Below are 53,846 nucleotides of genomic sequence, written 5' to 3' on the forward strand. Positions count from 1 at the left end.
AAAGAATTATAAGGAGTGAGTACAAATGACCTATACCCATCTTACACCAACTGAACTCGTAATGATAGAAGCTTATTTCAATCAATCACACTCTGTTTCAAAAGTAGCCCATCTGGTACAACGTTCTCGACAAACCATTTATAATGTCTATCGTTTTCTTAAATCTGGTGGAAGCGCAATAAGCTACTATGAACAATATAAGAAAAACAAACGTAACTGCGGAAGACGTCCGATTGTGTTACCAGATGGGCAACAAGAATACATTCAAAAAAAGGTGGCTCAAGGGTGGACTCCAGATGTCCTTATTGGTCGAGCAGAGTTTCCTATTGCTTGTTCGGTACGTACACTATATCGGATGTTTAAAGATAAAACCTTTGACCTTCACGATTTACCAATGAAAGGGAAAAGAAAACCAAACGGACATAAAGAAAAAAGAGGAAAACAAGCTTTTCGCCGTTCGATTCAGGATAGAACAACTGATTATATACAGTTCAATCATGAGTTTGGTCACCTAGAAGGTGACACCATTGTCGGTGGAAAACATAAAAGTGCGGTGATCACGTTAGTTGAGCGATTATCTAAAGTGATCATCACCTTGAAACCCGCTGGTAGGCAAGCTATAGATATTGAGAATAGACTGAATCAATGGTTTCAATCTGTACCGAAACACTTGTTTAAATCCATCACATTTGATTGTGGAAAAGAGTTCTCGAATTGGAAAAAGATTAGTAATACCAATGATATTTCGATTTATTTCGCTGATCCAGGAACACCTTCTCAACGAGGACTAAATGAACATTCGAATGGCTTATTACGTAAAGATGGCTTATATAAAGCTATGGATTTTAATAAGGTATCCGAAACCTTTATCCAATCGGTGGCATCAAAACGAAATCATATTCCTAGAAAATCATTACACTATCGCACACCATTGGAAGTATTTTTGAGTTACGTAGGTAAAGATGATTTGTCTAGCTTAATTTGACAAACGAAAAATAATAAAAATAAACTATCGCGAACGAGATTTTTTTTCTAAATCGAGTTCATTTGCAGTGTTACTTTAAATTAATTTGTTCTAAATTAATTATCACTGATGCTTTTCATTACAACTTTTAATATATGATATACCCGTTTTGCATCTCTTAACTGAAAGCTATCGCCACCTTATCCATACATTCAAGTGGCTGCACGAGCATCAATATATCTAAAAAATGATTGCACTTACCGTATTAACGGAAAAAAACTTCAACAATGAATTGCTGAAGGAATCAAAAAATAAAATTCGTTAAAGCGATGCTAATGAGCGAAAAAATCATCTTAAAAAACCACCAAAAAGAATCTTTTGGCGGTTTTTTTACTGTGCATATTAGTCCATTTATTCTTCAGACTGGCCCAGTGCAGCTTTTAGTGCTGCAGCAAGTGGACTTTCGACTTCTTCATCGGTTTGACTATATTTTTTTACAAGCTTACGTTCTTCATGCTTGGTCATTTTTTTCTTCCGTTCTTTTGTTCCAAGCATTTTTTCTGTAGTGCCATCGTATTTACAACGGAAAAAGGCACCATTTTTCCCATCAATGATTTCCATTTTGCGATGGCATTGAGGGCAGCGATGATTAGACACTTTAGGGTCTTTGCGACGGCGATAGCTACACGAGTTGTTGGTACAGACGTAGACTTTGCCATCGCGGGTATTTTTTTCACGCAACAATTCGCCACATTCGGGACATTTTTTTTGCGTTAGCGCAAAGTCTTGGTACGTCGCTTCACTTTGCTTGATTTCTTTCACCAAGTCACGCGTATCTTGCTCGATTTGTGTCACAAACGTTTGGAACGGGTACGTCCCTGCTGCGATTGCTTCAAGCTCTTCTTCCCATTTTTGTGTCAAAATAGGTGTAACCAAATCAGGATTGACTAAGGTTAGCAATTGCTTGCCTTTAGGTGTGACGGCCAAGCTATTGCCTGAACGCTCCATTAGCTCACTCTTTATTAGTTTTTCAATAATTTCGGCCCGTGTCGCTGGTGTGCCAAGGTGGAATTTTTCCATTTTCCCTAGTAACGTTCCTTCAGTCAATGGTTTTGGCGGTGTGGTTAGACCTTTTTTTAGTTGGAAGTTTGGTGCAATGCTTTGGTTCATTGACCAATTTTCCGTAGTTGGCACTTCCGTTGTCGCTGGCTTCCAGCCACTTTGAATGACTTGCTTTTGTTGGAAAGTAAACTGAGCAGCGCCAAATGAGACCACTGTCGTTTGCTGCTTCGTGATATGCGGTTGCGCAAATAACCCTAAGAAGCGTTGCACGATTAATTGATAAATTTTTTGCTCGTCATTACTCAATTTTTCGTAGCGTGCCCGTTCCTCTGTCGGCACCAATCCATGATGATCCGTCACTTTTCCATCATTAAAGACGTTGGTCTGAATAACGTTTGCTCCGTTTTTGATATACAATTTTACTTCAGGTGAAAACGTCGCGACAGCTGCTAAGCGCTCATTCATCGTCTGTTTTAAATCGTTTGGCAAATACTTGCTATCAGTCCGTGGGTAGCTGACGATTTTGTGTATTTCATACAAGCTCTGTACCAGACTCAATGTTTTTTTTGCTGAATACCCAAAGCGTGCATTGGCTTCTTGTTGCAATTCCGTTAAGTCATAAGGCAATGGGGCAGCTTGTTTTTGTGTCTTTTCATTGATACTTGTGACTTTCCCTGGCTGGGATTGCAGCTGTTTCATCATATCTTGTGCTTGGCTAGCTTCTTGCCATTCATAAGGATTTTTTTGCGCCATTGTTGCATGTGATTTTCCTACTGCAAGTTCGATTTGATAATAGGTTTGCGCTCTGAATGTTTCAATGGACTGCTCTTGTTTTCTGACTAGTGCCAAGGTCGGGGTCTGTACTCGTCCAGCACTTAGATTATCTTTGTATTTCACGGTTAGTGCCCGCGTCACATTCAACCCAACCAACCAGTCCGCTTGTGCTCGTGCAAGGGCAGACTGATACAAATGATTGTATTCTTGAGCCGGCTTTAATTTTTGAAATCCTTCTTTGATGGCTTTGTCCGTCTGTGAAGAAATCCAAAGTCGTTTGATTGGTTTATCAAAGCGAATCCACTCAATAATCCAACGAGCGACTAATTCTCCTTCACGTCCAGCATCCGTGGCAATAATTAGTTCTTTGACATCTTTGCGTTGGGCCAGCTGTTTGATGGCTTTCAGCTGATGACCAGTCTTGGGTAGTGGTTGGATACCAATTTTTTTGGGAATCATCGGCAGTGTTTCCAATTGCCATGTCTGCCATTCCTTATTGAGGTCTTCTGGCATTTTTAAGCCTAATAAATGACCAAGGGCCCACGTCACAATGACAGTTGGGCCTTCGTAATAGTTCTTTTGTTTTTGCGTCGCGCCCAGTACTCTAGAGAGATCTTTGGCAACGCTTGGTTTTTCGGCTAGAATTAGTTGCTTCATATAGTTCCTTCCTGCTTTCTACAGTGACAGGTTGATAATCTTTTAAAAGGGCCAATCCTTTGTATTGCTGCAAATCATCATCGCATTCTTCACACCAGCGTTCTTCACCTTCATTCCAAAAAGCACTCAAATAATTAGGGCGTGCATAGATGTGTGTGTAATGTTCTGTTAATTTAGCCCATTGTTTTTGATAACAGGCTTCAGCTTCCTCTAGTGAACGAAATGCGTATTCTTCATCAATATCGTTGCGCCACTCTTCAAAAAACCACCATGGCTCATTGTCACCATACATTGTGATTACCTGATACATGTTTTTCCATCCTCGCTTATCTTTCAAGTCTTTACATTTCGTTTCTGCTATTAGTTATAGTATTGACTTTTAGTAGAACTTTCAAGAAGTTAGCTTGTGAAGGTCCATGCATTTTTTATTTTTTTCCTTTTCTACTATAGCACATCTTCCAAAATTTAAGCCTCTGATCAAAGAAAATCCGCAAAAAAAGAAGGAAAAGGGCTACTCATTTGCCCCTTTCCTGCAACTCTTTTTGTAAGTTTAGACGTACTGTAACACTTTGTTTTCTTGGAACGCCCGATCGATTAAGCCACCACCTAAGCACTCCATGCCGTCATAAAAAACGACGGCTTGGCCTGGCGTAATTGCTCGGACTGGTTCGTCAAAATAGACTTCTGCTCGATTGTCTGCTAACAGACGGACCGTGACCGGTACATCTTGTTGGCGATAACGGAACTTAGCAGTACATTTGAATTCTTCTGGTTGACCGCTTTGATTGGTGAAATGAATGTCACTGGCATCCAAATGATCCGCATATAAGGCCGGATGATGAAATCCTTGCCCTACGTATAGCGTATTCGTTGCCAAATCTTTCCCCACGACAAACCAAGGTTCTTGTGTCTTACCACCGCCACCGATACCTAATCCTTGACGTTGACCAATCGTATAATACATCAAGCCATCATGTTGCCCTTTGACCTCACCATCTAGCGTAACCATATTGCCTTTTTGCGCAGGTAAATAGTGGCTCAAAAATTGTTTAAAGTTTTTTTCGCCAATAAAGCAAACACCTGTTGAATCTTTTTTCTTCGCAGTAGCAAGATTCGCTCTTTGTGCTATGGCGCGTACTTCACTTTTTTCCATGCCACCAAGCGGAAACATTGTTTTTGCTAGTTGTTCTTGTGACAACTGACTTAAGAAATATGTTTGGTCTTTATTGTTATCAACCCCACGCAACATATGTGTCAAACCATCTTCATCGCGAACCACTTGGGCATAATGACCAGTAGCCACATAGTCTGCTCCTAAATCTAGCGCATAATCAAGAAAGGCTTTAAATTTAATTTCTTTGTTACACATGACGTCTGGATTTGGTGTGCGGCCGGCACGATATTCCGCTAAAAAATATTCAAATACTCGATCCCAATATTCTTTTTCAAAGTTTACCGAATAATAAGGTATGCCAATTTGATCAGCAACTTTGGCTACATCTTTGTAATCTTCGGTCGCTGTACAAACACCATTTTCATCCGTATCATCCCAATTTTTCATGAAGATTCCAATGACATCATATCCTTGTTCTTTTAAGAGAAGTGCTGTTACCGATGAATCGACACCGCCGCTCATCCCAACAACGACTCTTGTGTTGCTGTTGTCTTTCATTTCTATCACCATCATTTCAATTGATTCTGAAACATCTACGATTTGAAGGTCGCAACTTTTCAGTCCAAGCTATTATACTAGAGATTGCTATTTTTTTCATGTCTTTGTGTTTCATTTTTTTTGCTACAAAAAGAATCGCTGTTGTCTTACCCTGTTTGACATAGGCAAATAATATAGATTAATGCCGTTAATATACCTTCATGAGATTCGCTACTTCAATCAATTTCTTTGTCCGTAACTACTTTATTTGTCATTATCCCTTTTTTCTTCGTTCATTTTGTTGAGCCTTTTTTGCCAATGTATTCGTATCTCTGTAACGAGAACGCAACAGAAACACCAAGGGCGAGCTTGCTCGTTTATATACTCTTTTGTTTTCGAATGGATCTGTTAAGATAACAAACAGGAATTGACACGTTACAGACTAAAAAGATGAAGAAATGTTCTTATAAAAAGAGAGCCGTTACCGCTTTGGGTAACTGCTCTCTTTTGGTGGTGTTATCTTTCAGCACTCTTACTGTCAACCTCGGCATGTCCGCCAATGATAACAACAGCCGCTTTGTCTTGTTACTTTGTTACTTCTTCAAACAAGCCACGGTCGATAAATCCATCCATTAAGAATGTAAATTTCTCGCGCAACATTTCATGCTTTGGATCTTTAAATAAATTGACAGCTTTTAATCCATTGGCTGTCGTTACAGACATTTTAAACGTCTTGATGTCTTTGGCTACCGTTATTTTTAATTGGAATCCTTCTTTGCTTTGTGGTGTTGCTTGTAGCGGACGGATCAATTGGAAATTTCCACCATTGGTTTCTGTAAAGCCGTTGTCACGTAGCGTGTAACGTTTCGCCGTGCTAGCTAGCTGATAGTACTGTGGCGAGCCGAGTACCGTTGTTTTTGTTTCAAAGCCCATTGTTTCACCTCATTTTTTATTCTCTATTTATTATATAAAGAAATCAAAGCCTTGACTATCTTTATTGTTGAGAAACTATTTTTTTTGCAAGCGTTTGACTGTTGCACTTAATTTGTACGCAAATGTTTCTACTTCCTCTTGGGTGTTCCCTAGACCAAAGCTAATACGAATGGACTCACGAATATAGGGTGAATCTTCTCCATACATTGCCGTCAAGACATGCGATGGTTCGACATTTCCAGCCGTACAAGCTGAACCAGTCGAGATAGCAAAACCAGCTAAATCCATATGCATCAATATCATTTGATTGTCGATATTTGGCAAGGCAATATTTAAAATATGGGGCATCTTGGCTTGTTCATTGCCATTTAAGTGATACGCAATTTCTTGTTCCGCTAAAATGCGTGTAACAGTATCGGTAAAGCATTGATACTTTTGTGCTTGTACCGCTTGTTTTTTTTCTGAATGCAATGCTACGGCTGCTGCCATCCCGCAAATACTAATGAGGTTTTCAGTTCCTGCACGGCGCTTCTCTTCTTGTTCCCCTCCATGTAAAAATGAAGGCAGCGATAGACCATCGCGTTTGAAGAAGAAGCCCGTTCCTTTTGGTCCATTGATTTTATGTGCAGAGATGCTTAACATATCAATTCCTAATTCATGTGGACGAATCGAGACTTTGCCATAAGCTTGCACCGCATCGGTATGGAAATATGCTGGATGATCTTTCAAAATAGCGCCAATTTCTTTGATTGGCAAGAGATTTCCTGTTTCGTTATTGGCAAACATAATCGAAACCAAAATCGTGTCTTCCCGTAAGGCTACTTTGAATTCATCTAGAGAAATCATCCCTGACTCATCGACTGATAGGTAGGTAACCTCAAAGCCTTGCTGCTCTAAAAATGCCGCAGTTTGCAAAATCGCAGGGTGCTCAATTTGCGTCGTAATGATATGACGTCCTTGATTTTTTCGAGCGAAGGCGGTACTAATCAAAGCCGTATTGTCTCCTTCTGTTCCACCACCATTAAAAATAATTTCATGGGGTTTAACGGCCAAGCTTTCGGCAATGACTTGGCGAGCGGTCGTTAGTTTTTCATTGGCTGCCCGTCCGTAGCGATGGACACTCGATGGATTACCAAAAATCTCTGGCATTAACTTGGTCATTGTTTCCACAACTTGCGGATGGATGGGTGTGGTGGCCGCATGGTCAAAATAAGTCATCCTTTTCCCTCTTTTCATTCTTTTATTTACTAAGTAAAAATAGCCCCTATCATGGCAATGATAGGAGCTACCGTCTGCATACACCTTATTTTTGCAAGCGGAAGAGCGGGCTCATTGGTGTATTGTCATGAATTCTTTTCAGTGCTTCACCGATTAACTCTGAGCACGTAATATAGGTTGTTTGGCGTGGATGGAGATTGTCATCAGTCAGACAAGAATCCGTCACACAAATGTCTTCAATCGGAGCTGCTTCTAATACATCCTTTGCTTGGCTATTAAACAAAGCATGTGATGCACAGGCGTAGACAGATTTGGCACCTGCTGCTAGTAATAATTCAGCCGCCTTTGCAAACGTCTCACCCGTATTTAAAATATCATCGACCATGATACAGTTTCTCCCTTGGACATCGCCAATCACGTAGCCTTCTTCTTCAGGTGTTTCTCCTTGATCGACGATAGCTAGTGTCGTTTCTAAATATTCGGCTAAGCTTCTTGAACGTTGGATGCCGCTGTTTTTCGGTGAAACAACCACGTAATCATCGCCATTCATACCTTTATCTAAGTAATAGCGTGCAAATAATGGAATGGTAAATAAATTATCTACTGGAACATCAAAGAAACCTTGCACTTGAACGGTATGCAAATCTAGCGTTAAGACTCTTGTCACACCCGCTTCGACCAACATATTGGCAATCAATTTTGCTGTAATGGGTTCATGTGGCTTGGACGTACGGTCTTGACGTGCATAAGCATAATACGGCAACACAACATTGATTGTTTTAGCACTTGCTCGACGCATTGCATCAATCATAATCAAAAGTTCCATGTAATAATCATTGACAGGCTTGTTTGTTGACTGAATCAAGTACGTATGGACGCCGCGAACACTCTCCTCAATACTAATTGCAATCTCTCCATCACTAAATTGTTTGATGGAACATTTCCCTAGCTCACAACCAAATACGTCAGCAATTTTTTCGGCCAGTGGCACATTGCCATTCAGGCTAAAGATTTTCAAGGGTTCTTCTGAATAATTGTCGTTCATAGTTTCCTCCGATGTCGTAGTTTGCTTTATTTTAACATATTTTCATATTAATTTTCATTCGTTTGCTTTATTTCCCCAATTTCTTTAAATGAAACGGTACTCATTAACCACTTGGCAGGTACGACCGCTCGATAATTCCCCCAATTATCATGGACTTTCACCCAGCGTTTGCCGTTTTGATCTTCACCATATGCATAAGCGACGACCCAATGATTGCCATATGTGCTACCTAGTTTTTTATTTAAACCAACGATGAGTGGCAAGCCTTGATCGATGCGCTTGACTGTCCGCTCCCAACCACCGATTGGCGTGAGTCGAGCCCAGTAAGGCTGATCCATATAGCGACAAAAGCGTGAAATTCCCCAGCTGACTTGCAGTGGTATCGTAGCTAATCCTAATGGCTGAATAAATAAGCGTAAATAGTGCACCAAATTTTCACCATCTGCCGAATCCATTTGCCGGACAAATCTCGGTAAATGAAATGGTGGCTCATAGTCTTGTAGGTATGCCAAAAAAACGGCCGCCGCATAGGAACCACATAGCTGTCCATCCGTGTTGATCCATTTTTCATATCGTTTAAATCGCTCTTGCGCTATACCGTGCCAGTGTATCGTATCCATCCGCCAGTCCTCCAATCGTCCTCTACTTGTCAGAATACTATCCTTGTACGATAATAGTAGCATAAGAAAGTGAGGAATTACGTATGAACTTAAATCTAAAAGAAGATTTTTATCATTATGTCAACGGTGAATGGATTGAATCAGCCGTTATTCCAGCTGACAAACCCTCTACCGGTGGATTTCAAGATTTAGTATCAGAAATTGAAAAACTCTTAATGAAGACATTTGCTGAATGGGCAGCCAATCCTGAGACTGTTACTGATGCACATTTGCAACACGCAGTTGCATATTATCAATTGGCTACTGATTTTGCTGAGCGAGACCAACTAGCAGGGGAACCTGTCGCGCCACTCTTGGCACGAATCAAAGCAATCGATAGCTTCCAAGAGTTAAATGAGCAACTAGGAGATTGGATTCTTGATGGCTTCCCGTTACCATTTGACTTTGGTGTTATGGCAGATATGAAGCACACTACTACACATGCAGTGTATTTATCACCGACTTCGTTAATTTTGCCAGATAAAACGTACTATGCCGAAGACAATGAACAAGCTGATACGATGTTACAAAAGTTTTTTGAAACATCTAGCTTGCTTCTCCAAAAACTCGGTCACACACGCCCTGAAGCTGAAACTTTAGTCGAGCAAGCGATGGCATTTGACCGTTCTTTGGTGCCATTTGTCAAAAGTGCAGAAGAAAATGCTGATTACAGTCTAATGTACAACCCTCGTTCATATGAAGAAGTCATCACATACTCTGATACGATTGATTTTGACAAAGCATTTGCGGCAGTCTTACCAACAAAACCTGAACAAATCATTGTTTCAGAACCAACCTTTTTTGAATCCTTTAAAGAATTTGTCACCCAAGAGCAATTCCCTTTACTAAAAAGCTGGCTGTATGTGATGACAAGCTTACAATATACTGACTATCTAAGTGACGATATTCGCGTCCTTGGTGGTGAATACGGTCGCTTCTTATCTGGTATTCAAGCAGCCAAAGAGCCAGTCAAAGCAGCTTATACCCTGGCATTTAATCAATTCAGCGCGCCAATCGGTGTTTACTATGGTCAAAAATACTTTGGGCCAAAAGCCAAACAAAATGTCGAACATATGGTCCAAGCGATGGTGGATGTTTATAAAAATCGCTTAGAAACTAATACGTGGTTAAGTGAAGCTACCCGCAAACAAGCTGTAGTAAAACTAAATAAAATCGGCATTCATGTAGGCTATCCGGAAAGCATTCCAGCTGTTTACGATCACTACCAAACTGTAGCCAAAGAAGATGGTGGCTCATTCTTTAGTAATACCTTACACTTTAAACGTTTAGCCCGTGAAGACAACTTCAACAAACTAACAAAACCTGTTGACCGCAAAGAATGGGGCATGTCGGCAGCTACGGTCAATGCTTACTACAGTGGTCTAATGAATATTATCGTCTTCCCTGCTGCTATTTTACAAGCACCATTTTATAGCTTGACGCAATCAAGCAGTGCCAACTATGGCGGAATCGGTGCGGTGATTGCTCATGAAATTTCTCACGCCTTTGATAACAATGGGGCAAAATTTGATGAAAACGGCAATTTGCATAACTGGTGGACCGCAGAAGATTTGGCCCAATTCCAATTACTTGCTCAAGCCATGATTGATGAATTTGACGGCATTGAGTTTGCTGGTGCCAAAGTAAATGGCAAATTAACCGTATCTGAAAATATCGCAGATGCTGGTGGGTTGAGTTGTGCACTGGAAGCAGCCAAAACTGAGCCAGACGTACAACTTGCAGACTTCTTCACCAACTGGGCAAAAATTTGGCGCACCAAAGCGACCACGCAATACCAACAATTATTGCTAAATGTGGACGTACATGGTCCGGCCAAACTACGCGCAAACATTCAACTACAAAACTTGGATGATTTTTATACCACGTTTGATATTCAACCTGGCGATGCCATGTATCGTGAGCCTGAAAATCGCGTGCATATCTGGTAAAAGTCAAATAAACGAACACAGCTACTAAACCCAATAAGCGAATCAGAATTACTAAAAAAGCCATAAAATACCAAAATTGGATTTTATGGCTTTTTGCTTGTCTGCGTTTATTGCTCGGAGCTGAGCGCTTTTGTCACAACCTTTTTATTTAGCTTGCATTTGAATATATTGTAAGACCATTTGAGCAGATTGTTTGCCTACTTCGTCAATAAATTCGTCAAAGCTTTGGGTCGCTTGATGATCGGCTGTATCACTCATCGCACGGATAACGACAAATGGCACACCAAATTGAAAGGCGGTTTGCGCAATCGCTGCGCCTTCCATTTCACAGGCAAGAGCGTCTGGAAAATGATGCAAGATCGTTTTGATTTTTTCTTCGCTATCAATAAATGCATCGCCGGTCACGATGAGCCCTTTTTTGCTGCTTAGCTTAGTCGCTGTCGCTGCCGCTGCAAAGTCCTCTACTAACGTCGCATCTGCTTCAAAATACAATGGCATACCTGCTGGCAACTGCCCATATTCATAGCCAAATCCAGTGACATCAACATCGTGATACGCCACTTTAGTCGACAATACGATGTCGCCCACTGATAGACCAGCTCCGATGCCACCCGCTGAGCCAGTATTGATTAAAACATCCACCGCATATTTTTGAATTAATAAGCTAGCCGTAATCGATGCTGCGACTTTGCCGATACCTGATTCCACTACAATGACTTCTTGGTGATCAATTGTTCCTGCATAAAATTTTGCGTCTGCTTGTTCCCAGGCTTGCTCATTCACTAGTGCTTCACGTAGTACCTTAACTTCTTGTGCCATCGCACCAATAATTCCTATTTTCATCGTTTCCTCCAAATATCATTTACAAAAAGATAATAGCCAAATATACCAAAACAATTAAAACCACCACAACGGCAATCGCCTTCCCTAAAAAGGAATTCATGCGACGCGACTTTTGATTTTCACCTGAGCGGGTCTTTTTCATTGGTTGCTTTTTTTTGTATTCTTTCCGATAGAAGCGATCGATTTCTTTTTCTCGTCGCTGGTGTTCTTTTTCGCTTGCTTTGAGTTGCTCTTTTTGCTGCTCTTTAAGCAAGCGCTCCTCGTCTTGACGCATTTGTCGTAACTGAGATCGAGTAAGCAAAGGTTTTTGAGTCATCTACTTACCTACCTTTCAACATGCGCAGTTCCCAGTATGTTACGGCATAAATCGTCTTCGCATCGCAAATTGTTCCTTTTGCGATTTCATTTTTTGCCTCTGCTAACGTGAGTGCTACAACTGATAAAAACTCATCATCATCTGCCGCAAGAGGATGTTTTGCTTTGTGCAATTGCTCTGCCCAATAGATTGTTAAAAATTCATTGGAGAACCCAGGTGTCGAATACATGCCCACGACTTCTTCCCAGTGATCTGCTTGAAAGTCCGTCTCCTCTTCTAGCTCACGCTTAGCCGTACGTTCAGGGGTCTGCTCTTCACCAGGATCAATTTTGCCTGCTGGAATTTCTAACGTCATTTTTTCTAATGGTTTACGAAATTGCCAAACAAATACCATTCTTTCTTGGTCATCGACAGCCATGATTGCGACTGCACCATGATGAAAGACTAATTCTCTGGTGGCCATTTTGCCATTGGGTAAGCTGACGTCATCCACTACAAAATCAATAATGTTGCCGTGGAATAGTTCATTACGTTTCATTGTTTTTTCTTCAAAATTTTTGCTGTCCATTTCTTCCACCTCATTTGTAAAATAGCAAGTTCTGATTTAATTGTCTATTCTTTTCTAGTGTATCATAGAAAATTATGATTTTTGTAAATTATTCAAATCCATCTCAAGTCGGATACTCAAGTGATTCTCATCGTGTTAAAATACAAATAGAACGAACAAGTTTCCATTTTTGTTCAAACAATTCAGGAGGAACGGAAATGAAAAAGAACCTAATATTTGGTATCTTCTTATTGATTATTGGCTTCCTATGCTTGACGATGCTGGCAGAAAAAAGTTTTTGGCTGATTGCCTTGTTTTTACTTGGCATCTATCTTGTCTATCGCGGCATCGCCGGTGGCAAGAGTGTAAAACAAAAGGCTCCCGCACTGTCAAAAGATCGCGAACGTTACTATCGCGAGACTGGGATGAACGCTCGTGAAATTGAGATATTTCGCGAAACCATGAATCAAACTAAAGCTGACATCGATCAGCTACAACAAAACTTCCAAGCAAATGCCAAGTTAAAAGCGATTGATTTGCGCCACAATACCGTCAAAGCAGCCAAAGCGCTATTTAAAGAATTGGTGAAAGAACCACAAAAATTACATTACGCTAGCCACTTTCTTTACACTCATTTGCCAAACTTAGTTGATTTGACAAATAAATATATCGAAATTAGCGCTCATGAAATCAAATCAAAAGAAACCTATGATAAAATGGAAGAAAGCATTCTAGTCATTGACCAGATGGCTGCCTTGATTGCAAAAGATTACCAAAATTTCGTTTCAGACGACTTTGAAGATATCGACGTTGAGCTTTCATTAGCAAAACAAAGTATCAAAGAAGAAGCGAAATAGCAGACTTCTCTTTTATCAGTGATTTTGCAAAGAATCTAGCTGATGGCTAGATTTTTTTGCTCATATAAGACTATATAGGAGGTATTTCCATGACAGATGAGCCAAACAAAACGACATTCGAAACAGATTCTTTAAATGATTTATTAGCGAACCCTTTTGAAACACCCGTCGATGCGCTAACTTCTAGCCAACAAGCAGATATTGATGCCTTGAAAAAACAAGAAACTGCCCCACGTTTAATCGATCAATTGCCTTTAGAGCGCCAGCAACAAGCCAAAGAATTGGCCGATAAAATCGATGTAAACAATCAGCAAGCAGTCATTACTTATGGCGCCAATGCCCAAACCAAATTAAGTGAATTCTCACAGTCGATGCTAAATCATGTTCAAGCAGCAGACATTGGTCCAGTCGGTGATTCTTTGACAGAGTTGATGTATCGCTTGCAAGAAGCCAATCCTGATGAATTACGCGCCGGCGAAGGAAATTTCTTCCAACGCATGTTTGGCAAAGTAAAACAGTCCATCTATGAAACAACGGCTAAGTATCAAAAAATCGGCGCCCAAATCGATAAAGTTGCTGTCAAATTAACCAAAGAAAAAGATGGCCTCTTGCAAGACAATCTGATGTTAGAACAATTGTATCAAAAAAACAAAGACTATTTCGATGCCTTGAACGTCTATATTGCCGCAGGTGAATTAAAGGTAGAAGAAATGCAACAAACAGTCATTCCCGAAGCCTTAGCAAAAGCACAACAAACTGGCGACCAAATGGATGCTCAAATCGTCAATGACTACACACAATTTCTAGATCGCTTAGACAAACGAACACATGACTTGCGCTTAGCTAGACAGATCACCATCCAGCAAGCACCTCAGATCCGCTTGATTCAAAATACCAACCAAGCGCTCGCTGAAAAAATCCAAGCATCTGTTGCAACTGCGATTCCTTTGTGGAAGAACCAAGTTGTGATTGCTTTGACCTTATTGCGCCAAAAAGATGCTGTCACAGCACAACGACAAGTGTCTGAGACGACCAATGATCTCTTACGCAAAAATTCTGAGATGTTAAAAATTTCCGCTATTGAAACAGCGAAAGAAAATGAACGCGGCATTGTGGATATCGAAACCTTGCAACAAACGCAAAATGACTTGATTGAAACCATTCAAGAAACCTTACGCATTCAACGAGAAGGAAAAGAAAAACGCCAACATGCCGAACTTGAACTTGGTGTGATGGAAAACGATCTAAAAGAAAAATTATTAGAATTAACGAGTCAACGTATCGACTAAACCTTTCAAAAACCTGAGATACAGCCGCAAAAAGCCAGAACATCCCGAAGTTATTTCTCAAACTTTCGGGTATTCTGGCTATTTGTTTACAGTTACTTGTCTTACCGTTTTCTTAACAGCACATCTCTCAATCTCTTAGGAGAGATTACTTTTGCTCTTCGTAGTACGATAGTTGTGGAAAGTAAAGAGTAAATGTAGAACCCTGCCCGACTTGTGAAGCGACAGTTACTTCAATTCCCAATTTCTCTGATAGATTCTTTACTAAATACAAGCCTAATCCTGTCGAATGGACTTGAGCATTTCGTCCATTGGAACCAGTAAATCCTTTGTCAAAAATACGCCGGCTATCTTCTGTAGGAATGCCTATGCCTGTATCCGTCAGGCTTAAGGACACGCCTTGTAAGTTTCTGGCAAGCTTGATCATGATTTGCCCATGATTGGGGGTGTATTTGATGGCATTGGATAATAATTGTCGAAAAATAAACGCCACCCACTTGCCATCAGTCAGGACCAACTGATCATCGCCTTGTAATTCAAAGTGAATAGCTTTTTGAATAAAAAAGTTTGCTTGACTACGAATGACCGGCTGAATGGCTTCTTTCAGTGAAGTCTCTTGAATAAGGTAATCTTTGGAAAAACTATCCAACCGTGCGACATATAAGACTTGTTCCACATAGTCGTTCATTCGGTCAAGCTCATTTTCGATCGCCAAAAATTTCGCATCTGGCAAATCAAATTCCACTGATTGGAGAAGCAATTTTGTCGCTGCAAGTGGTACTTTGATTTCATGGGCCCAAGAATCAATGTAATCTTTTTGTTCTTCCTGGCTGCGGATGACTTGTTGCATGGTCTCTTGGTGCTCGCGCAATAGCTGATTCATATACGCTTGTTGCACTCGCTCTTCTTCCGTTTTCGCACCCGTGACATAATCTTGAAGCAAGCTGTCATTTGATGTACATGTAATCTTAGCCCACCACTTGCGCTTCAATGAGTAATAAATAGCTTGAAATCCTACCAGCAATACTCCTTCTAGAAAGAACAAATACCCCACAACACTCCAACGAAATGGATAATTAGGTGTCAGCCATAAGACAAAGACCGTCAATGCCATAAACACAATCCAAGCCAAATACAACAGCCACTGGTCCTTTAAAAATTTTCTAATTGTCATATCGCACCTCACGGAATGATATATCCTTGTCCGACCTTCGTTTCAATATAATTTTGGACACCAGCTTGTTCAATCTTGCGTCGCAGCCGATTGATATTGACCGTTAACGTATTGTCATCGACAAAGCGTTCATCGTCCCATAGTGCTCGTAATAATTTTTCCCGACTCAAAATTTTGCCGTGGTTTTTCATCAAAATAAATAATAATCGGTACTCATTTTTACTTAGATCAACTAATGTGCCATTAATTTCTACACTACTATTTTCCACATTTAAAACAAGTCCATTGTGAGTAAAAGTTTCTTGTGTGCCTTTGACGTAATTATACGAGCGTCGTAACAAAGCATTTATTTTGGCAACGAGCACATCCAATTCAAATGGCTTTGTGACAAAATCATCGCCACCCATATTCATCGCCATAATCATATCCATGTTGGTATTGCGACTGGAGATAAAAATAATCGGTACGTTTGATACTTCGCGAATTTTTTGACACCAATAAAACCCATCAAACACAGGTAAATTAATATCTAATAAAACGAGCTGCGGCGCTTGTGATTGAAAATCTTCGAAGACTTCTTGAAAATCTGTTGACCCAAATGTCTCAAATTGCCACTTTTGAAGTTCTTCGCTGATGAGTTGCCTAATGACCGCTTCATCCTCAACAATCATTATCTTAGCCATAAGTACGCCTCCTTCTTCTTTCTTTCACTTTACCAAATATTGCACCAATTCACCATGATAATTATCGAAAAAAAATTGCCATCTACTACAACCGAATGGTGGCTGTCATGTAGATAGCAATTCTTTTATTTGGTTAGTTCACTGGCAGCTTGTTCATCAACAATAACAATCACATTAGGATGCATCTGTAAGACACTGGCGGGTAACTGCTCAGTCACTGGTCCTTCAATCATTTTCGCTACTGCTGCTGCTTTTTCCTTCCCAAAGGCCATTAAGATGATTTGTTTACTTTTCAAAATAGACGCAATCCCCATGGACAATGCATGTGTCGGTACTTCTTCGATGGAATCAAAGTAGCGTTTATTGGCCTCAATCGTTGAATCCGTCAGTGCAACAACATGCGTCTGTACATCAAAAGAAGTCCCTGGTTCATTGAAACCGATGTGACCATTGCGCCCAATCCCAAGTACTTGCAGATCAATAGGGTGTTGGGCAATGATGTCATTATAGCGAGCACATTCTTCATCCAAATCTTTGGCCTGTCCATTTGGTACGAACGTTTCCTTAAATGGCTTTTTATTAAATAAGTGCTCATTCATGAAGTAGCGATAGCTTTGCGGATTTTCACCACTCAATCCGACATATTCATCTAAATTAACCGAAGTCAGATGAGAGAAATCGAGTGCACTTGTAACCATTTCTTGGTAGAGGGTGACGGGTGTACTCCCTGTCGCTAACCCTAGCGTCGTAATTCCTTTGTCCATCGCTTCTTTTAATTGTGCGAAAGCTTGTTTGCCGCCTTCTTGTGCATGTTTCACTTGAATGACTTTCATTTGTAACGCCCCCCTATTTGGTATATACCAAATATACCACGAAAAAGAGTGCTGCGCAAGAAATGTCTATACCAATTTTCAATTACCTAAATACGCCGTTAATTTGGCTTGATTCACTTGTGAAAATGGTTGTAGTTTCGCTGGAAATTCCGCCAAGACTTGACGCACCATGCTTGGTTGGTCATTTTCAACCTGTAGTACTAGCAGTGGCTCGTGCAAGCTCATACGCAACAAGAACCAACCGGATCCGTATGGGTCTGATACGGTAAAGCGGACACCCTCTTCATTTTCCGAATCTAATGTCCAGCCTTCATGATTGCATTTTCGGAAGGCTTCAATCACTGATTCACCTAAGCCGCGGTATTCATCAGCCATTAATTCAAAGCGAATTTCTTGTGTTTCTGCGGGCTGCTTCAAATCGGCAATCAGTTCATCTAATGAGCGGTGTTGGGCTTGCAATTTAGGTAGCAACATCAAAATTTTGGCAATCACATATGCTCCATCATCAAGAAAATAATTCTCTTTAAATGCCGCATGCCCACTTGTTTCAATCGCCAATTGGCAATCAACGCCTGCCGCATTAAGGGCAATCGCCTTATTAATCACATTACGATACCCTGAAATATAGCGGACTTGCTTCCCACCTAGTTGTTCAATAAATTGTTTCAAGTGATTCGATGTCGGAGAGTTCGTGACAATACTTGTATTTGGGTGTTCAGCTAAGACGATACGACTCAAGACAGCAATCAAATTATTGCGGTTTAAGACATCACCACTTTTAGTGACGACAGCTGAACGGTCGACATCGGTATCAAAAATTACACCTAAATCAGCTTGATTGTCTAAGACTGCTGCTTTGATACTGGCCATTGCTTCTTTATTATCAGGGTTCGGGATATGATTTGGGAAATGGCCATCTGGTTCTAGAAATTGTGAGCCAGTGGTATCGGCACCGAGTGGTTGAAGTACTTTCTCGGCAAAGTACCCACCTGCACCATTGCCGGCATCGACAATAATTTTCAGACCTTTCAGTGGCTGTGCTTCTTTTGTCTGCATACCTAGACGAATTTTGGCTACTAAATCGTCTGCATATGGTGTCAATAGATCTGCTTTTTCAATCGTTCCTTGACTAGCCTGAACAGCCTCAGTATGTTGCAAGATATAGGCAATATCGCTCTTCTCTGCACCGCCTGTTTTACTAAACACTTTGATTCCATTAAAATAAAATGGCAAATGACTTGCGGTAAACATAATGCCCGCATCGCAAGCGAATTGTTCAAACTGCGTACTCATAAACATAGCCGGCGTCGTTGCGAGCTGAAAATCTATGACATGTACTCCGAGATTCGTTAGCTCGTCCATAAAGGTTGCTGCAAGCTCTGGTCCACTCAAACGACTATCTCTACCCACACCGATTGTAAGTGGATTGGTTTGAATTGCTTTTTCATTTCTTAACCAATTCACCAACCCTTTGGCTACTTCTTTTACGACTGCTGGTGTCAAGTTGGCCTGGTGCTGCTCGGTCGTAATGGCAATACCGCGAATATCCGATCCATTCTGTAATTCCGTTAACTGACTCATCTTCCTTCCTCCTATCCTATGATTCACTACCATTATACCAAACTTCCCTAACTGGTAGACTTGAACTTTTTGTGAGTATTGTTTTATTCAAAAAAACTTCAAACGCGCAGGATGCGAACGTTTGAAGTTTGATAAGGCTAGTTCTTTTCGATGATTAGCATATTTTGTTCATCTAAGGCCCATCTATCTGCATAAGCCACCTCCCAATAATACCCATCTAAATCTTGAAAGTACCCACTATCCCCTCCCCAAAAGACCCTCTCTGCTGGTTTGATGATGTTCCCATTGTTTTACCAATGATAAAAACGAGTCGACTTCTTCTTTTGATTTCATATTGATAGCTAAAGTAAATCCTTTAAAGCTAGTCGAATCTATCTCTGGTGGATTGGCAGCATGAATATCTTTGGCTAACGCCTCACGTTGAAATAGTTCTAATTTGGTTCCTTGATTATCAAAAAAGACAATGGGTGGATTCATTTCTTTTTCATAACACTGGAAACCCAGTGCCTTATAAAATGCCATTGACCGGGCCACACTTTGCACACCTAAGCAAATCAAATTAATGCGGTTCAACTTCATCACTCCTTTGTTTCAATAGTACATTGTTTTATTAATTGGTGCGAATTAGATCGTATTGCGATTGATACAAATGATGGTATTTGCCATTTAATGCCATTAATTCGTCATGCGTGCCTGCTTCAGCAATCGTACCTCCATCAACGTAGAAGATTTGATCACTATTTTTTATTGTAGACAGGCGATGAGCGATAATAAACGACGTGCGCCCCTTTAATAGCTCTTGCAGCCCAACTTGTAACTGCTCTTCAGTTTTTGTATCAATACTGGACGTCGCTTCATCTAAGATCAATAACTTAGGATCTGCTAATAACGCGCGCGCAAATGATAACAATTGCCGCTGACCAGCAGATAATGTACTTCCGCGCTCCTCGACGACAGTCTGATAGCCATCCTTTAAATCTTGAATAAATTCGTGAGCACGTACAATTTTAGCAGCTGCTATTATTTCTTCTTCGGTCGCATCTAGCTTGCCGTAACGAATATTTTCTAAAATCGTCCCCGAAAAGATAAAGGTATCTTGTAGCATCACGCCCATCTGTGAGCGTAAGGAATGAAGTGTCACCTCGCGAACATCGACACCGTCAATTAAGACTTGGCCGGCTTGCACATCGTAAAACCGACTCAGCAAATTAATCACCGTCGTCTTGCCAGCACCGGTCGGACCAACTAAGGCAACGCTTTGGCCTGGTGTAATATGGAAAGACACCTTGCTTAAAATAGGCTTTGCTGGCTCGTAGCCAAATGTCACTTCAGAGAAACGCACCTCTCCTTTCATTGGTGGCAACGGCTTAGCATTAGGAGCATCTTGAATTTCAGGAATTTCATCCATCGTTTCAAAGATCCGTTCCAAATAGGCGGTCGCTGTAATCAAAGAGTTGTAGAAATTTCCAATATTGATGACCGGATTCCAAAAATTGTTGATATAACCAATAAAGGCAATCAGTGTCCCCGTCGAGATCGAGACTCCAAGTTGCTTAATTCCCACAAAATAAATCAAGCAAGTCGTTAACACAGAAATATTTTGCACGACTGGCCAAAGCAAAAACTGAATCCTCACGGCTCTCATCCATGAACTACGATAGTCTTCGTTCACTTCGTTAAATACGTGATAATTTTCCCGTTCTCTTGCAAATGATTGGGTAATCTTGATGCCCGCAATGCTCTCGTGGATATAAGCATTTAAATTGGATTGCTTGTTACTTAATACTTGGTAGGCTTTTCGTTGCTTTTGCTTAATGATCATGACTAAGCCAAATAATACCGGCAACAAAGCAAGACTATAGAGCGTCAATACTGGATCAATCCATGCCATAAAGAGTAAGGTCACCACGACACTCATCATGTCTGAGATCAAGTTGATTAATCCATTACTCAATAAATCACTTAAAGTATTGATATAATTGACCACGCGAATCAAGATTTTTCCATGTGGTCGATTGTCAAAATAGGAGAACGGCAAGGTCTGTAAATGGTGAAAAATATCAAACCGCATATCCTTTAACATATCTTGTCCAATCTCAGTGATTTTTAAAATCCGATACTTCATACACCAAGCGATGACAAATAGTGAAACAAAGAAGATGCCGCTAATCCATAAAAGTAAGGAAATATTTTTCTCGGGAATGACTTGATCGATGGCAATTTTGGTAAAGTAAGGGCCTAACATACTCGCGATGTTCGCTACAAAGATAACCAACAAAACTTTATAGATTGCGTCTTTATATGGCTTGACGTATTGCCCTAGCCGTCGATAATGTTGCCAATTAAATTCTTGTTCTAATTCTTCATCTTCTGCAAATGTATTGCGTGCCATTAGCCAGTCACCTCATCTCTAGATATTGCCAAGCCTAATTGTTTTTGATAGACCTCGTAATAGGCTCCTTTTTTTGCGACTAATTCTTCGTGCGTCCCTTTTTCAACGATGCGTCCTTTTTCCATCATCAAAATGACATCGGCTTCTCGGACGGAAGAAATTCGGTGAGCAATAATAAAGGTCGTCTTTTCAGTCGTTAAGCGCGTTAATTCTTGCTGGATTTTGGATTCTGTCTCCATATCCACGGCTGAAGTAGTGTCATCCAAAATTAAAATAGCTGGATTTTTCGCCAATGCTCGAGCCAAAGAAATTCGTTGCTTTTGGCCTCCTGACAATCCCACGCCCCGTTCACCGATAATCGTGCTATAACCATCTGGCATTTTGCTAATGAACAGATCTGCATCTGCAATGCGAGCCATCTCGCGAATGTATGGTGCATCAGCTGTCGGATTTCCAAAGGCAATATTTTCTTCGATAGTATTAGAAAATAAAAAGATGTCTTGCATCACCATCGCAATATTTTCTCTCAACTGCCTTACTGGATAGCTCTTAGCATCTTTGCCATCAATTTTCACCGTTCCACTAGTTGGATCATAAAATCGAGCGACCAAGTTCACTAAGGTTGTCTTACCCGAGCCTGTTTCACCTAAGATACCGATTGTTTGACCTGGATGAATAGAAAAGGATATATCTGACAACACGTTATTCTTTGGATCATCAGAAAAATGAAACGATACATGATCGAATTCGACATCGCCATGAATCAGCACTTCTTCTGGATGTGTGGTAATTGGGATTTGTGGCTTTGTATTGAGCATTTGTCTAATTTTGATGCAGGCCGCTGAGAAGCGTTGCACGTCGTTGATTAGCCAGCCACTCATCCGCATCGGCATATTTAGCATCCACAAAAAGCCATTAAACGCAATCAAATCACCCAAAGTCATCTGCTGATGAATCACTAGTAACCCACCTAATGCCAGCGAAATCAACGTCAGACTACCGGCAAATAAATCTAGCCACGGCAAATACGTCGCCGATACGTTGGCTGATGCCATATTCTTTGCCTTGTAATCTTCATTATGATGAGAAAATTTATCAAGCTCGTATTGCTCTCTAGTGAAGGCCTTGACGACACGATTGCCTCCGATATTTTCTTCGACCATCGAGTTCAGCCGCGCAAAGCTTTCGCGAATCTCAAAAAAGACAGGATGTGCTTCTTTCGACATTTTGACAGTAAAAAAGTAAATCAACGGTGTAATCACCAACATAGCGAGTGTTAGTGGCACGCTAAGTGTAAACATGACCCCCATCGCTAGGACAAACCAAATGATACATTCTAAAATATTGTAGATCACCCATGAAACAAAGTGCCGAATCGCATCCGTGTCTCCTGTCATCCGCGCCATAATATCCCCCACACGCGTATGATTAAAAAAATCAAAATCCAATTCTTGTAGCTTCTTATACATATCTTGCCGTAAAACAAATAAAGTATTTTGACCGACTCGTTCAAATAAAATTTGATACGAATACCGAATGACGGTGCGAATTAGTGTGACTGCAATCATCACTACTAAAAAAGGAAGCAGCCATTCAGTTTTTTGTTGATCAATCACGACATCGACTAATTTACCTGACAATAGTGGGTTGACCACGATCAAGGCTGCATTGAGTAGCAAAAAGATCAATGCTAGCCATAAGTGCTTGCGATAGGCTTTTGCATAGTGCCATATCCATTGAAAATTATTCATTTCTTTTTCCTCCAACTTTTTTGCTAGTCCTATCTTATCCTTCCTGTGAAAAATAAGAATGGATTTATTTAGTCAGAAAGATGGATAATTTTACTCTAATTCGTAAATCACATATGCGTGTTTCTTTTTTTTGCGCTATACTAAAGAAAGCGATTAACATAACTGGAGGAATGAAACGATGTTTTCTCAACCGGAAATTCTTTATGTCTTTGATGTTTGGAATCAGTCAGGAAATCATTCCGAGCGACATACACATGATTTTTTTGAAATCAGCTTTTTATTAGAAGGTGAAGCCCAGTATTGGTTTCAAGACCAGTGGCAGACGATTCGAGGTGGCGACGTCTTATTATTTAATCCCAAAATAGTGCACGCCGAGCAACAGCAAGCAACTACTTACTCACACCAGCTGCATATTGGCATCCAGCAATTTCAGCTGCCAGATTTGCCCCCAAATGTCTTTCCAACAGACACACCGCATGTCTTGTTGCGAGAAAACCAATTACAAATTTTTAACAAGGCGTGGCTACTGATGAAAGAATTTAATGATCAACCTACTGGCTTTAAGTCTATGGGGCAAGCGTTGGTGACTGAGCTATTGATTTTTTTACTACGCAGCATCCAGGCAAATCAACAGCTTGAAGAAGCGCAACAACCACTATTAAAAAACGAACGCTTGGCGCGTGTCGTTACCTCAGTTCAAAGCTACATCGAGCATAACTTTGAAAAAGATATCTCTTTGGAATCGTTGGCAAACGCTCATTTCGTGAGCCCTACCTATCTCTCTAAAAGCTTCAAAGAGCAATTGGGTATTTCACCGATTACATACTTGATTCAAGTCCGTTTGACACACGCGTTTCACTTACTAAAAGAACAAAGCGGCTCGGTCAAAGATATCGCCCAAGCAGTCGGCTACGACGATGCCTACCACTTTAGCAAATCATTCAAAAAAACTTACGGCATTGCCCCATCCAAAGTAAAAAAAGACGCCAGAGAAAGAACAAGAGGTCGTGACAAAAGCGTTTAGCTCTTAGCAATAAGCTCAGAAATTCCGAAAATTGTTCCTTAAATTTTTGAGAATTTTTGACTTATTGTCAAGAGAGCTGCTTTTGATACACCGTTTATTGAGGTCGTGACAAAAGCGTTTAGCTCTTAGGAATAAGCTCAAAAATTTCGAATAGAAACGTACGAGTACGTACGACAAAAAGCCAGAAGCTTGAGAAATAACTTCTGGTTTTTCAGGTCTATTTGCTTGTAGCTGAACAATTTGGTCTCAGCTTTTTTATTTGGTTTCATTTTCGCGTGTATCATAGATGATTGTTACGGGGCCATCATTGACTAATGATACCTGCATATGTGCCCCAAACATTCCAGTCGCAACTGGGATGTTTTGCTCACGCAATGCTTGATTAAATGCTTCATACAATGGCTCAGCCACTTCTGGTCGGGCTGCCGCAACAAAACTAGGCCGATTGCCTTTTTTCGTCTGCGCATATAAGGTAAATTGTGAAATACTTAAAATTCCCCCATGGATTGCAGCTAAGGAGTCGTTCATCTTGCCGTCCGCATCTTCAAAGACACGTAATTGTGTAATTTTTTTTACTAAGTACTGGACATCAGCTATGGTATCTTCTTGATGAATACCAAGTAAGACCACAAAGCCTTGATTAATCTGACCAATTATTGAATTATCAACTGTTACTTGGGCACTTGAAACTCGTTGAACTACTGCTCGCATCGCTTATCCTTTCATTCGTCGTACACTGTAAACATCTGGTACTTGTTTGATTTTTTCAACAATAGAATGCAAATGAGCTAAGTTTTGAATACCGACTGTCAGACGAATAGTAGCTGTTTTTTCTTTATTACTGCGGGCTTCTACGCCGACCAATCGTTTGGACATGGAGCTGACCGTTTGCAAAATGTCATTTAACAAGCCCGAGCGATCATAGCCGTAAATTTCAATATCGGCATCGTATTCTTTTTCTTTGCTCGCTGTATCTTCCCATTCTACCTCGATCAAGCGCTCTTCGACGTCCTCAGAGCTATGGACATTTGGACAGTCCGCACGGTGAATAGAAATACCTCGTCCTTTGGTAATATAGCCGACGATTGGGTCACCTGGTACCGGATTACAACAGCGACTAATTCGAACCAATAAGTTATCCACACCTTGGATGACAATGCCACCTTCATGCCGAACTTTCATTTTTTCTGGCTCTTTTTTGACTGGTTGATTCAGTAAGTCTTGCACTTGTTGTTTTTGTTTTTCGATATCGCGTTCTTTACGCTCTTCTTCTGTTAAGCGATTGGCTAAAGTTGTCGGACTGACTTCACCAAAGCCGACTGCGGCAAACAAATCTTCATCCGTCTGATAATTAAAACGACCGAGTGCTTCTTGTAATTTGGTTTTGGTCAGAATTTCTTTTGGAACAAAGCCCATTTCTGTCAACGTACGGACAACGGCATCATGTCCTTTCACCACATTGGCATCACGATCTTGGGTTTTAAAGAAGCGTTTGATTTTATTTTTGGCTTTGCTTGTAGCAACTAATTTTAGCCAATCACGGCTCGGGCCAAATGAATTGGGTGACGTCATAATTTCAACAATATCCCCATTTTTCAACTTGTAATCCAACTGCACCATTTTGCCGTTGATTTTAGCACCGACTGTTTTATTCCCAATATCAGTATGAATATTGTACGCAAAATCGAGTGGGCTTGAGCCTTGTGGTAGCTCTGATACATCGCCATTTGGGGTAAATACATAGACTTTGTCGCTAAAGATATCCCCTTTGACCCCTTCCATAAAGTCAGAAGCATCGTAGCTTTCATCTTTTAGCTCCAAAATTTCTTTAAACCAACCGACTTGCTCTGTCATTTGATCGGGATTGACCTTGTCTGTCTTGCCTTCTTTATAGGCCCAGTGCGCAGCGACCCCAAATTCCGCAATTTCATGCATTTCATGTGTGCGAATTTGAATTTCGACTGGATTGCCATTAGGACCGATGACTGTCGTATGCAATGACTGGTACATATTGGCTTTTGGCATCGCAATATAGTCTTTGAAACGACCAGGCATCGGCTTCCACTTAGTATGAATGGTCCCTAACACTGCATAACAATCTTTAATTGAATCCACAATTACACGAATCGCTAACAAGTCATAAATTTCATCAAATTGCTTTTTCTTATCCACCATTTTGCGATAGATTGAATAAATGTGCTTTGGCCGTCCATAAATTTCCGCGTAAATGTCCAGCTCTTCGGTTGCAATCCGCAATTCTTCAACCGTCTTATCGACATATGCTTCTCGTTCATCGCGCTTTGTCTTCATTAGGTGGACAATGCGGTAATATTGTTGCGGATTAATGTATCGTAATGAACGGTCTTCTAGTTCCCACTTAATGCGGCTAATCCCTAACCGATGAGCCAATGGGGCATAAATATCTAACGTTTCCCGTGCAATGCGGCGTTGCTTGTCTTCACGCAAATGCTTTAAAGTCCGCATATTATGCAAGCGGTCCGCTAGTTTCACCATGATGACGCGCAAATCCTGTGCCATCGCAATCAACATTTTCCGATGATTTTCTGCGAGTTGTTCTTCATGTGATTTGTATTTGATTTTTCCTAATTTCGTCACACCATCGACTAACATCGCCACATCTGGTCCGAACTCTTCTGTCAAATCTTGGAGCGTCACATCAGTATCTTCGACAACATCATGTAAAAAGCCTGTTGCCACGGTATGCGGATCCATTTGTAATTCAGCTAGTATCCCAGCTACTTGAATCGGATGAATAATATATGGTTCTCCCGATTTTCGAAATTGCCCTTCATGCGCGCTCGTCGCATAATCCAGTGCCTTTTGTACAAAGGCGACGTGTTCTGCGCTCATATAGCGTGCAACCATATTTATGACCCCTGGGCCTGTCAAGATGATATCTTTTGCCATACTCCCTACCCCTTCTTTAAACAAATCGACGGATGTGAAAAAAGTCTGTACTTACTCATCGGACGCTCTGCCAATGGCCACTTCTGTGATTGCTCGTTTCGTTCATTTTATCTTCAATAAAGAGAAAAGAAAGCACCACCTGTTAGCAGTACTTTCCAAATGATTGGTCTTATTATACAAATAATCACCGGTTTTTTCAATCAGTGTCATTTGTGTCATGTAAGAGTTCATAGTGATAGCTTGCTGCCCCTAACACATAAAGCGGCGCCGTCTCCGTCCGTAAGATACGTGGCCCTAAGCCACAACAGATTGCTCCAGCTGCCACAAAACGTTCAATCTCTTCTGGTAAAAAGCCACCTTCAGGACCAAAGAGGACCATCAAATGCTGTCCCGGTGCTACCTTGCGAAAAGTCTGCACTAATTGGGCATGTTCTCCCTTTTTGGCTGACTCTTCATAGGCTACTAAGACACAGTCTGCCGTTTCCATCGCCGCTAGTAGGTCTGATTGCGTTGCGAACAGCTCGACAGTTGGACACACTTGGCGATGGGATTGCTCAGCTGCTTCTTGTGCAATTTTTTGCAGACGTTCTTGCTTTTTCTGGCGTTTTTTTGGATCCCATTTGACGATGGATGTCTTTGCTGGATAAGCCAAAAATTGCGCAGCACCAAGTTCCGTTCCTTTTTGAACAATCCACTCCAGCTTATCCCCTTTTGGAAAGCCACTGGCAATCGTGACCTTAATCGGCAGTTCACGTTGCAATTGCTCAATAGCTACAGGCTTAAGCATTACTGCATCAGCTTTCACCTCACGAATTTCCGCCTCTAAGCTCATGTCGTTAGCAAATACCAAATACACATGATTGCCTGCTTCCATCCGCATCACACGAATCATATGATGGAAGGGTTCCCCCGTTACTTCATACTCGTGGACAGATTCATTGTACGATTCATTAAGAAAGTAACGTTGCATCCTCTTCCTCCACCTTTTTGAAAATCAACGCATGCCAATCTTTTTGCGTGAACAGTTGTGTCAGCTCAAATCCATGTGCTTGCATTTCAGCTAAAATCATCGGCTGCTTTTCTGAAATAATGCCCGACACGATGAAGCGTCCCTCTGGTTTTAATAGTCGCGCGGCATCAGGAATCATACGCACAATAATATCGGCTAAAATATTTGCGACAATCACGTCAGCTTCGATGGAAATACCCGCTAATAGATCATTTACGGAAACTTTTACATCTTTTGCGACTGGATTTAAGTCCATATTTTCTTGAGCTGCAGCAACTGCCACACTATCCAAATCAAAGGCATGGACTTCTTTGGCACCATAGTACTTACTTGCAATACTCAATACACCAGAGCCTGTCCCGACATCTAAGACCGTCTCACCACCGCGTAAGATCACCTCTAATGCTTGGAGGGTCAGATTGGTCGTTGGGTGCGTACCTGTCCCAAAAGCCATCCCTGGATCTAATAAAATCACTTTCTCGTCGTCAGTCACTGGCTGATAACTTTCCCAGCTAGGAACAATCGTCAAGTAACGGGTCACGCGGACGGGATGATAGTACTTCTTCCAAGCCGTCGCCCAATCCTCTTCTGCCACTTCACTAACCGTCAGCGTATTTTTGCCAATTGCTAGCCCAAAATCAGATAATTTCGTGATTTGTGCTTGTATAAAGGGTAACTGCTCTGGTAAAAAGACTGTCTCAGGAAAATACGCCATCACCAACGCTCCTTCTTTAATATGAGCGAAATCATCTTTGGTTAGCAACTCACCGTATGCATCTGAGTGAAAATTTTCTACATCCAATGCATCTTCGATCGCGACACCACTTGCTCCAGCCTCCATCAAAATATTGGCTACAGCTTCTACCGCTTCGCTTGCTGTTTCTACTTTTACTTCATTCCATTTCATCTATTAACTCTCCTTAATAACTTGGGTACGGTAAAAAACGTTCTTGTTTTGCTGTCGTCATATCCGCTTGCAACGCTTGGAAATAATCAGGTGAAAAGTGCAATTCAAAAATACTTTCTTCATCAGAAACTAAAAAATCAAGCAAATCATCTTGCCCTTTCACCAAAATCTCTGGTAAATACATAATCAGCGCATCAATTACTTTTTGTTGCATGCCTTTTTTTCCTGCAAAAGGAATCACTGCCAAGTAGTCATCTTCATCAAAAACTGCCTTTTGGTCATCGTATAATAAAATTGCATCTTCAAACTCAATAATCTCTTCTTCCGAGCGTACGCCTTCTCGATCATCAATTGCCATGTGATTGGTATTTTCCGCATACAAACGGACAATCACTTCGATCGTATGATTGCGTGTATCCCAATCAATTGCCACATCAAAATCGGCTAATTTTTTTTCGATTTGTTCATCTAAATACGTCAATAGTGTTTCTTTCGCCATTACGATCTCCTTTAAATATGTGATAGACCAAGTTTACCATTTCTACTCCATTAGAACCACACGGGAACACTGGAAATTATGCTATACTGGATAAAGAAACTCGTGAAAGGAGTCCACCTATGTATCGTCCATTAGCCTATCGTATGCGTCCACGTACATTGGATGAAGTTGTTGGCCAACAACACTTGGTTGGTCCAGGAAAAATTATTCGTCGCATGGTCGATGCCAAATTACTCTCTTCCATGATTCTTTACGGCCCACCTGGAACAGGCAAGACGAGTATCGCCAGTGCGATTGCCGGGTCAACTCAGTTTGCATTTCGTACCTTGAATGCGGCGACTGATACGAAAAAAGATTTGCAAATTGTTGCGGAAGAAGCTAAGATGAGTGGCACAGTCATTTTACTTTTAGATGAAGTCCATCGCTTAGACAAAACCAAACAAGATTTTCTATTGCCTCATTTGGAAAATGGGCGCATTATTTTAATCGGTGCAACGACAGAAAATCCTTATATTACCATCAATCCAGCGATTCGCAGCCGAACCCAAATATTTGAAGTCTATCCCTTAAGTGAATCAGATATCTATCATGCGCTAGAGCAAGCTTTGCAAGACAGTGAGCGCGGCTTAGGCAAGGATGCTATCACGATTGATGAAGTGGCACTGACACACTTAGCTCGTGTCACGAACGGTGATCTACGTAGTGCATTGAATGCCCTAGAGCTCGCTGCAAAATCAACAGCAGAAATCGCGGGAACCATTCATTTGACGCTTGCCATCATTTCCGAGTGCGTGCAAAGAAAAGCTTTTTCACATGATAAAGATGGCGATGCTCATTATGACGTCATCTCTGCCTTCCAAAAATCCATCCGTGGTAGCGATCCAGATGCCGCCTTGCACTATTTGGCACGCATGGTTGAAGCCGGCGATTTAGCCAGTATTTGCCGCCGCTTGCTTGTGATTGGCTATGAAGATATCGGACTGGCCAATCCAGCCGCTGCTGCTCGTACAGTCAACGCAGTCTTAGCCGCAGAACGACTAGGGTTCCCTGAGGCTCGCATTCCCTTAGCAACAGCAGTCGTCGATCTATGCCTCTCACCAAAATCCAACTCAGCTTACACTGCTTTGGACGCGGCACTTGCAGATATTAAAGACGGCAAAGCCGGACAAATCCCTGATCATTTACGAGATAGTCATTATCAAGGAGCTGAAAAGTTGCAGCGAGGGGTCGGTTATCAATACCCTCATAATTATCCCGATGGTTGGGTGAACCAAACTTATCTCCCAGACACGTTAATCAATACGCACTACTATCAGCCAAAAGATACTGGACGCTACGAACAAGCCTTGCATCAGCGATTAAACGAATTACAAAAACGAAAACAAGAATGAACTCACTCGTTACACCCAACCTGTTACATTGTATGAAAGAGGGAAATATGGTATGATTTAAGTGGGTAATCTGTGATGTACGAATTTTCCCTTTTTGTGTTGACCGAACATTTTATTGATATCTTGGGATCCGTCCGGTGTTAAATATGGTAACAAGCCTTTTCATTTGGTAGTTCGACTATTTGACCGTGGAGCCCACCTGCTAACATTTGCGGGATCAATACACCGGGACAAGAAAACGGCATCTACGGATTTTACCCATTTTTTATGCTTAAAAGTAAAAGAGTTTGCAACAAAAGCAGAATCTTTGGAGTAACAGTGACTCCTATTTAAAGAATTTGAGACAGAATGAATGTAAAAGAGCAGAAAATCCAAAAGTGTGCGAAACAATTTCTGGATTTTCTGCTCTTTTCTTGTAGCTGAACAACTCTGTCTCAGCTTTTTTACAGTTCTTCTTGTTTAATTTGTTCCAAAGGTTCAGATGATGCAGTATGGAACGCTTTAATTTTTTCTAATATCAACAACACGACGACTAAAATTAAAATCGCGATTGAGAAAAACAATGTTTGGAGACCTCCATCATGTGACAACAATAGTTGACGCAAGATAGCAGTCATACTAATTAAGATCAAATAGCGGACAGGGATATGATGCCCTTCTTTCACATAACGCAATAACATCAAAATAATTTCCAATAAAATAAATAGCGTCGCCACTTCTTCAATTAACGAAGACAGGCTATCCATTGATGATAACGGGATAACTTGCAACACAAGACTATAAATTGCTTCTCCCATCACAATGAGAATCAGGATAATTAAAATTGCCAACATTAAGTCGACAAAGCTGCTCACCCATTTTTCAAACTTTTGATAAAAATCCATTTTTCTCCTCCTCAGTCTTTCTCTATCTATTATAACTGATAGCCAACCATTGACAAAGTGAAAAATCTAAGACAGCCACCCCTCTACTTGATTCTGCAATACGTTTCTTCTATACTAAAATTAAGTTTATTAGACTGGAGATAAGTTATATGATTTTGTTATTTGGTTGTCTATTGTTGCTTCTAGGTGGATTGATACTTTGGAAGAAAAACGTCTTCTTTCAATTGATTCAACACACTGAAAAAAATGAACGATTTATTAAGAGCTATGCCTATCAGTTGCTCGCTCTTGGCATACTTGGTGTGATTTTGCATTTTCTTCCCTCACGAATACTGGATTTGTTTTATGTTGCGCTTGTTTTGCTTGCATCTGCTTTTTTCAGTATCGCTTTTGCAAAAAAAATGCAGTCGTAATCGTTGGTTATGGTTTCCTTTTTTTCATAAAAAGAATACAATATTAGTAGAACTAGTACGTTGAATTTAAGGAAATGGGGTGTTGTCAATGTTACAACAATACGAACGAATTATGGTTGCTGTCGATGGTTCAAAGGAAGCCGAATTGGCATTTAAAAAAGCGGTCAATGTCGCAAAAAGAAACGATGCTGAATTACTTTTGGTACATATCATCGATACGCGCGCATTTCAAACAGTCGCAGCTTTTGATTCTGTCTTGGCTGAGCAAGCGACTGAATTGGCGAATAAGTCATTAAAAGAGTATACCGATACTGCTACAAAAGAAGGACTTACGAAAGTAACTTCTGTCGTTGACTATGGTTCACCAAAAGTAATCATCGCGAAACAATTACCAAAAGAAAAAAATGTCGATTTAATTATGCTAGGTGCAACGGGGTTAAATGCCGTTGAACGCTTATTCATCGGATCTGTATCTGAATACGTCATTCGTAATGCACCATGTGATGTGCTGATTGTTCGTACTGACTTAGACAATCACCTTCCAAAAGAAAAAAGCTAGTTGACTCAGTCAACTAGCTTTTTTTTAAGGGAGTTTCTAGCCAGGGGATTGTTGATTGGTACCAACAAAAGCATCAACTCTTGTATCTATTTAATCATGAAACGTATCAAATGTATACTGATTCATCTGAATTTTCTCACAATTATTACTTACTCGACGATCTCCCAGTAGCGTTGGCGGTAAAATACATAAGTCGCAATCACTAGGCCAATGATTACGATGCCCATTCCGATAGAAGTCCATAAAGCTGAGACTACTAAGACGCCAAAGATGGTCACACCAATCAAGAGGCCTCCCACGATTAGCCCACCAAACATTTTTAAAATAATTCCTGTATTTCCTAGCCCACGTGTTACTAATTGGTTTACATTTGTCCACGATAGGTCCATCAATCGAAAATCACGCCAAAAATAATATTCACTAAAAATATAACTAGCTACTACACCCCCGACAAGCATACTCATAATTAATAACATTGGTATATGAAATAAAAACGTCGCAACCAAAGAGGCAATGAGAAACATCAAAAGCTGGATACTAAATCCGAGCCAGAACTTTACTTTTAGATAGCTTTTTTGATTGATAGGCAACGCATGAATATACTGAAAGTTAGCTTTATCTAACGAAATAATCATCGCAATAAATGATGCTGGTGTTGTGATGAGATAAGCCAAAAACATACCAATAATCAAAAAGACAATCGCGAAGGTATTATCCAAGCTAGCCGCACTCACTCCACCAGATATGCCAAAACTAATGATAAAAATTAATGGCATTAATAATGAATTGGTCACCACTTGCATCAAAAGATTAGGATCTTTAATCAGTTGAAAATTATAATTAATCAGCATTTGATTGTATGATTGGTTCACTTTACGCTTGCGTTTTTCATGCGAAATATTTGGTGAAGCATCCAATAATTGCTCATACAATTTGGGTAAAATTGTTCGTTTGATTAACCATAGACCTAGCAGATTAAGCGTAATGAAACCTGCCCATGAGAGCAATCCGTTTAGCTGAAATGGCGCGTGCATCATCCAGTAAAATGGCATGAACAAAGCAATCGCCGGACGATCGGCTTGCGCTTCAAATGATGTAGATGACGACTGATAGCTCATGAAAAAAATTCCTGCCACGGCAATAACTGTCGACAAAATCAATAGTAAACTCGTCATAACTTTTTTATGCTTCTTAAACAAAGCCGTCTTAGTCAGACCAAAAACAATAAAGCTACACAATTCAAATGAAAAAATTAAAAATAAAACGAACAAAACAAGACTAAACACTAAAACGACGACACTATTTACCCCAGAGCGCCAGCCGGTTAAACAATACATTAAAAACAATGGCAAAACAAACGGAATAATCGAGAGTGCCACGACAAACATCTTCGCCATAAAAATTTCTCGCTGACGAAAAGGCAATGGTAAATAACCCGCTAAATCTTGGCTTTCAAAAAAGACATTGTATACCGTCGAGATACCTTGAGAAAGAGCTAGGACACTAAATAACCCCATATAAAAAGTGAAGTAACCTGTATTTTTTGAAAAATCAATAGTTACCATCGAAAAGCCATAGATAGCAAGGAAAATAATCATAGACATCAAGTATTGAAACAAAATATACTTTGTTAACTTCTTTCCTTGCTTGCCTTTTTTCCGCGCGCGATCAGTCACTTGTGGGTTAATAAACAAAAGATTGATGTTTATTAACGCTTTTAACTGCGAACTAATCATGCGCATTCCCTCCATCCTCCAACGCATCCATCATTGGTTCACTTTCCTTCTTACCAGTCATTGCTAAATAGATTGACTCTAGTGATTGGCTTGGTGCTGTCAGCAATAAGTCTGACACCGTTCCATTATAAAGTAGTTCCCCATTCTTTAAGATGGCCAATTCATCACACAGCTGTTGCGCACTGTCTAGGACGTGTGTCGAAAAGATGACTGTTTTCCCTTTTTCCGCATGTTTTTTCATCATTTCTTTTAGATCAAATGCCGCCTGCGGATCTAATCCTTGCAACGGTTCATCTAAAATCCAAATATCTGGATCCGAATAGAGCGCACCGATAATCATTGTTTTTTGACGCATTCCATGCGAAAAGCTGGCGATGGTTTCTTCTTGATGAGAAGTCATATCAAATATGGTCATCAACTCATTTAAGCGCACACTGCGCTCATTCTTATCAATTTCGTAAGCCTCAGCGATTAAATCCCAATACTCACCCGCTGTTAACTGCAAAAATAAATCTGGCGAATCTGCTACGTAGCCAATCCGTTTTTTGATTGCTTCACGATTACTAGTCAAAACTTGTCCGTCAACGACAATATTGCCTGAAGTTGGTTCGATGATACTCACCATACTCTTGATTGTTGTCGATTTTCCCGCCCCATTGTGACCTAAGAATCCAAAAATTTTCCCCTCTGGTATCACTAAATTCAACTCTTTTAATGCCATCTTTGAGCCATATTGCTTGCTTAGCTGCTGAATCTCAATCATTGTCTTCCTCCCTTTTCTTCTTCTAAATTAAGTCTATCGTACTTTCTTGAAAAAAACAGCCTTCATCAAGCATGTGACGATACTGTAAGGTAAGAAAAAACAGAACATCCAAAAGCTTATGAAACAACTTCTAGATATTCTGGTCTTTTTGCTTAGAGCTGATTCTGCCCTAGCTTATGTTTATTTGAATGATGGACGTAACGCTTCGACGTCTCTTGCAATCATTAATTCTTCGTCTGTCGGAATCAACAAGACTTTAATTTTTGAGTCTTTCGTAGAAATGATGTGTTCACCAAATTTTGCATTTTCAGTTTCATCAAGCTCAACGCCAAACCATGAAAGACCTTTAACGATTTCAGAGCGGACAACTGCTGAATTTTCACCGATACCGGCTGTAAAGACGATTGCATCTGCCCCATCCATAGCTGCAACGTAGCTTCCGATATATTTACGGATACGATCGTAGAAAATATCTAGCGCAACTTTTACATCTTCTTTGTCTTTGTTATCTTGTAAATCACGCATATCACTTGATAGCCCATTTGTTAAACCAAGTAGGCCTGATTTTTTATTTAAAATATTTAACATTTCATCAATATCGATGTCTAATTTTTTCATCAAGTAAGGTAAGACAGCCGCATCGATATCACCTGAACGCGTCCCCATTGTAATACCAGCTAATGGTGTGAATCCCATTGAAGTATCCACCGATTTCCCTTCTTTAACAGCTGTGATTGATCCACCATTACCTAAATGACAAGTAATAATTTTCAAGTCTTCGATTGGTTGTTCTAACATATCGGCAGCACGTTGAGAAACATAGCGATGACTTGTGCCGTGTGCGCCATATTTACGAACTTTGTAGTCGTTATAGTAGGCTAAAGGTAGGCTGTAAAGGTACGCTTCACGCGGCATGCTTGCATGGAACGCTGTATCAAAGACCGCAACGCTAATAATATCTGGTAATAAGTGTTTGAATGCACGAATGCCCATTAAATGAGCTGGATTGTGTAGTGGTGCAAAGACTGCTACTTCTTCAATTTTAGCAATGACATCATCATCAATAATAACTGATTTATCAAAGTATTCTCCACCATGCACGACACGGTGACCAACACCAGTAATTTCATCATATGAAGCCAAAATATTTAACTCGATTAATTGATCAAGTAACATTTTTACTGCGATTTCGTGGTCTGGGATATCTGTAACCACTTCATATTTTTGTCCTTCGCCATATTTAACAGTAAAGATTGAATCGTTCAAGCCGATTCTTTCTACCAATCCTTTAGCGATGACTGTTTCTGCTGGCATTTCATATAATTGCCATTTTAAACTTGAACTTCCGGCATTAATTGCAATTGTTTTTGACATGTAATTTCCTCATTTCTGTTTAGTAAGTTCGTAACGGTTTATTTTTTATTTTCCTTTATCCATTTTTCAAACTGTTTAAAGAAAGATTGGATACTTTGGGGTTTGGTGAGACTAGTTAATTTTGCTAATAGCACTTCTTTGGCTTGGGTCGTTTGTTCACTGCGATTTTGAACAATCACAATACTTTTACGTGATGCCTCAGTTTTAAATAATTCATCCGGTAATGCGATAATGCCCTGCAAAAAAACGCGTTCTTGGAACCATTTTTTTAGTTCTGCGCTTTGCTCTGTTTCTAAAAAATTGCTTGGCAATAAAAACAAACCATAACCAGACTCTTTGACGTAGCGCATACTTTGCTCCATCAATAAATGATGAGCATAACTGTGACCTTGTTCGACGTGCATCAAAAATTCAGTTGCCCGTGCATCGTCTGGGTAATAGCCAATCGGTAAGTCCGCTACCGCCACATCCACCGGCTCAAGCAACATTGGCTGCAAGCCATCCTGATGAAACAGCGCTACATTTTCACCAATCCATGAACTCGTAGCTGAGGCGACTTCTAGCAGTGTTTCGTCATTATCAACTCCGACCCCTTTGACAGATTGGTAACCAGCTAACTTTAAGTTGGTCATAATGGTCAACAAGAGATTCCCCATACCCACGGACACATCAAGCATGGCTAGTGATTCAGCTTTTTTGGGATAGAGCTGCTCCATCAAGTAAATAAACAAAAAGCCAATGCCATCAGGTGTTAGCTGATGATTTGGTTGCAACGGCTCCGTCTGCGTTCCTTTTAATAACACAAGCTGTGACACTTTTCGTTTTTCTTCTGGCGTCAACGGTGTTGCCAACTGCTTGTACACCTCTTGTAATCGCTTAACAGACGCTTCATCCGGTACGCCATCAACCACGCGCACTTGGTAATTATCTACAACATTCTCCATGTGCTCAACATAGGCATCAATAAATGATGACGATAATGCGTTTTGCAACAATTGAATCGCGGTTAAATGTAAAGAGAACATCTCTTCAATTTTGTTTCCTGTCATTTGACCCCTCATTTCAAATACTATAACACTACATTTACCTGTATAATTCTAAATGATTTATTCTAAATAATCAACTGCCTTCCTGTAAAGCTTTTCATTGAATGCAGATACTTCGTTAAAGGAACCAAAAAAAATAGCATTCACCGCAAGATAATGTGAAGAAGTATACAAAAAAGCAAAAAAAGAACATCCTTTCAGCAAAAGACGTTCTTTTCGTTATCTGTATTATTCTTCCTTGCTAACTGTTGTGTCCGAGGTCATTTGCTCCATTGTTTCTTGGACTGTCGATTCTGAGCTTTGCGTGGTCGACTCTGAAGTTTCTGTGGTCAGATTGACTTCTTCGGCTCGAGCGATCGTTCTTTCTCTAGTAGACCCCTCGGCACTAATTGTATACGTTAGATCCAGCGTCGTGGTCTGAAAGTTGATTTGGCCAATATTGTAAGTAATCGTGCCACTCGTCCCTGGCGGTGCTTCTAATAATCGTGCTTCATATTTTTGTAAAAATAATTCTTCCATGATTCTTAGTCTGTAGTTGTAGGTAATTAATTCACCAGATTTTTGGGCATAACTCGCACTAGCTTGGGCCATATAGACAACCGTCAAAAAGAAAAACAATAAACTAATTGCTACTACTAATAGACTTCCCCGCTTTGATTTGCGATAATTTAATGCGACTGGTCTTCACCTCTCCATCTAAAAACACTGCGTTCACCGTTAACACTTCCTGATCGATTGAGTAGTTGACGCGCTTCACCCTAGTTAACTGGATAAGTGTGCCCTTATCCTTAGAAAAAATAATACGATCATTTTTCCCTTTCTTGACTTCTAAGGGTACCCAGCTTCGCTTCTTACTATCTACTGCATCAATCTCTAGTAACTCCATGGCTATTCCTTGTGGCGTGACCGTGACGTTGCGACAATTGCGTAGCTTTTCCTCTAGATAAATCGTAAAAAAGGACCACTCTTGTTCCTGGCTCTGATAGAGATGAGGTTGGACGGCTTGCATGTAGCCAAAGACCTGATTGCCAATAGCCAAGATGATTAGCATTAAAAATAAGCTGACGATTGCTTCAATCAATGTGAATCCGCTCATCTGTCTGATAAATTTCAATTTGCTCACTTCCTACGTGTATGCTGGCTTGTTCCTTTGATAAATTGATTGTATATCTCGATGGCTTGCTTTGTGTCAAGACGGATTCATACAATACTTTGTGCAGCTCAATTTTCGCTTGTTCAGATCTACTTAATTCTAACCACTTCGTACAAATCGCTAACAAGGGCACCAAGCATACGAATAATAAAAACAAGCTAAGGAATCCTTCAAAGGCCATCATCCCTTTAGGAAAATTCTTTTTCAAAATTGCCACTCCCAAATTTAAATTTGTACGTTACCTTTTTAGTCAGGTCACCGACAGTTATTTGAAAAGGAAGATTGAATGTTTCTTTGCTATGCCCATTTTGATTAAACGTAAATTCGACATAGTTCCCACCTTTCACTGAAATATTTGCCGGTAAAAAAAGCCTGTGCTGTGCGTTTCCTTCTCTGAATAAAATAAAACCATTGATGTATCTAAACCCAAGTTTTTTATTTTTGATCAATGACTCTTGCTGTTGTAACTTGACTTCCCGTTCAAAATTTTGAAAAAACTGATTGGCTATTAGCGATTCTCTAGTCGTATTAAGCTCAATCAGACTGATATACGACATACTTAAAAATAGCCCCAGCACTATACATGTTTCGATTAACGTGAATCCTTTTCGTTGGCGGCTAATTTCCATTATTGTTTTTCTTCATTTCTGATTCAAGAGTGTTTAGTTCATTGTTTGCGCTAGTAATGGTTGTTTTGATTATATCTTTCGTATCTTGTGCTTTTTCAGCTTGTTTCATCATATTAGGTATCAAAATGATAGCCATCGCCCCAATAATAAACAGGACCACTAGTACTTCGATTAAGGTAAATCCTTTATATTTCTTTCTTAGTTTTTTCAAAATAAATCGCCTCCTATATTTTGATACATCGGTAACAACATCGCTGCATACATGCTAATCACTAAGAGCGCAATAAAACAAAATAACACCGGCTGCACCCACTTTAGCAAGCGTTCACTCCGCTCACTAAACTGAGTCAAAACAATCTGACTATACACCAACAACTCCTCTCCTAATCTACCCGTCTTCTCCCCTTGGTAAATAATGACCGCTACTTCTGGCATCAAAAAATCATACGCTCGAATCATCTCAGAAAAAGACTGACCAGATAAAAATTGTGTCTGCATGGATTGCGCCATTTCATACATGATTGTATGGGTCGGCAGTGCTTGCATGCAGCTAAGCAATTGTTTACTTTCTAGTCCTTGCGTATACAGTTGCCCCCACTCCAGTGCAAAATAGCTTGTCTGATACATAGAATACAACGGACCAATAAAGGGGATTTTGCGATAAATGGCTGCCGTTTTTAAAGCTGAAACTTTTGTCAGATGTTGCTTTACAATGACGTACATTCCAAGAACGATACAAGCGAGCACGAAAAAGCCAAGCGGGGCATAGCGAATAAACCTCACGCCCCAATGATCAGCGGAAATCATATCCGTCATAAGTAATTGCGGTAGAAAGAAGACATTCATCCCCACGAGCAAGAAAATAACCATACCTATCAATGCGAGTGGATAGGCGCTAGCTTTTAGCAGCTCTTGCTTTTGCTTGGCTAGCCGCTTGCGCTGATCGACAATCGTCGTCAAGGTGAGCGTGAGATTGCCATGGACTGTTGCAAAATACAGCTGACTCACCTCCTTATTGGTACAGCCAATCGCTTGAAAGCACTGCGACAATCCTTCTCCTTGTGTCAAAACAGCTTGAAATTTCTCCAACATCGCAGTCGACAGCTGCTTGCTTCGCTGCATAATTTCGATGCTCTCTTGAAGTCGAAACCCATTTTTTAAAAGCAACAGTAACATCGTTAAAAAACGCGTGACCTCTTTTTGCTGCTTTCGTTTTGATGGCCGCTTTTTCATCTGTTACGCTCACTTTCATATGGTTTATAAGAAATGATGGGTGTCGTTTTGTCATCGACTGACTGCAAGCGCTGATAGATGATGCCCTTCAGACAATTGTCAATCTCCCATTGGCTACACCCTAATTCGAGCAAGCGAGCGACTGTTTCTTCTTGACCTTTCGCATGAACGGTCGCAAACACTTGGTGACCGGTCAAGGCCGCACGAGTTGCCGCATGCGCCGTCAAGGAGTCCCTAATTTCTCCAATCAATAGTAAATCCGGCCGATGACGCAATGAAAGCTTAATCAGTTGATCGTATGTTTGGCCTATCGTGTCATTGGTTTGTAGCTGTAAAAATGTTGGTTCTTCAATTTCTACTGGGTCTTCGATGGTAATCACTTGTCCGCCCAACTTTTTGGCTAAATGGTACATCAACGTCGTTTTGCCCGAACCAGTAGCTCCACTAAAAAGAAAGAGGCCGTTTTGATTGGCTACATCATAGACCAGTTCATCATAGGTGGCGACTTGTTCATAAGTAAATTCATGGTCAGTATTCACTAAAAAGCGGATAACTAAAGACTCAAAGCCGCGATAATCGCCAACGGTTGATAATCGCAAGCGAACTGACCGCTCATTCAATTGGTACGTAATTGCACCAAGTTGTGCTTTACGGGTCTCACCGATATCCATCTCACCCAAAAATTTAAAGCGCGATATCAGTTGCCGCGCTTCTTGACTCGCGTACGATTGATAGACGAAGGTTTGCTCATTTTTGCGAAATTTGGCCACTCCTTTTTGCGCATCTACATAGAGATATAAGTCTTGCAGCTGATGATCGACACCATACTGAATCAATTCGTTTGACTGTTCTAGAATATCCATCATTTTCTCCCTCCACTAATACATACGCAAAAAAAAACAGCCCTCAACGGACTGTTTTCATTTCATCTTTATTTTTTAGGGAAGACTGCTTCTACACGATAGATGGGCTGTCCTTTGGCGGAAAATTTTTCTTCGTATTCCGTCATCACATTATTCGTAGCTTCTGCTGAGGCGTGTAAATCTAACCACACTTGCTTTATAATCATCCCATATTGCGAAAAGCTTGCTAAAGAGTATTCAAACAAGCCTCGGTTATCGGTTTTAAAATGAATTTCCCCTTCATTACATAGGATTTGTTCATCGACAGCTAAGAAATCTTTTGACGTTAAGCGACGTTTTTCGTGACGGGTCTTTGGCCATGGATCAGAAAAGTTCAAATAAATCTGATCGACTTCCCCATCAGCAAAATAGTTCGTTAAGGCTGAGCCGTCCACGTGCAGTAGTTGCACATTTGGTAGAGTATCCGCAAGTACTTTATCAAGTGCAAAAGATACGACACTGACTTGCATATCAATTCCAATATAATTGATATCTGGATGAGCTTTAGCCATACCAGTAATAAATTGTCCTTTGCCCATTCCGATTTCGATGTGAATGGGTTGCTTTTTTGCAAAGCGTTGCTGCCACTTTCCTTTTAATTCCTCGGGGTTTGCTACTACGATTTGCGGGTTTTCCGCGAGTAGCTCTTCTGCTCCTTTGCGTTTACGAACGCGCATGTTTTTCGCTCCTTTTCAACAAATGAGGTGGTCTCCTGCAATGAGGACGCCACCTGATTTAGCCACTATATATTCTTTTTAATTGAAGTATTTCTTCATTTGCTTCTTTGATTGCTCCACGACGGTATTGCTTTTTCGCTTCCTGTAATACACTCAGTAACGCATACCAATACGTCTTCTCTAGCATTCCCACATCCGGCTGCACACCATAGCTCATCAGCCACTGACTCCAACTTGAGACAGGTAAATAATGACCCAAGACCGTGCCAATATCATAGGCCGCATCGGCAAACATAATCGAATCCCAATCCACCAAATACAAATAATTCTGGCAGACCAACCAATTGCGATAATTCACATCGCCATGCACGACTGTCTTTTCATTTGCTTTAAAGGTGGGAAGATTTTTTTCCATATATTGATGAACCAACATCAAAAACTCATTGTTGCCAAGTTCTGTTGGTAAATCTGTAAAATAACCGGTCAATAGTTTTTGCGGTGTCACCGTTTTACCGCCTACTTTTGCGAGTATTTCTTGCAAAGACTTCGAATGATGCAAATGGTACAACACATCAATCACATCATTGCGCTTGCCTATTTCTTCAGAGGTCAAGATTCTTCCCTCTAGCCATTCTTGCGCAGATAATGTGTCACCATTGCCTGTCCGCTTGGTCCAGATCAGCTTGGGAGTGATGCCCTCTTTAGCCAAGGCTGCCAACATCGGTGTTGTATTCCGTTTGATAAACACTTTATCATCCGCTTTTTTCCCAATATATGCTTTGCCAGTATCTCCTTTGATTGGTTGCAGATACCAGTCGCTATCAAAACGCATATCCATCGAGTTTCTCCCCTTAATTCACAGTACTTATTATTCTAGTCGCCTATGATAGTATCGTCAAGCACATTATGCGATTCTACAGTCTCTTTAAACACATCGGCAAATAAGCATAACAAAAAAGGCCATCAAATGAAAGTAGTCCAATCCAAAAAAAGAATGTATACATCATTGACACCTGCTTCATGCTCCCCACGACGGCAAATACAAGCGTCACAAATAATAAAACTAAACCGACAACTTTTTGAAAAGACTTCAGCTGAACGTCACGCTTGATTGGATAAAGCTGCGTCAATGGTTGATACTGATATTGTTGCGCCAATGGTAATAATTGAAAGCCAATTAAATATAAGCCAACCACTCCGACGACCAGTGCCACCCACCAAACTTGAACAAACCATAAGGCGATTACACCTAAGAGCAAAAGACGCACGACTAACCCACTATACTCAGAGCCTCTCAGTAAACGACGCATATATAAGTATGTGTAGGTTTCTTGCTGGCGCGCTGGAATCCAGCGCAACAAAAAGTCGGCATACTTTCGTCTTTTCACTGTCGCTGTAATCTGCGGGACATCCGTGAATAAATTAATGAAGCGATACATTCCGTACAAACGCTTTTGCTCCGTCGCAATCAGCATCTCCCAGTCCAGCGGCGTATGTAGCTGTCGCCACGTCAGCTGGACCATGACCAACCAGCCCACACCAGCCACTGCCAAGCCCGCAAAAGGTGTCCAAAATAGCGCCAAAAGCCACGACGCACCATTACTCAGCCAAAAGAAAGCGGTCATCCCTTGTTGCAGTTGCTTCGTATCTTGAAAAAATGCTAGCTGCTGCAAGTACAAATGACTGCTTTTTAAAAATAGAAATTGTAGCAAAAAGACAAAGAACATGGTGAACGGCTGCTTCGTAAGGACGACATACAAGGGCATCCCTGCACCTATAATCAAAATCCCTAGGCCAAGTGGCAGCACAGAAGAATAACGTCTCGCGCTAGTCAAATACGGACGCATTTGTGTTTCTTTTGGCAATAAGAATACTTGGTCGGCCAGTTGCGTCAAGGAAGCAAAGCGACCCACTGTCACAGCGAAAGCCCATAGCACGATGAGCAACCATTTTCCATATACAAATGAGCTATCTAATGATTTAAGCCAATTTGAATACAATAGGCCCGCAGCACCTAGTAAAAACGTCATTAATAACGCAAAATGATCGTTAAAAACGTATTTTAAATAGCGCTGTATGTTTTTTTGATGGGCGTGCATTCTTTGCTGAAAAAAAATGCGCATTACGCTTCCTCCTTTGTCAGAGCCAGGTATAGGTCATCCAAAGAAGCATGAGGCATGTCAAAAGCTTGCTGCAACTGGACTAACGAGCCTTGTGCGCGAATTTGGCCATTGTGTAACATAATAAAACGATCGCAGTAGCGTTCAGCTGTGGCTAAGACGTGCGTCGACATCAAAATACCAGCACCAGTCTGCTTCATTTCATTCATCAATTCTAATAGCGCATGAATCGCTAATGGATCCAATCCCAAAAACGGCTCATCAATAATATACAAACTCGGCTCTACTAAAAAGGCACACAAAATCATGACCTTTTGCTTCATCCCTTTGGAAAAATTAGCCGGAAACCATTCCAAACGCTTCTCCAAACGAAAGGTCGTCAATAATTTTTCTGCGCGCTGAAAGGCCACTTCTTTCGGAATATCGTAGGCCATCGCTGTGACTTCGATGTGCTCACGTAACGTCAATTCTTCATACAAGACCGGTGTTTCTGGAATGAAGCCGATTTTTTTGCGGTACGCTTCTGCATTTTCACTCAATCGTAAGCCATCGACGGCAATAGTACCTTTGATGGGCTGTAACAGACCAATAATTTCTTTAATCGTCGTACTCTTGCCCGCTCCATTTAGCCCGATGAGGCCGACTAGTTCCCCATTGTTCACTTCAAAGGAGATATCTTTTAAGACAGGCACTTGGCCATAGCCACCTGTTACTTGCTTTACTGTTAATGTCATGTATCCATCCTCCACTTTGCTCATTATTATACCATGGACCAGCTATCGAACCAATAATTCTACGTGCGGCAAATTCCTGTCATTTGTGGTAAACTATAAAATGGAAATTCAAGAAAGGAGCGGATTTTTTATGATAACAATGGATACAATTATTCGTGAAGGACATCCTACTCTCCGAGAAATAGCAAAAGAAGTAACCTTCCCACTGACAGAGCAAGAACAACAATTAGGAAAGGACATGTTCGAATTTTTGGTAAATAGTCAAGATCCAATCAAAGCAGAAGAGTTGCATTTACGCGGTGGTGTCGGCTTAGCTGCCCCACAAGTCAACGTCTCAAAACGCATGATTGCCGTACTTGTACCAAGTGAACAAGAGGATGGCGAACCAGAATTTGCTGGTGTCTTATACAATCCAAAAATTGTGAGTCATTCTGTACAGGATGCATGTCTGGGTGATGGCGAAGGCTGTCTGTCAGTCGATCGCGATGTACCAGGATACGTCGTGCGCCATGCACGTGTGACGATTGCTTATCAGGATGAGACGGGTGCGGCTCACAAGATTCGGCTAAAAAACTACCCTTCGATCGTGGTGCAACATGAAATCGATCATTTGAATGGTGTCTTATTTTATGATCGCATTAACGCAGACAATCCTTTTGCAATCAAAGAAGGCGTGTTAGTACTCGAATAAAAAAATGAGGCGCTCATTTTCCTTGCAAAAAGCATGTAGATGCCTTTTGCAAGGTTTTTTCTTATGAAGGGGATGAGTTGATGTTTATTGATATGCATTGTGATACCTTACTAAAGCTTTATGAGCACCCAGGTACAAAGTTAAACGAAAATACGTTCCAGATTGATTTACAGCGCATGAAAAAAAGCCTGATTGACCTACAAAACTTTGCAATTTTTATTGAGCTTGGGACGGTTGCTGATCCGTATGTTCGTTACCAAGAAATGCTTGCCATTTATCAAGCTGAACTAGCTGCCAATCAAGACTTGATTCGGCCAGTACTGACTTACGACGACTATATTAGCAATCAAAACGAGCACTTGTTGAGCGCGATGCTCACGATGGAAGAAGGTGCACCGCTTGCCGGTCGCATCGATCGTCTGGAGCAATGTTACCAAGATGGTGTCCGCATGCTGACATTGACTTGGAATATGGAAAATGAACTTGGCTTTCCCAATGCCAACTATGTCGATCCGGCTACACAAATATTGACCAATCTTGCGCAAAAAGGCTTAAAGGCTGCTGGTAGAGACATCGTGACACGCATGGCTGAATTAGGCATGATCATTGATGTCTCGCACGGTTCTGATCAGCTTGTCTGGGATGTCTTGGCGACGACACCTGTGCCTTTTGTCGCCAGCCACTCGAACTGCCGATCCCTATGCCCGCACAGTCGCAACTTATCCGATGAACTTATCCGAGCGATTGCCGAGCGTGGCGGCGTTATCGGTCTGAATTACTTTGCCGATTTCATTACCTTTGACTCCTCGCTTTCGCTACCAGTCCAATTAGCCAAACATGCGGATCACTTAAAAAATATCGGTGGCTTGGGCTGCATTGGTCTTGGGTCTGACTTTGACGGTATTCGTCCGAGTGAGGACTTACCAGATATTTTAGCCCTCGAACTACTGGTAGATGCCCTGCAAAAAAATGGCTTTACCGCTCGCGAAATCGATGCAATAGGCTATCAAAATGTCGCCCGATTGTATAAAGACCTACTATAAGAAACGCCTTTCACTACAAGCCAAAAGACCAGAACACCCAACCGGATGTTCTGGTCTTTTCATGTGATTCATGGAGCAACAAAATGTTTCATTCTTCAAATAATAGGTTTTTCTTACGTAAAGCTTGCTTAATTTTGCCGACTTGCTCCATCGATTCACAGCGCACCGTATGGAGGTGAACGCCATTGGTAAGATTGGAGAGCAGCTTTTCTTCACTAGCCGCGTAGGCTTTTAAAAATGTCGCAATATCTTCTTGCGTGCGAATACCTAAGCTACCTCGTAATTCGCCATAAAGCAGATGATCGACAATCACATCGACTACTTCACCATCAAGAGAAACAATCGTCGTTAACTCTTCTTCGACTTGTTCTGGACGGTGACAGACAGCGATTTTTGCGACCACACCTTGCTCCTCTTTTTCAAGTAGATACCCACGCGCAGTTGCCAATATCGCTTCCCCACTCGCTCGTAATAACGCAATATCCCCGACAATAATTTGCCGACTTACCGCATAGTTTTGAGCCAAGCGACTCGCACTAAGCGGCTGGTCAGACATACGTAATTGCTCCATGATGTCTTGACGTCGCGTTTCTCCATCCATCACTTGTCCTCCATTTGCTGTGATTGGAACGTCCGTGAATGCTTCATGACATCACGGAAGGTATCGACAATGGCTTCTTCAAAGTCCGACTGTTTCACTTCACGGCGAACAGCCTGTAACACCTCATTTTCTCGATTGCTGTCTAAGACGGCAATTTTTTGCTGACGTTTTTCCTCTGAGATAGCCGTCACCACCATCATGCGTTCTTCCAATAAATGGACCAATTTTTGATCAATAGCATCGATTTGTTTTCTTTTTGCGCTCAAGGGTTGTGCGTCATCACTTGCCAACTCTTGGATGATTGTAGCAGGATTGCCTGCTATAACGACATTGGCAGGAAACGACTTCGTCACGACGCTCCCGGCACCGACCACGACATTATCACCTAATGTCACACCAGGCAAAATAATAGCACCGCCACCTAGCCAAACATTGTCCCCGATGGTAATCGGTTGTCCATTCTCTAACCCACTATTGCGTTTAGCCGGCTGAAGTGGATGGCTAGCAGTATAGAGCTGAACATTAGGTGCGACCATGCAATTGTCCCCAAACGTAATCGGGCAAACATCCAATAACGTCACATCAAAGTTCGCATAAAAATTTTTCCCGACTGAAATATTGTAGCCATAGTCAAACCGAACATTTGGTTCCATGTAAATATGATTTTCGACATGGCCAAATGTTTCCTTTAATAATTGCTCTCGTATATCATTGTTGGTTTCTTGATTAATTACCGCCATTTGTTCTCTAGCAAATGCTCGATCAGCTTCTAATTCTGGATCGGCTGAAAAATACAATTCGCCAGCAATCATCTTTTCTTTTTCACTTTTCACGGTTGGGCCTCCTTTAATTTCTGATATAATGCTTGAAAAAAATCAACCGCATTGCCAATCAGCTGTTCCTTTTGTCCTCTTAAATGAATTGGTGTTTGATTGACAACAAACACTTGGGCATTTTTTTGTTTATATTCTATTAAATCACAAAATGGATGCACTTGAAAAGTTGTTCCGACAATCACCACTATATCGGCTGCTTCTACCGCACGGACAGCTTCCTTGATGGTTTGCGGTGTGAAGCCTTCTTCATACAAAACAATTGCCGGTCTTAGTCTACCACCACACAGATGACGATCAGATGCAAGATAGTCCGCATAAGGTACTTCTTTACCACACGATTGACAATACACATGATACAATGAACCATGAAAATTCACGACTTGGGTCGAACCTGCTCGATCATGAAGCCCATCAATATTTTGTGAAACGACCCACACATTGTGCGTTTTTTCCAATTCATGGATGGTTTGATGAATGACATTTGGCAGTGCATCCGGATGGTACAGTTGCTTGATAAAAGAATAAAACTTCTCCGGCTCTCGCTTTAAACAGGTCGCACTTAGCAAATACTCTGGTTGATCAAGTCCTTGGTAGATACCATGCAACGAGCGGTAATCAGGGATTCCTGAAGGTGTCGACACACCTGCACCTGTCAAAAACGTAATCGACTTAGCTTGTAAAAGTTGTTCAATCATTGCTGTTTCTTTTGTCATTTTACTCACCTCATGGCTATTATACGTGCTGATCGTCGATTTGTTAACTCTGGCCAACAAAGGAAGAAAACAAGATACACTCATGACATTCTTCACAAAAAGTGATACAATAACGATGATATAAGCGAGGTGAAAATAGATGTTAGCTGAAATTTTTTATTGGGGTTTGATTTTTATTAACATTGCTTGGATTGCGATTAGCCTTTATTTTTCTATCTTTTATTTTGCTCGGAAAGAAAATGGTAATTTATGGGCATTTGGTTTTTTTAATGTTCTTTCATTCATTGTGTTAGCACTTTTAATTGTTGTCTATCACACTTGGGGCTGGGGAATTACTCAGTATTCAAACTTTGTTTACCTATTGATGGCGATCTTAGCTGTCATGACTGTCCTACAAGCATTTCTTGGCAAAGAACCTAAGCCACAAACTGCAAATTAAGTAGACTAAATAGGGCTTTCCTTCAATGGAAATCCCTATTTTTTATTGACAAAGTGCGTCTTTTCTACTATCCTAGCTTAGAACATTAATTTCATACGAGATTACCTTCAACATCGAGGTAGAGGTCGCGAGGTTCATTAATCCTGTGGAGTGGAGCAACACGTAGAAACAGGCCTAGGGAACATCGCCGAAATGACACTTTTTTGCTTAAAAAGTGTGGTTGGGTCGTAAGTAAATAACTTACGAACTGTCTTAGCAATTCGCTAAGGTGCGCTATGTTTTGTGATAGGTTTGTAAACTATTTTACAGGCGTTTTCCAATCATGGAGTACGGCTGTTTTTTGTTGTCGTCATGAATGTCTCGTCAAAAAGAAAGGAAGAAAAAAATGAAAAAGTTTGGTTTATGCTCGTCACTTTTTGTGGGCCTTTTGTTCTTGTTGGCTTTGATAGTCCCTTCTACGTATGCAGATGAACAAACCCCAGCAGACGAATTTCGAGTAGGGATGGAGGCTGCTTATGCGCCGTTTAACTGGACTCAGACAAGTCCTGGAGCACATACAGTAGAACTTTCTAGTCAAAAATACGTTGGAGGCTACGATGTCCAAATCGCACAAAAAATTGCCGATAAACTAGGAAAAAAATTAGTGATTGTGCCCACACAATGGGATGGCCTCGTGCCAGCGTTGCAATCAGGAAAAATTGATGCCATTATTGCTGGGATGTCTCCCACTGAGGAACGCAAAAAAGAAATTGATTTCACTGACGCGTACTACGAGTCACAATTAGTCGTCGTTGTAAATAAAGATGGCAAATATGCCAATGCAAAAAGTATTGATGATTTAGCTGGCGCAAAAATTACCGCACAGTTAAATACCTTCCACTACTCTGTCATTGACCAAATTCCAAATGTAGACAAACAACAAGCACAAAAAGACTTCTCTTCCATGCGAGTTGCCTTAGCTTCAGGGGTAATTGATGGTTATGTTAGTGAACGACCAGAAGGCGTCACTGCAACCAATGTGAATAAAGACTTTAAAATGCTTGAATTTTCAAAAGAAAATGGCTTCCAAACTAATGCAGAAGACGTGCAAGTAGCAGTCGGTATGCGCAAAGGCGATTCAGATGTTGAAAAAGTAAATGAAATCCTTGCTACGATCTCTTCAAGTGAGCGTACCAAACTAATGGACCAAGCGATTGAGGAACAACCGACAGCTTCTGACGAACAAGACAGCGGCTTACTCACGACCTTTAAACAAATCATTCAACAATACTGGAAACTTTTCTTGAGTGGTGCTGCCTTAACTTTATTCGTAGCCGTTGTTTCCACTTTTGCAGGTACGATTATCGGCCTATTAGTCGGCGTCTTTCGCACGTTGCCAGTTTCTGAGAATCCAGTCTCACGCTTTTTCCAAAAAGTGTTTAACGGCTTTTTGACTATCTACATTGAAGTATTCCGCGGAACCCCGATGATGGTTCAAGCAATGGTTATTTTCTATGGATTAGCGCTCGCTTTCCATATTGATTTGAATCGGACTGTCGCAGCATTACTGATTGTCTCAATCAATACAGGGGCATATATGTCTGAAATCGTTCGTGGAGGAATTTTCGCCGTCGATAAAGGGCAATTTGAAGCCGCTCAAGCGATCGGCATGAACCACCGTCAAACCATGACAAAAGTTGTCTTGCCACAAGTCTTGCGTAATATTTTGCCAGCAATCGGAAATGAAACAGTCATCAACATTAAAGACACAGCTGTTTTGAGTGTTATCAGCGTAACAGACTTATTCTTTGCCGGTTCGGTCGCATCGGGTACCAATCTACAATTCTTCCCTACATTCACCATCATTGGTATCATCTACTTAGTAATGACACTTAGCGCGACGAAACTCCTGCGCTTGATGGAAAAGAAAATGGATGGCCCTTCATCTTACGTAAAAATAGATGACTTGGATTCTCAACAAAATTAAGGAGAGAAACTTATGACAGCGATGATCGAAATTAATCATTTGAAAAAAAGCTTCGGTGAAAATGAAGTATTAAAAGATATCAATGTAACAGTAAACAAAGGTGAAGTACTCACTATCATTGGTTCATCTGGTTCAGGTAAATCGACCTTACTCCGTTGCATTAACTTACTAGAAAAACCAACCAGTGGTGCAATCCTTTACAAAGGTGAAAATGTCTTAACAAAAAACTATGACTTACCAAAATATCGTACCCATCTTGGCATGGTGTTCCAATCATTTAACTTATTCAATAATATGAATGTCTTAGAAAACTGCGTGAGCGGCCAAGTGACCGTCTTAAAACGTAGCAAAGAAGAAGCCAAAAAAATTGCAATTGAAAATCTTGAAAAAGTAGGGATGGGCCGCTACGTCTCTGCCAAGCCTGCGCAATTATCCGGTGGTCAAAAACAACGTGTTGCCATTGCTCGTTCACTTTCTATGAACCCTGATGTCATGTTGTTCGATGAACCCACCTCCGCTCTGGATCCAGAAATGGTTGGTGAAGTCTTATTGACGATGAAAGCTTTAGCTGAAACAGGCTTAACGATGGTCATCGTGACACATGAGATGGGCTTTGCCCGTGACGTCTCTGATCGTGTAATCTTTATGGACAAAGGGGTGATTGCCGAAGAAGGCACGCCAGAAGATATTTTTGTCCATCCGAAAGAAGAACGCACCAAAGCCTTTCTCGCTCGGGTGCTTGAAACAAACTAAAGATTAAAACAAGCCCCAGACAAAACTAGTTAGAAAAAAGAAAATCCAGAAGTTGTTACTCAAACTTTTGGGTTTTCTTTTTTGTAGTTAGGCGATAAGTCAAACTGGTTTGACCTTCTCGCTCGGAGCGAACAGTCTTTTGACCTAGCTTTTTTTCATTAGCTTCATCTTTTCATTTTCTTTTGTTGCACAACTACGTACTTTCTGATACGTTTACAGTAATGGAAAGAAAGGAACGAAATGATGGAAACAAAATTAACAAAAAAAGATTATTTATTTATTAGTTCGATGTTATTTGGAATGTTCTTCGGAGCAGGAAATCTGATTTTCCCTGTACACATGGGACAAGAAGCTGGTGCAGCTGTTTTTCAGGCAAATTTAGGATTTTTGATTACAGGTATCGGCTTACCATTTTTAGGTATTATTGCGATAGGACTCTCGAAAAGTACTGGTCTATTTGATTTGGCGCAACGTGTCGGAAGACGCTATGCCTACCTCTTCACCATTTTACTTTATCTCGTAATTGGACCATTTTTTGCCTTACCACGCTTAGCAACGACTTCTTTTGAGATTGGACTCGCACCGTTTTTAAGTACTAATCAACAACCAGTTGCTTTGGCTCTTTTTAGTATTCTCTTTTTCTCCGCTGCTTGGTGGTTTGCCCGTAAACCGTCCAAATTGATGGCTTATATCGGCAAATTTTTAAATCCAATCTTTTTAGTCCTACTAGGTATTTTGCTGCTTGTAGCTTTCTTACACCCAATCGGTTCCGTGGCAGTCATGCCAGTAAGTGCTACTTACCAACAAAATGCATTTATGACCGGATTTACTCAAGGTTACAATACTTTAGATGCCCTTGCAGCCCTTGCCTTTGGAATTATTGTTGTGACTACCATTCGTCAGCGGGGCGTCACTCAGCCAAAAGTGATTGCATTAGATACCGTCCGTGCTGGTAGTATCAGCGTACTCCTAATGGGTATCATCTATACTTTTTTAGCGTATCTTGGAGCGATGAGCGTAGGTAAGTTTGCCGTGAGTGCCAATGGTGGTATCGCACTCGCCCAAGTCTCAACGTATTATCTGGGAATCTACGGAGCAATTATCTTGGCATTGATTGTCATTGTCGCATGTTTAAAAACAACTGTCGGACTCATCTCTGCTTTTTCAGAGACTTTTGTCGAGCTGTTTCCCAAACGTAGCTATGCGTTTTTTGCCATCAGTGTAAGTGTGCTCCCATGTATTTTTGCCAATGTTGGTTTAACCAAAATTATTGAGCTTTCCCTACCAGTGCTGATGTTTCTCTATCCACTGGCTATTACTTTAATTTTATTGGCACTTTTAAGTCCGCTTTTTCAACACGCGCCACGTGTGTATCAACTGACAACTTATTTTACTTTGCTTGCTGCTATCTTTGATGGATTGAATGTTGCTCCTAGTCAATGGCAGCAGACGGCTCTTGTCACTCACTTACTCTCTTTTGCAAAAGGCTACCTACCATTGTTTTCTATTGGCTTAGGTTGGGTGATTCCAGCTATCATAGGATTTGTACTTGGTTTAATTTGGACAGCAATCGAACGAAACAAACAACAGTAATAAAAAGTCTAAGACGGAATCGTTATCTACAAGCTAAAAGACCAGAAAATCCGGG

General features: G+C 40.9%; 54 protein-coding genes, 1 other RNA gene, 1 pseudogene and 1 riboswitch. Of the genes and pseudogenes, 15 read left to right on the top strand and 41 right to left on the bottom strand.

Translation table 11 applies throughout. From position 1 onward, the window contains the following. Window positions 1-25: 25 nt before the first annotated feature. Complete coding sequence (locus HMPREF9088_RS02260; RefSeq protein WP_007207500.1) at window positions 26-985, top strand: IS30 family transposase; 960 nt, start codon at window positions 26-28, stop codon at window positions 983-985. 390 nt (window positions 986-1,375) lie between these two features. On the opposite strand, the gene HMPREF9088_RS02265 is transcribed toward HMPREF9088_RS02260, so the two are convergent. The 7 genes from HMPREF9088_RS02265 to HMPREF9088_RS02295 form a co-directional block, all read right to left on the bottom strand. Continuing rightward, window positions 1,376-3,457: a DNA topoisomerase 3 gene (locus tag HMPREF9088_RS02265; RefSeq protein WP_007207501.1), complete on the bottom strand. Its 2,082-nt coding sequence runs from the start codon at window positions 3,455-3,457 to the stop codon at window positions 1,376-1,378. Continuing rightward, window positions 3,405-3,767, bottom strand: coding sequence for a DUF1033 family protein (locus tag HMPREF9088_RS02270; RefSeq protein WP_040366122.1), 363 nt, complete (start codon window positions 3,765-3,767; stop codon window positions 3,405-3,407). Before HMPREF9088_RS02270 ends, HMPREF9088_RS02265 begins: the two co-directional genes overlap by 53 nt. Before the next feature lie 240 nt (window positions 3,768-4,007). After that, window positions 4,008-5,129, bottom strand: a complete 1,122-nt coding sequence (gene mnmA / locus HMPREF9088_RS02275) for a tRNA 2-thiouridine(34) synthase MnmA (protein ID WP_040366125.1) — start codon at window positions 5,127-5,129, stop codon at window positions 4,008-4,010. Between the two features lie 564 nt (window positions 5,130-5,693). Beyond that, window positions 5,694-6,041, bottom strand: a complete 348-nt coding sequence (locus tag HMPREF9088_RS02280) for a DUF1831 domain-containing protein (protein ID WP_007207505.1) — start codon at window positions 6,039-6,041, stop codon at window positions 5,694-5,696. A gap of 75 nt (window positions 6,042-6,116) precedes the next feature. Further along, window positions 6,117-7,259 (bottom strand): cysteine desulfurase family protein, encoded by a 1,143-nt coding sequence (locus tag HMPREF9088_RS02285; RefSeq protein WP_420889670.1) that lies wholly within the window; start codon window positions 7,257-7,259, stop codon window positions 6,117-6,119. A gap of 85 nt (window positions 7,260-7,344) precedes the next feature. Beyond that, a complete protein-coding gene (locus HMPREF9088_RS02290; RefSeq protein ID WP_007207507.1) occupies window positions 7,345-8,304 on the bottom strand; it encodes a ribose-phosphate diphosphokinase in 960 nt (319 codons plus the stop codon). Window positions 8,305-8,351: 47 nt separating this feature from the next. Continuing rightward, a complete protein-coding gene (locus tag HMPREF9088_RS02295; RefSeq protein ID WP_052607470.1) occupies window positions 8,352-8,924 on the bottom strand; it encodes a hypothetical protein in 573 nt (190 codons plus the stop codon). 83 nt (window positions 8,925-9,007) lie between these two features. On the opposite strand from HMPREF9088_RS02295, the gene HMPREF9088_RS02300 reads away from it, so the two are divergent. Continuing rightward, a complete protein-coding gene (locus tag HMPREF9088_RS02300; RefSeq protein WP_007207509.1) occupies window positions 9,008-10,912 on the top strand; it encodes a M13 family metallopeptidase in 1,905 nt (634 codons plus the stop codon). Window positions 10,913-11,056: 144 nt separating this feature from the next. Here HMPREF9088_RS02300 and HMPREF9088_RS02305 read toward each other — a convergent pair whose 3' ends face one another. From HMPREF9088_RS02305 to HMPREF9088_RS02315, 3 genes are read right to left on the bottom strand one after another with little or no spacing between them, the layout of a single operon-like run. Further along, on the bottom strand, window positions 11,057-11,755 hold the full coding sequence (locus HMPREF9088_RS02305) for a 5'-methylthioadenosine/adenosylhomocysteine nucleosidase (RefSeq protein WP_007207510.1): 699 nt from the start codon (window positions 11,753-11,755) through the stop codon (window positions 11,057-11,059). Window positions 11,756-11,774: 19 nt separating this feature from the next. Continuing rightward, window positions 11,775-12,071, bottom strand: coding sequence for a cell wall synthase accessory phosphoprotein MacP (macP, locus tag HMPREF9088_RS02310; protein ID WP_007207511.1), 297 nt, complete (start codon window positions 12,069-12,071; stop codon window positions 11,775-11,777). Between the two features lie 4 nt (window positions 12,072-12,075). Continuing rightward, window positions 12,076-12,639 (bottom strand): NUDIX hydrolase, encoded by a 564-nt coding sequence (locus HMPREF9088_RS02315; RefSeq protein WP_040366129.1) that lies wholly within the window; start codon window positions 12,637-12,639, stop codon window positions 12,076-12,078. Between the two features lie 197 nt (window positions 12,640-12,836). Here HMPREF9088_RS02315 and HMPREF9088_RS02320 point away from each other — a divergent pair, with 197 nt between their 5' ends. Further along, the gene (locus tag HMPREF9088_RS02320) at window positions 12,837-13,475 is read left to right on the top strand and encodes a 5-bromo-4-chloroindolyl phosphate hydrolysis family protein (RefSeq protein ID WP_007207513.1); all 639 of its coding nucleotides are present in this window, start codon (window positions 12,837-12,839) and stop codon (window positions 13,473-13,475) included. A gap of 89 nt (window positions 13,476-13,564) precedes the next feature. Further along, window positions 13,565-14,764 (top strand): toxic anion resistance protein, encoded by a 1,200-nt coding sequence (locus tag HMPREF9088_RS02325; RefSeq protein ID WP_007207514.1) that lies wholly within the window; start codon window positions 13,565-13,567, stop codon window positions 14,762-14,764. A gap of 145 nt (window positions 14,765-14,909) precedes the next feature. Here the strand turns inward: HMPREF9088_RS02325 and sapS are convergent, their stop codons facing one another. The 7 genes and pseudogenes from sapS to HMPREF9088_RS02360 all read right to left on the bottom strand — a co-directional run bounded on the left by sapS (window position 14,910) and on the right by HMPREF9088_RS02360 (window position 23,175). Beyond that, entirely contained in the window at window positions 14,910-15,935 is a 1,026-nt protein-coding gene (gene sapS, locus HMPREF9088_RS02330) for a two-component system sensor histidine kinase SapS (protein ID WP_007207515.1), read from the bottom strand. Window positions 15,936-15,943: 8 nt separating this feature from the next. Further along, window positions 15,944-16,618 carry a two-component system response regulator SapR gene (gene sapR, locus HMPREF9088_RS02335; RefSeq protein ID WP_007207516.1) on the bottom strand — a complete coding sequence of 225 codons (675 nt, stop codon included), beginning with the start codon at window positions 16,616-16,618 and terminating at the stop codon, window positions 15,944-15,946. 125 nt (window positions 16,619-16,743) lie between these two features. Then, a complete protein-coding gene (nagB, locus tag HMPREF9088_RS12050) occupies window positions 16,744-17,451 on the bottom strand; it encodes a glucosamine-6-phosphate deaminase (RefSeq protein WP_007207517.1) in 708 nt (235 codons plus the stop codon). A 78-nt stretch (window positions 17,452-17,529) separates the two neighbouring features. Next, window positions 17,530-19,032 (bottom strand): phosphohexomutase domain-containing protein, encoded by a 1,503-nt coding sequence (locus tag HMPREF9088_RS02345; protein ID WP_040366131.1) that lies wholly within the window; start codon window positions 19,030-19,032, stop codon window positions 17,530-17,532. A 137-nt stretch (window positions 19,033-19,169) separates the two neighbouring features. Next, window positions 19,170-19,605: pseudogene (locus HMPREF9088_RS02350) on the bottom strand (VOC family protein). Window positions 19,606-19,642: 37 nt separating this feature from the next. Next, window positions 19,643-21,424, bottom strand: coding sequence for an ABC transporter ATP-binding protein (locus HMPREF9088_RS02355; RefSeq protein WP_007207520.1), 1,782 nt, complete (start codon window positions 21,422-21,424; stop codon window positions 19,643-19,645). After that, window positions 21,424-23,175 carry an ABC transporter ATP-binding protein gene (locus HMPREF9088_RS02360; protein ID WP_040366133.1) on the bottom strand — a complete coding sequence of 584 codons (1,752 nt, stop codon included), beginning with the start codon at window positions 23,173-23,175 and terminating at the stop codon, window positions 21,424-21,426. The genes HMPREF9088_RS02355 and HMPREF9088_RS02360 overlap by 1 nt, the downstream gene beginning before the upstream one ends. A 178-nt stretch (window positions 23,176-23,353) precedes the next feature. Between HMPREF9088_RS02360 and HMPREF9088_RS02365 the strand changes: the two genes are divergently transcribed. Beyond that, window positions 23,354-24,199: a helix-turn-helix domain-containing protein gene (locus HMPREF9088_RS02365; RefSeq protein ID WP_007207522.1), complete on the top strand. Its 846-nt coding sequence runs from the start codon at window positions 23,354-23,356 to the stop codon at window positions 24,197-24,199. Window positions 24,200-24,454: 255 nt separating this feature from the next. On the opposite strand, the gene dtd is transcribed toward HMPREF9088_RS02365, so the two are convergent. The 5 genes from dtd to HMPREF9088_RS02390 all read right to left on the bottom strand — a co-directional run bounded on the left by dtd (window position 24,455) and on the right by HMPREF9088_RS02390 (window position 29,542). Further along, complete coding sequence (gene dtd / locus HMPREF9088_RS02370) at window positions 24,455-24,910, bottom strand: D-aminoacyl-tRNA deacylase (protein WP_007207523.1); 456 nt, start codon at window positions 24,908-24,910, stop codon at window positions 24,455-24,457. A 3-nt stretch (window positions 24,911-24,913) separates the two neighbouring features. Then, on the bottom strand, window positions 24,914-27,127 hold the full coding sequence (locus tag HMPREF9088_RS02375; protein ID WP_040366135.1) for a RelA/SpoT family protein: 2,214 nt from the start codon (window positions 27,125-27,127) through the stop codon (window positions 24,914-24,916). Between the two features lie 196 nt (window positions 27,128-27,323). Further along, the gene (locus HMPREF9088_RS02380; RefSeq protein WP_007207525.1) at window positions 27,324-28,097 is read right to left on the bottom strand and encodes a 16S rRNA (uracil(1498)-N(3))-methyltransferase; all 774 of its coding nucleotides are present in this window, start codon (window positions 28,095-28,097) and stop codon (window positions 27,324-27,326) included. Next, the gene (gene prmA, locus HMPREF9088_RS02385) at window positions 28,078-29,043 is read right to left on the bottom strand and encodes a 50S ribosomal protein L11 methyltransferase (protein ID WP_007207526.1); all 966 of its coding nucleotides are present in this window, start codon (window positions 29,041-29,043) and stop codon (window positions 28,078-28,080) included. The genes HMPREF9088_RS02380 and prmA overlap by 20 nt, the downstream gene beginning before the upstream one ends. Before the next feature lie 13 nt (window positions 29,044-29,056). After that, window positions 29,057-29,542, bottom strand: a complete 486-nt coding sequence (locus HMPREF9088_RS02390) for a DUF3013 family protein (RefSeq protein WP_007207527.1) — start codon at window positions 29,540-29,542, stop codon at window positions 29,057-29,059. A gap of 119 nt (window positions 29,543-29,661) precedes the next feature. Here HMPREF9088_RS02390 and HMPREF9088_RS02395 point away from each other — a divergent pair, with 119 nt between their 5' ends. Both HMPREF9088_RS02395 and ssrS read left to right on the top strand, forming a co-directional pair. After that, window positions 29,662-30,933, top strand: coding sequence for a replication-associated recombination protein A (locus tag HMPREF9088_RS02395; RefSeq protein WP_007207528.1), 1,272 nt, complete (start codon window positions 29,662-29,664; stop codon window positions 30,931-30,933). A 64-nt stretch (window positions 30,934-30,997) separates the two neighbouring features. Beyond that, window positions 30,998-31,191: non-coding RNA, 6S RNA (ssrS, locus tag HMPREF9088_RS11570), on the top strand. Window positions 31,192-31,376: 185 nt separating this feature from the next. Here ssrS and HMPREF9088_RS02400 read toward each other — a convergent pair. Then, window positions 31,377-31,817 carry a phosphate-starvation-inducible PsiE family protein gene (locus tag HMPREF9088_RS02400; protein WP_007207529.1) on the bottom strand — a complete coding sequence of 147 codons (441 nt, stop codon included), beginning with the start codon at window positions 31,815-31,817 and terminating at the stop codon, window positions 31,377-31,379. 149 nt (window positions 31,818-31,966) lie between these two features. Between HMPREF9088_RS02400 and HMPREF9088_RS02405 the strand changes: the two genes are divergently transcribed. Next, a complete protein-coding gene (locus HMPREF9088_RS02405; protein ID WP_007207530.1) occupies window positions 31,967-32,230 on the top strand; it encodes a hypothetical protein in 264 nt (87 codons plus the stop codon). A gap of 88 nt (window positions 32,231-32,318) precedes the next feature. Then, a complete protein-coding gene (locus HMPREF9088_RS02410; protein WP_007207531.1) occupies window positions 32,319-32,789 on the top strand; it encodes a universal stress protein in 471 nt (156 codons plus the stop codon). A gap of 149 nt (window positions 32,790-32,938) precedes the next feature. Here the strand turns inward: HMPREF9088_RS02410 and HMPREF9088_RS02415 are convergent, their stop codons facing one another. The 15 genes from HMPREF9088_RS02415 to HMPREF9088_RS02485 all read right to left on the bottom strand — a co-directional run bounded on the left by HMPREF9088_RS02415 (window position 32,939) and on the right by HMPREF9088_RS02485 (window position 45,156). Next, window positions 32,939-34,525: a hypothetical protein gene (locus tag HMPREF9088_RS02415; protein WP_007207532.1), complete on the bottom strand. Its 1,587-nt coding sequence runs from the start codon at window positions 34,523-34,525 to the stop codon at window positions 32,939-32,941. Continuing rightward, window positions 34,518-35,288 carry an ABC transporter ATP-binding protein gene (locus HMPREF9088_RS02420; protein WP_007207533.1) on the bottom strand — a complete coding sequence of 257 codons (771 nt, stop codon included), beginning with the start codon at window positions 35,286-35,288 and terminating at the stop codon, window positions 34,518-34,520. Before HMPREF9088_RS02420 ends, HMPREF9088_RS02415 begins: the two co-directional genes overlap by 8 nt. Before the next feature lie 180 nt (window positions 35,289-35,468). Then, window positions 35,469-36,662 carry an acetate/propionate family kinase gene (locus tag HMPREF9088_RS02425; RefSeq protein ID WP_007207534.1) on the bottom strand — a complete coding sequence of 398 codons (1,194 nt, stop codon included), beginning with the start codon at window positions 36,660-36,662 and terminating at the stop codon, window positions 35,469-35,471. A 38-nt stretch (window positions 36,663-36,700) separates the two neighbouring features. Then, window positions 36,701-37,711 (bottom strand): class I SAM-dependent methyltransferase, encoded by a 1,011-nt coding sequence (locus tag HMPREF9088_RS02430; RefSeq protein WP_040366137.1) that lies wholly within the window; start codon window positions 37,709-37,711, stop codon window positions 36,701-36,703. A gap of 225 nt (window positions 37,712-37,936) precedes the next feature. Next, window positions 37,937-38,299, bottom strand: coding sequence for a hypothetical protein (locus HMPREF9088_RS02435; RefSeq protein ID WP_007207537.1), 363 nt, complete (start codon window positions 38,297-38,299; stop codon window positions 37,937-37,939). Window positions 38,300-38,330: 31 nt separating this feature from the next. After that, window positions 38,331-38,822 (bottom strand): competence type IV pilus minor pilin ComGF, encoded by a 492-nt coding sequence (locus HMPREF9088_RS02440; protein WP_143139673.1) that lies wholly within the window; start codon window positions 38,820-38,822, stop codon window positions 38,331-38,333. Then, entirely contained in the window at window positions 38,782-39,069 is a 288-nt protein-coding gene (locus tag HMPREF9088_RS02445) for a hypothetical protein (RefSeq protein WP_007207539.1), read from the bottom strand. Before HMPREF9088_RS02445 ends, HMPREF9088_RS02440 begins: the two co-directional genes overlap by 41 nt. Further along, entirely contained in the window at window positions 39,050-39,490 is a 441-nt protein-coding gene (locus HMPREF9088_RS02450) for a type II secretion system protein (RefSeq protein WP_007207540.1), read from the bottom strand. The genes HMPREF9088_RS02445 and HMPREF9088_RS02450 overlap by 20 nt, the downstream gene beginning before the upstream one ends. Next, on the bottom strand, window positions 39,480-39,701 hold the full coding sequence (locus tag HMPREF9088_RS02455; protein WP_007207541.1) for a prepilin-type N-terminal cleavage/methylation domain-containing protein: 222 nt from the start codon (window positions 39,699-39,701) through the stop codon (window positions 39,480-39,482). Before HMPREF9088_RS02455 ends, HMPREF9088_RS02450 begins: the two co-directional genes overlap by 11 nt. Next, window positions 39,698-40,723 (bottom strand): competence type IV pilus assembly protein ComGB, encoded by a 1,026-nt coding sequence (gene comGB / locus HMPREF9088_RS02460; protein ID WP_007207542.1) that lies wholly within the window; start codon window positions 40,721-40,723, stop codon window positions 39,698-39,700. Before comGB ends, HMPREF9088_RS02455 begins: the two co-directional genes overlap by 4 nt. Next, the gene (comGA, locus tag HMPREF9088_RS02465) at window positions 40,720-41,586 is read right to left on the bottom strand and encodes a competence type IV pilus ATPase ComGA (RefSeq protein ID WP_052607501.1); all 867 of its coding nucleotides are present in this window, start codon (window positions 41,584-41,586) and stop codon (window positions 40,720-40,722) included. Before comGA ends, comGB begins: the two co-directional genes overlap by 4 nt. Before the next feature lie 68 nt (window positions 41,587-41,654). Next, on the bottom strand, window positions 41,655-42,302 hold the full coding sequence (gene trmB, locus HMPREF9088_RS02470) for a tRNA (guanosine(46)-N7)-methyltransferase TrmB (protein WP_007207544.1): 648 nt from the start codon (window positions 42,300-42,302) through the stop codon (window positions 41,655-41,657). Between the two features lie 58 nt (window positions 42,303-42,360). Continuing rightward, window positions 42,361-43,140: a phosphotransferase family protein gene (locus HMPREF9088_RS02475; RefSeq protein WP_007207545.1), complete on the bottom strand. Its 780-nt coding sequence runs from the start codon at window positions 43,138-43,140 to the stop codon at window positions 42,361-42,363. Between the two features lie 76 nt (window positions 43,141-43,216). After that, window positions 43,217-44,425: an ABC transporter permease gene (locus HMPREF9088_RS02480; protein ID WP_007207546.1), complete on the bottom strand. Its 1,209-nt coding sequence runs from the start codon at window positions 44,423-44,425 to the stop codon at window positions 43,217-43,219. Further along, on the bottom strand, window positions 44,425-45,156 hold the full coding sequence (locus HMPREF9088_RS02485) for an ABC transporter ATP-binding protein (protein WP_040366141.1): 732 nt from the start codon (window positions 45,154-45,156) through the stop codon (window positions 44,425-44,427). The genes HMPREF9088_RS02480 and HMPREF9088_RS02485 overlap by 1 nt, the downstream gene beginning before the upstream one ends. A 130-nt stretch (window positions 45,157-45,286) precedes the next feature. On the opposite strand from HMPREF9088_RS02485, the gene def reads away from it, so the two are divergent. Beyond that, window positions 45,287-45,847, top strand: coding sequence for a peptide deformylase (gene def / locus HMPREF9088_RS02490; RefSeq protein ID WP_040366149.1), 561 nt, complete (start codon window positions 45,287-45,289; stop codon window positions 45,845-45,847). An 80-nt stretch (window positions 45,848-45,927) separates the two neighbouring features. Continuing rightward, entirely contained in the window at window positions 45,928-46,890 is a 963-nt protein-coding gene (locus tag HMPREF9088_RS02495) for a dipeptidase (RefSeq protein WP_007207549.1), read from the top strand. An 88-nt stretch (window positions 46,891-46,978) separates the two neighbouring features. Here the strand turns inward: HMPREF9088_RS02495 and HMPREF9088_RS02500 are convergent, their stop codons facing one another. The 3 genes from HMPREF9088_RS02500 to HMPREF9088_RS02510 are packed head-to-tail and all read right to left on the bottom strand — an operon-like array spanning window position 46,979 to window position 49,040. Continuing rightward, complete coding sequence (locus HMPREF9088_RS02500) at window positions 46,979-47,491, bottom strand: transcription repressor NadR (protein WP_007207550.1); 513 nt, start codon at window positions 47,489-47,491, stop codon at window positions 46,979-46,981. Beyond that, the gene (locus HMPREF9088_RS02505) at window positions 47,491-48,324 is read right to left on the bottom strand and encodes a chorismate mutase (protein ID WP_007207551.1); all 834 of its coding nucleotides are present in this window, start codon (window positions 48,322-48,324) and stop codon (window positions 47,491-47,493) included. Before HMPREF9088_RS02505 ends, HMPREF9088_RS02500 begins: the two co-directional genes overlap by 1 nt. Next, a complete protein-coding gene (locus HMPREF9088_RS02510; RefSeq protein WP_007207552.1) occupies window positions 48,321-49,040 on the bottom strand; it encodes an NAD-dependent protein deacylase in 720 nt (239 codons plus the stop codon). The genes HMPREF9088_RS02505 and HMPREF9088_RS02510 overlap by 4 nt, the downstream gene beginning before the upstream one ends. A 139-nt stretch (window positions 49,041-49,179) precedes the next feature. Between HMPREF9088_RS02510 and HMPREF9088_RS02515 the strand changes: the two genes are divergently transcribed. From HMPREF9088_RS02515 to brnQ, 4 genes are all read left to right on the top strand, one after another. Beyond that, entirely contained in the window at window positions 49,180-49,479 is a 300-nt protein-coding gene (locus tag HMPREF9088_RS02515; RefSeq protein WP_007207553.1) for a hypothetical protein, read from the top strand. Window positions 49,480-49,590: 111 nt separating this feature from the next. Continuing rightward, window positions 49,591-49,763: riboswitch (Lysine riboswitch) on the top strand. A gap of 101 nt (window positions 49,764-49,864) precedes the next feature. Next, window positions 49,865-51,445, top strand: a complete 1,581-nt coding sequence (locus HMPREF9088_RS02520; RefSeq protein WP_040366151.1) for an ABC transporter permease subunit — start codon at window positions 49,865-49,867, stop codon at window positions 51,443-51,445. A gap of 12 nt (window positions 51,446-51,457) precedes the next feature. Further along, window positions 51,458-52,198, top strand: a complete 741-nt coding sequence (locus HMPREF9088_RS02525) for an amino acid ABC transporter ATP-binding protein (RefSeq protein WP_007207555.1) — start codon at window positions 51,458-51,460, stop codon at window positions 52,196-52,198. A gap of 243 nt (window positions 52,199-52,441) precedes the next feature. Further along, complete coding sequence (gene brnQ / locus HMPREF9088_RS02530) at window positions 52,442-53,791, top strand: branched-chain amino acid transport system II carrier protein (protein WP_040366153.1); 1,350 nt, start codon at window positions 52,442-52,444, stop codon at window positions 53,789-53,791. Window positions 53,792-53,846 lie beyond the last annotated feature (55 nt).

It is taken from the genome of Enterococcus italicus DSM 15952 (assembly GCF_000185365.1).
GTDB lineage: Bacteria > Bacillota > Bacilli > Lactobacillales > Enterococcaceae > Enterococcus_G > Enterococcus_G italicus.

What these genes read in the sequence shown, in the direction of transcription:
- HMPREF9088_RS02260 (WP_007207500.1), top strand. Translation starts at nt 26, where the DNA reads ATGACCTATACCCATCTTACACCAACTGAACTCGTAATGATAGAAGCT.
- HMPREF9088_RS02265 (WP_007207501.1), bottom strand. Translation starts at nt 3,457, where the DNA reads ATGAAGCAACTAATTCTAGCCGAAAAACCAAGCGTTGCCAAAGATCTC.
- HMPREF9088_RS02270 (WP_040366122.1), bottom strand. Translation starts at nt 3,767, where the DNA reads ATGTATCAGGTAATCACAATGTATGGTGACAATGAGCCATGGTGGTTT.
- mnmA (WP_040366125.1), bottom strand. Translation starts at nt 5,129, where the DNA reads ATGAAAGACAACAGCAACACAAGAGTCGTTGTTGGGATGAGCGGCGGT.
- HMPREF9088_RS02280 (WP_007207505.1), bottom strand. Translation starts at nt 6,041, where the DNA reads ATGGGCTTTGAAACAAAAACAACGGTACTCGGCTCGCCACAGTACTAT.
- HMPREF9088_RS02285 (WP_420889670.1), bottom strand. Translation starts at nt 7,259, where the DNA reads ATGACTTATTTTGACCATGCGGCCACCACACCCATCCATCCGCAAGTT.
- HMPREF9088_RS02290 (WP_007207507.1), bottom strand. Translation starts at nt 8,304, where the DNA reads ATGAACGACAATTATTCAGAAGAACCCTTGAAAATCTTTAGCCTGAAT.
- HMPREF9088_RS02295 (WP_052607470.1), bottom strand. Translation starts at nt 8,924, where the DNA reads ATGGATACGATACACTGGCACGGTATAGCGCAAGAGCGATTTAAACGA.
- HMPREF9088_RS02300 (WP_007207509.1), top strand. Translation starts at nt 9,008, where the DNA reads ATGAACTTAAATCTAAAAGAAGATTTTTATCATTATGTCAACGGTGAA.
- HMPREF9088_RS02305 (WP_007207510.1), bottom strand. Translation starts at nt 11,755, where the DNA reads ATGAAAATAGGAATTATTGGTGCGATGGCACAAGAAGTTAAGGTACTA.
- macP (WP_007207511.1), bottom strand. Translation starts at nt 12,071, where the DNA reads ATGACTCAAAAACCTTTGCTTACTCGATCTCAGTTACGACAAATGCGT.
- HMPREF9088_RS02315 (WP_040366129.1), bottom strand. Translation starts at nt 12,639, where the DNA reads ATGGACAGCAAAAATTTTGAAGAAAAAACAATGAAACGTAATGAACTA.
- HMPREF9088_RS02320 (WP_007207513.1), top strand. Translation starts at nt 12,837, where the DNA reads ATGAAAAAGAACCTAATATTTGGTATCTTCTTATTGATTATTGGCTTC.
- HMPREF9088_RS02325 (WP_007207514.1), top strand. Translation starts at nt 13,565, where the DNA reads ATGACAGATGAGCCAAACAAAACGACATTCGAAACAGATTCTTTAAAT.
- sapS (WP_007207515.1), bottom strand. Translation starts at nt 15,935, where the DNA reads ATGACAATTAGAAAATTTTTAAAGGACCAGTGGCTGTTGTATTTGGCT.
- sapR (WP_007207516.1), bottom strand. Translation starts at nt 16,618, where the DNA reads ATGGCTAAGATAATGATTGTTGAGGATGAAGCGGTCATTAGGCAACTC.
- nagB (WP_007207517.1), bottom strand. Translation starts at nt 17,451, where the DNA reads ATGAAAGTCATTCAAGTGAAACATGCACAAGAAGGCGGCAAACAAGCT.
- HMPREF9088_RS02345 (WP_040366131.1), bottom strand. Translation starts at nt 19,032, where the DNA reads ATGAGTCAGTTAACGGAATTACAGAATGGATCGGATATTCGCGGTATT.
- HMPREF9088_RS02355 (WP_007207520.1), bottom strand. Translation starts at nt 21,424, where the DNA reads ATGGCACGCAATACATTTGCAGAAGATGAAGAATTAGAACAAGAATTT.
- HMPREF9088_RS02360 (WP_040366133.1), bottom strand. Translation starts at nt 23,175, where the DNA reads ATGAATAATTTTCAATGGATATGGCACTATGCAAAAGCCTATCGCAAG.
- HMPREF9088_RS02365 (WP_007207522.1), top strand. Translation starts at nt 23,354, where the DNA reads ATGTTTTCTCAACCGGAAATTCTTTATGTCTTTGATGTTTGGAATCAG.
- dtd (WP_007207523.1), bottom strand. Translation starts at nt 24,910, where the DNA reads ATGCGAGCAGTAGTTCAACGAGTTTCAAGTGCCCAAGTAACAGTTGAT.
- HMPREF9088_RS02375 (WP_040366135.1), bottom strand. Translation starts at nt 27,127, where the DNA reads ATGGCAAAAGATATCATCTTGACAGGCCCAGGGGTCATAAATATGGTT.
- HMPREF9088_RS02380 (WP_007207525.1), bottom strand. Translation starts at nt 28,097, where the DNA reads ATGCAACGTTACTTTCTTAATGAATCGTACAATGAATCTGTCCACGAG.
- prmA (WP_007207526.1), bottom strand. Translation starts at nt 29,043, where the DNA reads ATGAAATGGAATGAAGTAAAAGTAGAAACAGCAAGCGAAGCGGTAGAA.
- HMPREF9088_RS02390 (WP_007207527.1), bottom strand. Translation starts at nt 29,542, where the DNA reads ATGGCGAAAGAAACACTATTGACGTATTTAGATGAACAAATCGAAAAA.
- HMPREF9088_RS02395 (WP_007207528.1), top strand. Translation starts at nt 29,662, where the DNA reads ATGTATCGTCCATTAGCCTATCGTATGCGTCCACGTACATTGGATGAA.
- HMPREF9088_RS02400 (WP_007207529.1), bottom strand. Translation starts at nt 31,817, where the DNA reads ATGGATTTTTATCAAAAGTTTGAAAAATGGGTGAGCAGCTTTGTCGAC.
- HMPREF9088_RS02405 (WP_007207530.1), top strand. Translation starts at nt 31,967, where the DNA reads ATGATTTTGTTATTTGGTTGTCTATTGTTGCTTCTAGGTGGATTGATA.
- HMPREF9088_RS02410 (WP_007207531.1), top strand. Translation starts at nt 32,319, where the DNA reads ATGTTACAACAATACGAACGAATTATGGTTGCTGTCGATGGTTCAAAG.
- HMPREF9088_RS02415 (WP_007207532.1), bottom strand. Translation starts at nt 34,525, where the DNA reads ATGATTAGTTCGCAGTTAAAAGCGTTAATAAACATCAATCTTTTGTTT.
- HMPREF9088_RS02420 (WP_007207533.1), bottom strand. Translation starts at nt 35,288, where the DNA reads ATGATTGAGATTCAGCAGCTAAGCAAGCAATATGGCTCAAAGATGGCA.
- HMPREF9088_RS02425 (WP_007207534.1), bottom strand. Translation starts at nt 36,662, where the DNA reads ATGTCAAAAACAATTGCAATTAATGCCGGAAGTTCAAGTTTAAAATGG.
- HMPREF9088_RS02430 (WP_040366137.1), bottom strand. Translation starts at nt 37,711, where the DNA reads ATGACAGGAAACAAAATTGAAGAGATGTTCTCTTTACATTTAACCGCG.
- HMPREF9088_RS02435 (WP_007207537.1), bottom strand. Translation starts at nt 38,299, where the DNA reads ATGGCCCAAGCTAGTGCGAGTTATGCCCAAAAATCTGGTGAATTAATT.
- HMPREF9088_RS02450 (WP_007207540.1), bottom strand. Translation starts at nt 39,490, where the DNA reads ATGGAAATTAGCCGCCAACGAAAAGGATTCACGTTAATCGAAACATGT.
- comGB (WP_007207542.1), bottom strand. Translation starts at nt 40,723, where the DNA reads ATGAAAAAGCGGCCATCAAAACGAAAGCAGCAAAAAGAGGTCACGCGT.
- comGA (WP_052607501.1), bottom strand. Translation starts at nt 41,586, where the DNA reads ATGGATATTCTAGAACAGTCAAACGAATTGATTCAGTATGGTGTCGAT.
- trmB (WP_007207544.1), bottom strand. Translation starts at nt 42,302, where the DNA reads ATGCGCGTTCGTAAACGCAAAGGAGCAGAAGAGCTACTCGCGGAAAAC.
- HMPREF9088_RS02475 (WP_007207545.1), bottom strand. Translation starts at nt 43,140, where the DNA reads ATGGATATGCGTTTTGATAGCGACTGGTATCTGCAACCAATCAAAGGA.
- HMPREF9088_RS02480 (WP_007207546.1), bottom strand. Translation starts at nt 44,425, where the DNA reads ATGCGCATTTTTTTTCAGCAAAGAATGCACGCCCATCAAAAAAACATA.
- HMPREF9088_RS02485 (WP_040366141.1), bottom strand. Translation starts at nt 45,156, where the DNA reads ATGACATTAACAGTAAAGCAAGTAACAGGTGGCTATGGCCAAGTGCCT.
- def (WP_040366149.1), top strand. Translation starts at nt 45,287, where the DNA reads ATGATAACAATGGATACAATTATTCGTGAAGGACATCCTACTCTCCGA.
- HMPREF9088_RS02495 (WP_007207549.1), top strand. Translation starts at nt 45,928, where the DNA reads ATGTTTATTGATATGCATTGTGATACCTTACTAAAGCTTTATGAGCAC.
- HMPREF9088_RS02500 (WP_007207550.1), bottom strand. Translation starts at nt 47,491, where the DNA reads ATGGATGGAGAAACGCGACGTCAAGACATCATGGAGCAATTACGTATG.
- HMPREF9088_RS02510 (WP_007207552.1), bottom strand. Translation starts at nt 49,040, where the DNA reads ATGACAAAAGAAACAGCAATGATTGAACAACTTTTACAAGCTAAGTCG.
- HMPREF9088_RS02515 (WP_007207553.1), top strand. Translation starts at nt 49,180, where the DNA reads ATGTTAGCTGAAATTTTTTATTGGGGTTTGATTTTTATTAACATTGCT.
- HMPREF9088_RS02520 (WP_040366151.1), top strand. Translation starts at nt 49,865, where the DNA reads ATGAAAAAGTTTGGTTTATGCTCGTCACTTTTTGTGGGCCTTTTGTTC.
- HMPREF9088_RS02525 (WP_007207555.1), top strand. Translation starts at nt 51,458, where the DNA reads ATGACAGCGATGATCGAAATTAATCATTTGAAAAAAAGCTTCGGTGAA.
- brnQ (WP_040366153.1), top strand. Translation starts at nt 52,442, where the DNA reads ATGGAAACAAAATTAACAAAAAAAGATTATTTATTTATTAGTTCGATG.